Origin of the sequence: Anaerospora sp. (assembly GCF_032013335.1) — a bacterium.
Taxonomy (GTDB): Bacteria; Bacillota; Negativicutes; order Sporomusales; family DSM-15969; genus Anaerospora.
The window spans coordinates 1-57,671 of record NZ_DALZUO010000021.1 but is presented as its reverse complement, the minus strand read 5'-3'; the positions used below and the strand labels follow the sequence as shown (position 1 = coordinate 57,671).

The window sequence follows — 57,671 nt, the reverse complement described above, 5'->3', positions numbered from 1 at the left end:
GCGCCGCTTCAATGGCCGCATTGAGGGCAAGCAGATTCGTCTGCCCGGCAATGCCGGATATTGTATCAACGATTTGTCCAATCTCCTTGGAGCGTTCACCCAATTTGCTGACAACTCCCGCAGAGCGAACTACTTTAGTTTCAATATTAGCCATCTGATTCACTGCCGCCTCAATTGCCTTGCCGCCTTCTTTAGCAGCATCAGCAGCTTGTCCGGAAGTTTGCTCCACAATTGCAACATTAGCAGACGTATGCTCTATTTCACTTGAAATTCGTTTAACAATAGCCGTTGTCTTGCCTACCGCCTCAGTTTGTTTCTCGGTACCCGATGCCACTTCAAAAATTGAGGTAGCTACCTGCGTAGCTCCCTGAGCAGACTGCTCGGCACTTGTGGTTAATTGCTCCGAAGACGCCGCTACTTGTTCAGCTGCCTGATTGACCTGCCGCATTACATCGCGCAGATTACTTGTCATATCTTGAACTGCTTTCCCCAGTTGACCGATTTCATCCGCCGACTGATCAGTTATCTCAGCAGGCCGCAAATCTCCCTCAGCCACCTGTGTCACTCTCTGAACCATCCGGGACAGGCGAATAGCAATCTTATTGGCAAAGAAACGAGTAAGAAGAATGACAATAACGATTGTTACCGCCATAATTCCAAGCATTTTTAAACGATTGCTGTGCACATCGGCATATACTTCCGTCTCTGGTACCATAACGGTGGCAATCCAGTTACTGGAGGGAACAATTGCCGTAGCTCCAATCATTTCCACTCCAGCTGCACTTGTAAATGCCATCAGCTGCTTCTGTCCGCCCATCGTTGCCTTAATGATCGCGACTTCGCTTAAGTCCTTTTGCTCCGTTACAAAGGACTTGTCCTGATGAGCAATTGTTATAGCCTTACCGCCTGCATTTGTGACCACACTTGCAAATCCGGTCTCACCCACTTTTACCTGGGAGCGCATTTGTTCCAGAGCATCAAGCTTGATGGCCTGTGTTGCAATCCCCTTAAAATTACCGGCCCCATCCTTTATTGGCGCAGCAATAATAATGATTGGTTTACCTGTATCCTTAGAAATCATTACATCACTGATAAACGTTTTTCCCGTTTCTTTTACACTTTTGAAATGTGGTCTTTCCGCCACTGAAACCCCAATCATTTTTCCTGCATTAGACTCAGGCGCAAAATGAGTTAACCGTCCATCTTTATCTGAAATGTTAACTGCTTCATAAAAAGCTGAATTATTTTTTTCCATCGAATTGATAAGTGCATTTATTCCGGCCGTATCACCTGCAACTACCTGTGCATTGGTTGCAATAGTCTGCCCAATTGCAATTTTATCTTGCAGCATCGCTTCAACATTCTCAGCAAAATGATTGGCTTGATTCTGCAATTCACGGTTACTGCTTGTCTTTAAGCTTGTCTCCATCCCGGAAAGCATGACAAATCCGGTAATCCCCGTGGCTGCCAGTGTAAGTACTAAAATTAGTGTCACGAGTTTTGCAAAAACAGTTCTTCCCATTTCTGACCTCCTGCTATCAGCACATTTTTGTCAATGTTTTTTGTTTTTCGACATAATTTTCCAATCACCTCTTTTGTTTGTGAAATTCATAAAGATCAACCGAGTCTACATTTTACTGTTAATTCTAAAGCCAAAAGAGCCCTGCATATATATGCAGGGCTCTCTTTCAACCGAACATTGCAATCCCCAGCGGTGTCACTAATAGAGGATGAGGTGGTACATGTACCTTTCGCCCAAAGGCTTTGCCAAACTCATTTTCAAACCCCTGCAAGTAAGCGGTACCACCGACAACATAAACAGGATAGTCATTAAACTCATCCTGCCCCTCAAGCATCTCTTTTACTACTGTCGCCATTTTCTCAATAACCGGTAAAACAACCGGAACTATTTTACGTTGCTCGGCAGGATTCCGCTTTAGTATTTCAGCCTCTTCAAAAGAAATTTTATAGGCACCGGCCAATACAAGCGATATGTGTGTACCGCCAGTAGGCTCATCAGCAGTAAAAACTAACTCGCCGTTTCGCAAAACTGCAATTCCAGTCGTTCCTCCGCCAATATCCACGACAATTCCATGGGTAATATTAAGCGCTTTTGCTGCCGCAACAGGCTCATCTATTTGGCAAACTGGCTCTAAACCGGCTCCTGCAATTACATATCCGCAGGCCAAGGCGTTACGCCCTACCGTACCCGGTGGAATTGCAGTAGCCCCTTTATCAAGGCTGACCCCTAAACGCTCTTCTACTTCTGCCTTTAACTCCTCAACAATTGCTGTGGCACCCTGAAAATCAACAACAAGACCATCCTTGACAACAGAGGCCCACCGCATACTGCCAGCAACAGGATTCCCCTCTTGATCAGTCACAACCAAAACAATATCTGCAGTCCCCAAATCAACACCAACTTTAAATGGGCCTGGTAAATTGGCAACAGTTTTGTTTTCTATCAAGTCATACAGTTTGTAAATCTTTTCATAGCCTTCCATGACTAACTCCCCCTTGTCACACATTCAGAACTACCTGACAGTACTGCTTTTCCCTAAATCCTAATCAAAATCCTATACTGCTCATGATAAATATGTGCCAAGTTATTTTGTTTTATTGCCAACTATTTTCCTGGGGCAGGTCGCCTCTTTCCCAACAGCTTAAATATGCCCCCATATAAGTAGTGCTGTTCGGATTAAGAAACTGTTCCGTCTCGGGTGTATTGCGATAAGCTTCCCCGCTTTTTTCCAATAAACCGGCAAGAAGCAAAAACTCTAATTTTTTTCCCAGTTCGACTGCGTCCTGGCTCAATTCTTGAGCCAGTTTTTCCACACACGCAAATTCCGTCAAATACGAGAATAAATTCATTTTAATTGCCATGAAAAGAATCTGGGTCTCTTTATACACTTGAACCATCCGCAAAAGCCTCCGGGGACTATACGTCAAATTAGTCATGCTTTTTCCCTCCTAAGTTCAAAATAAAAAAGAGCCTCCACGACAGAGACTCTTATCAGATATATATGTACCATTAGCAGCATTACACAAAAGGCTGCTAAAAAACGATATACTCCAATAATCCCCTTCCCATCGCTCGTGGGTAAAACGGTGATTGTTAGACAGGCAGTTCTCCTGGCTCTGGCTCCTCGCTCCTCCGAACCTTCCCAAGACTATCGTCTCAGTGGCATATCTCGGGTTTGCTCCCCATTACAGTGGCGGGACCGCGCCGGCATTACACCGGACTTCCCTTTTAAGCCCTCGCGGGCACCTATCCCAATATGCAGTTTTTGACAGCTTATCTACCGAAATAGTAGCATACTAAAATTAGAACGGTCAATAGTAAAAAACTGCCTTATTTATCAAGCAAACAATTTACTCTCCGGAATTTGTAAGCTCAATGCAGCACCTTTTTCCGGCAGTCGACCGGCATAACCACCATTTAATGAGCGGTAAAGCTACCATTAATACAAACATAAGGCGAAAGATTTGAAATGCGACAACTGCAGATAAATCAGCATGCACCATCATCGCTGTCAGCCCCATTTCAGTCAATCCACCCGGAGCACTGCTAATAAATGCCGTTATAAAATCAATGGAACTATACTTTGCAAGAAGATAATCAATCCCCAATATTGCGCCAATTACCAGTACGATACTTAAGAAGCTTGCCACGAAAGCCTTTTTTTGCTCAACCAGACTCTCCACATTGATCGCCATCCCCATCCGGATTCCCACACAAATCTGGGCAACAGCTATGACTGCTGGCGGCAAAGCAGGTGCGTGAATACCGTTAAGTACCAATGCTGCTGTGACAACCACAGGAGCCAACAAGTAAGGATTGCTCATTTTTATACGCTTGCCGAGATAAACTGCTCCGCTCAGGCAGACAGCAAATAAAGCAAGCACAGGAACATTATTTATAGTGAAATGGGTCATTGTCTTGCTTACCGGATCGACTTGATCGGCAAGCCCATGGAGTACCAAAAAGGGAACAATGAAAACTACAGCCAACACCCTAAGAGTTTGCATCAAAGTCACTGCTGCCGGGTCAGTTCCCTCTATGTTTTCACAGACCATTGCCATCTGCGATAATCCCCCTGGCAAGCTACCTAACAGACTGGTTCCCAGCCCGATACCAGTAAAGCGATAAACAGCATAGCCGCCTGACAAACAAAGCCCCACACTGGTAAGCGTTAAAAATAGCATTAACGGCAGTTGATGCAATATTTGATAGCCAGTCTCAGGCGTAAACGGGCTTCCCATAATATAGCCCAGGACAACCATAGCGGTATTGCGAATAGTAATGGGCCACCGTACCCGCCTTTTTAATCCAGCCTGCAATACTACGACAGTGGCTAATGGTCCCAATGTCCATGGCAAGGGCATGTGCAGCAGATAAAAGAAACTGCCGCCAACACAGCTCCACAAAAATACAGTTAGATAATCTCTCACGCTATTTTTCATCCCCATCCCTATTCCATCTTTTCATTATATCACGTACCGGAAAACTGCTGTAAAAAACAAAATGACCAAAAAATGGGTTCTCCATTCTTTGGTCACTGCTTATTCTTGCTGTTTAGACTCACCTAATATTTAAACCGGTAGCTGCAATCGGGACACTCGCATTCATGTTCAAATTCCCAGCAGCATTGAGGACATACATGACAGTCTTCTTCACATTTGTGATGACATTTAGGGCATTTATGAGGAAACTCATGACAGCACTTCGGGCACTTATGAGAATGTTTTTCCTTACAATCCCAATCGGAATGTTTTTTCTCGCATTCCCATTCGGAATGATGTTTCTCACATTCACACTCAGAATGCTTTTTCTCGTTATCCCATGAGGAATGATCTTCCTCATAGTCCCACTTAGAATGCTTTTTCTCACAACCACAGTCTCTCTCTGACATTACTTCAAAACCTCCTTTCTTCCCTATTCATTACATAATATGTTTATCATTCACAAAATGTGCTTTTACTTAACTAATTGCCTAATAGGCTTTTTTTAATCTGTGCCGCCACTACTTCCAGCCGTTTGTGCGTATTCGCGCCGCCAATTTCCTTGGGCTTAAGGGTGAAGCGGTCGGGATGTTTTGCAACTGCAACGATCGGCTCGCCGTGAATATCCTTTGTAATCTGATTAATACTCTTCATTCCCAAATGATTAATATAAACAACTCTTGTTCCGGCTTTCAAGCGATTTTCAGCAGCTAGTGCCTGAACTGCCAGACGGGCTTTTTGGCCGCAGCATACAATCAGTTCGGTCACCGCTGCAAGTTCCGCCAATAGCCTGTTCAAATTATCAGGAGACAGAACCTCTTCATTTGTTGCTTCAGAGCGGCATGTCTTAGCGTCATATTCCACATTTGCCCAGGCATTGGTGATTGTAACCCTTTCCCTGGTAAAGTGATAATCCTTCATTTTCATTTCATTCAATACGACAAACAGTTTAGCAAGATTAATTCCCGTCATTTTTGCGGCAGGATAACCCGCCTTTTCTTCTTCTCGGCCGGGACATGAAAACACAAAAGCAACTTGGTTCTCGCTGCCCTGTTGAAAGTGTACTTGTTGTTGCATACGGCATACTCCTATGACATCAATATCGCTTACAGCGCGCTGTTGCGTATCTTAACTATTACGATACGCAACAGCGAAACTCCTTTGCTGCCGCGCTGAGTCAATAAGTATCAGAACCTATACGCAACTCCGATATCAAGATCATTTCTACCGCCTCCGTAGCCATTTTTCCAGTCAGACCCTTGAAACCCTACAGTAAACTCTTCCCCGATTTTACTTTCAATGTAGTAACTCTTAGTTTTATCACCAAAAGATAATCCGGCAGCACTTTCTCCTTCTTCCAGATTATTAACCTGCATAGCCCCGGCCGGCATAGTACCAGCAACAATAAGAAGTAATAGGCTTACTATTTCTTGAAAAAACTGCATGCTCACTAACAACTCCTTTTTGCTTTTGCCTTTACTCGGCAAATTCCCCGATCGGCCTGTTTAAGAAAATTCATAAACTGTTCCAGCTCATCACATTTAGGTAATTGCTGCCGCATTACAATCACTGCCTGTTCTAAGCCAAGTCCCGATAAATATAAAATTTTATAGGCTTTTTTTATTGTCTGCCGGGAATTTTCATCAATACCGGCACGAAGCATACCGATAAGATTTAGCCCGGCAGCATATGCGGGATTTCCGGCTGCCGTTATATAGGGAGGTACATCCTGGACAACTTTTGAGGCACCGCCGATCATCGATTTCCGGCCAATTTTGACAAATTGATGAACCCCTGTCAGACCGCCAATTATGGCTCCGCCTTCCACCTGGACATGTCCTGCAAGCATAACGGCATTGGATAAAACCACCTCATTGCCAACAACACAATTATGCGCTACATGGCTGTAAGCCAGAAGCAGACAATCAGAGCCAATACGAGTTTCTTCTCCTTCACCGGTGGCTCTGTTAATGGTAACAAATTCACGGATCTGGGTATGATCTCCAATCGTTACATAACTTTCTTCACCACAATACTTTTTATCTTGAGGATTTGAGCCGACTGAAGCATAAGGATAGATCTGGCAGCTTTCGCCAATTGCTGTCGATTGGCCAATAACCGCATGAGCACCAATAACCGTATTACTGCCGATAATTGTGTTGTCAGAAATGACTGCATAAGGTCCAACTTCTATATTTGACCCTAATTGGCAACGGGAAGAAATGACTGCAGTCTTATGTATTTTTAATCGTTTTGCTTTTGAAAAAAAGCTTTGCATTACCACCAAACACCTCTTTCTTTGATTGCACTTACAACCTGCAAGCTCTTATGCATACTTTTGTCTAATAAGCAGAAGAGGAAAACATAATATTCCACTGAGCCATTTTAGTCCGCTGCTCCTTTGATAACTTTGCACTAATAATCTGGAGCTTATTAATTCTGTTTAATTTTTTCCGTTTTTCTTCCCATGAGTTGGATTTCTTGGCAATTGTTTCCCAGATTTTTTTCTGAGTTTTTAATAATGAGATAACGACTAGTTTTTTCTGCGCATCAGTAAGCTCCAGCGACAGCATCATTGCTGTCGATTTGTATGATGCATCTTGTATTTCCTGTAATTGCTTTTCAAAATTCGGTTTCTGTTTTGTATCTAATACTTGCAAAATACGGTCACTGGTAGTTTTTCGCATGTCATTCATTTTGCTTGTATACTGCAAAAGAATAAAAAGATTATTAAAATCGTATATATCATTGCTTCCTTGCTTTTTTTGAATTTTTTTTACCTGGCTGTAGGATTCTGAAATAATTGTATCAATTTGTTTTCTTTGCTGTTCAGATACATCCAGGCTTATCCACAACGACTCTTCCGTGATATCCGTTGTAAAACTTGAGCACTGGCCAGTAGAAGCTCCCAGTAAATTCAGCAGCATTAACAGGCTTATTATTGAAATGCATTTCACAACGTTTTTCGACATTTTCTCTCCTTTCTAATACAAATTTGATTAAATTTGTATTTATTTGTATTTTTTTCACGACCTTAGACCTATTGTATAATTTGCATATTAATATCTCTTTTAAATTTTGAATTTTTAATTATTAAATTTCACTAATATTTCAGAGTTATTTAGAAGTCTTAATCATTCAATTTATTTGATAACCAGATAAAACTAAGTAAGAGCCAGACAGTTTTGTCTGGCTCTTACTTAGTTCTATCGATCCTATTCCTTCAATATTTCTACAAGTCCCTGGTCGCCATCTACCCGTATAAAGCTGCCATCACGTATGCGGACAGTTGCCTCATCGACACCTGCTACAGCAGGTATCCCATACTCACGGGCCACAACAGCACCATGAGTCATTAAACCGCCAACTTCCGTAACAATTGCGACTGCCGATTGAAACAGGGGAGTCCAGCCGGGATCGGTTTGCGGCGCGACCAGAATTTCCCCTTCATTAAGCAATGCATTTTCCGGTCTTAAAATGACCCGCGCAATTCCTTCAGCAATGCCGGCTGACACTGGGCTGCCAAGCAAGGTGCCTTCAGCAATATCGCCTCGTGCAGGCGAAACAATAATAATCTCTCCTTCACTGGTCATGACACGGGGCGGCTTTAAATTGCCGTTCCTCTCAAACTCCGTCTTTCGCTGATTAAGAACCTCGGCTGAAACTAAGCTGTTTTTACTCTCAGCCAGCTTAATCAGCTCTTCAAGACTCAGAAAATAAGCATCCTCTGCAGATGGCAGTTTACCTGCCTGCTCCAGCAACTTTGCTTCAGCCATAATAGCCGCCTTACACTCATCCAATACCATGATGATGTAATACTTATGATGCTCCCTGAGGCCGCCCATGTAGCGGAATACGGCAATCAGACGGCTGGCCAGCTTCAACCTTACCGGATGGGATTTTAGTTTTGTCAGAATGCGTACAGCAGCTGCATCCGCTTCCTTCTGGCCTTCAGAAAAACGCTGCCGGTGCTCACCGCTCTTTACACTTCGCATGTGACTGAATATAGCAGCTATGAGCAATGTTGGCTTTTCGCGCCAGCGCGGCTTTGTCAAATCAATTTCTCCGGGACAGCGCATACCGTATTTAGCGATAAATCGCTCAAACTCCTGTCGAAATACTTCTCCCCCCGGCACTTGAGAAAAGCCAGTATAGAAAGACTGATCTTTAGCCCTTTGCAGATATTCCTGTACTTCCGGCAGATCCCTCAGTGTATCAGCTAAATCCCCAAGCTGCAGCCCCATTTCGCTAGTAACATTGCCCGGCAAGGCTTTATTGAGGCTGGCAAGTTCCCGTGCATCTCCCAGCCAACGGATAAGCACTTTCTCCAGCACCTTACCGGCAATAATGCCGGGCACCACAAAAGGAATGATGTTGTGAAGAATATTATTCAGCGCACAGTCCAATTGCTGTTGAACAACCCGTAAGCGTTCCGCACCCTGTACACCGCTTATTGCTTGCCTCGTCTGTTCAAGTGTCTGCTCCATGTAGTTTTCAATTGCCGATTTGGCCAGTCGTGGATCTCCGGTACGCAAATGATGCCACGCCTTTTTTACAATAAAAGCTGCCGTCTTTGCTGCTGTCCCCGTAACTGCAGACTTCTGATTACCGTTAAAAAATCCCGGACGCCTAACCACCGCAGCTAGTGCCCGGCTCATTGCTTCATCTGCAACAGTTAACAGCTTTGGGAAAACTGTACGCACTATTTTGGACAGCATAAAATCAGTAATATCGATATAAATTCTGCTGCCTGCTTCTACAAATAGTTGAGCAGGAAACATCGTTCTGAGTACGGATAAGCCTAACGGCATCATGGCATCAGGCATCATTTGAACATGTCCAAATGACAGCAGTACTCTAAGTGGATGGAATGATAGCTGAGGCAGCGGATACAGCGTAGTAATCGGACGACTCTGGACAATAAAAAACTCTCCCCCGGATACACAAAACTCGATATCCTGAGGTACCTGATAATGGGCTTCGATCTTTTTTCCTAATGACGCAAGGGAAATAATCTGTTCATCAGTCAAGGCCTGCTGGTCCTGCGCACTTGACGGCAGTTCGCGGGTAACAGTACCACCATCCGGTAAAGAATAGATAGCTAGTTTTTTTTGTGAGATTTTCTTATCGAAGATCTGATTATTTTTCACCTTATATAAATCGGCAGATACCATTCCCGAAACCAGTGCCTCACCCAGGCCAAAGCCAGCGTCAATGGATACAACCATCCGGTTTCCATTAATCGGGTCTGCGGTAAACAAAATACCGGAAACTTCTGGACTTATCATTTGTTGAACTACAATCGACAGATACACCTGGTGATGGTCGAAGCCGTTTTTTGCCCTGTAGGCAATGGCGCGGTCAGTGAATAATGATGCCCAGCATTTTTTCACATGGACTAAAAGCTCATCCTGTCCTTTAATGTTTAAATATGTATCCTGCTGTCCGGCAAAAGAAGCATTCGGTAAATCTTCGGCAGTTGCACTTGAACGGACGGCATACGCGTTCTCACTTCCCTGCTTATTCAAAGCCTCTACGATTTCTTGCCTGATGGGTAAAGGCACGTCCATCTGGTGTAAATGTGTACGAATGCGCTCTCCCACTTGTCTTAGCTGTGTCAGCTCCTGGGGATCAGTACTTTTTAATTCCGTAAAAAATGATTCCATTTCCTGGCTTGTTGCTAGAAAATCCTTATAGGCATGAGTAGTAATGCAAAACCCACCAGGAACAGGAAACCCGGCCTTTATCAATTCGCCCAGATTGGCTCCCTTGCCGCCTACCTGAGACAGACTTGAGCGATCGACTTGTTCAAAAAAAAGTACATACGGTGCCGCCATTCATGCTTACACCTCACAAAGTAAGTTTATGATTTGCAAGTATTGTGCCCATCAAAGATTTAAACATGTGCGTTTAGCATAATCTGCCACCGCCATGCAAAAGCTAAGAGCGAAGACCGCATATCATTCCTACCTCAAAGGAGGTGTAGATTTGTCAATTGCACTGGTGGTCATTATTCGTTCTGTTATTTCTTTTTTTGCCCTGTTGCTGTTTGTACGTCTCATGGGAAAGCAGCAAGTTGCTCAGCTGACTTTTTTTGATTATGTTGTCGGTATTACCATCGGCTCTATTGCCTCAACCTTATCGGTACAAGTAAATGAAAACCTCCTGTCAACACTGGCAGGACTGGCAACCTGGGCATTACTGGCTATTTTACTGGCTATTATCAGCATGCATAGTAAGCGCTTCCGCACAATCGTAGACGGCAATGCAACCCTCGTAATTGCCAATGGAAAGATCCTTGAAGATAATTTAAAAAAAATACGCATTCCTATTGATCAGCTTTTGTCCGAACTGCGCACAAAAGGCATATTCAACATCACTGATGTTGAATATGCCTTATTCGAAGCGGGAGGAAAAATCAGCGTACAAAAAAATGCGCAGAATCAACCCCTCACACCGGAATCCTTAAACATTGCCGTTCAATACGAGGGATTGCCAGTCAACCTTGTAATGGATGGTGCTATACTCCCCAATGCCCTGCGCTCGCTCAGTATTAGCCAGGCCTGGCTGACACACCAGCTTGGGAAACGGAACATTCAGGATATCCGGGATATATCTCTAGCCCAATTGGATACTGCCGGAAACTTATACGTTGACCTAAAAGGAGATAAACCATGCTATACAATACCCACCAAAGATTGAAACGAGGTTTGCTGCTTGTACTGCTAATCAGCATGACACTGCTTGCCTGCTCATGCACACTGCTTACCAAGCCGCTTGATAACCGTACTGGGTTTTCCTCCCATTTAATGCAAGTAGAAACTAATATCAGAAACGAAGACTGGCAGCAAGCGAAAACCCATCTGGACGATTCCAAAAAAGCCTGGGAAAAGATGAAACCGCTTTTGCAAGTAGATATTGATCATGACTACATTAAGGATATAGAGGATGGTTTCGTCAGATTAGACGGCTATCTTGCAACTAAGGATAAATCGAATTCGCTAGTGGCAATCCTGCTAGTGAAAAACACCTGGGGAAATATCGGTTTCTTTTAAAAATCATCAAGCAAATCATTGTCACTGGCAAACCATTCAGCAAGCAAAACCTTTAAATCAAAAATATGTGCCTTCAATACACTGTCAGGCTGCCAGTCTTTGAGCACCAGTACTAGTGCGTCATCCTCCAGTGCCAGCAGTTTGATGAGATACTCGTCTACAAGCTCTTGCACTCTTTTTACTACAGCAGCCGTATACAGAGGATGGTACACTTGCAGTATTGCCATATTCAGCGAGTCGGACAACACTTCTCCCACCATCGAACAGGCAAGGTTGCCAGGCTGCTGAAAAGCCAGCCGAAAGAAACGTTCAACATGGGCGGAAACAATAGTAATTCCATGCATCTCGGTTAGCTCCGTACGAATTTCCTGCAGCTTTTGAAAGGCAATTCGCTCCTGTATCCGGTTATTATCACTAAGTTTGACATACTCTTTTTGCAGCTTAGCTATTTTACGCAATGTTAATTCTGAGGTCATTTTCACCGTTCCTTACCTTCTCATATCTTTGTGGGTATTCCTTAAAGGATCTGCTAAATCCTTTGTTAAGATAAACTAAAAGGACTTACCAAATAAACGGTAAGCCCTTATCTCTTCATCAAACCCAAAATGTCGTCCGTTTATATGTCCAAACCTGCTATCTCGCAGGGTGGGTATCGTAAGTGTGCTTTTGTCATCCATTCAAAGAAGGCCCGACAGCCACATACTATCAGATTCCCTAATTTATCATGTAGGTTGGACATATGAACTTATACGATCATTTCAGGCATTGTTGTTGCCAACAGTAGTAATCTTATCATAGTCAGCGCACCAAGGCAAAGTCATTTAAACACTACTATCAGGCAAGCAATGGGGTTTCAATTAGCCTATGCCGAACCTGCTTGCGTATGCTTCAGTTTGCGTCTGTACTCGCAGCAAGCTTCTTCCTCATTATTGTAGCTCGCTCCTTGCCTTCCTCACCACCATGCGTATAGCCGACAACATCAAAATGCTCGCTAAGGCGCATTGCCAGTTCTTCGTAATTATCCGCTTTCCCTCGCATACATGATGATAAATGTACCACATCTACGCCATTTTTAATCATCATCTCAATTTTACGGTCAAGATCACCGCCGGCATGTGAAAACGTAACTAGCTCTGCATGATCACCATATGCGGCAAAAGCATCCTTTCTCTGAAAAAACGCGTTCAGACAACCCTTGCCTGTACAGCGCTGCATCGTTTCTTCTCTCACTAAAATAGCAATTTTCATAAGTCACCTCTTATTGCTATTTTAGCATTAATCTTGATTAACATAAAGTTGAAAGTATAAGCGGCTGTTATCTTTACTGCGAGTAAAGTACAAAAACATAAAAGAAAACTTCGCAGATAAAAAACCTGCGAAGTTTTCTTTTACCTTTCTATCAGGCAGCAGCTACTTAAAAAGTCGTATAACAGATAATAGTACAACTGCCCCGACGGTAGCCATAATAATTTCAGCAATTGTTCCATAGGCACTAAGTCCGAGGAAACTAAATACATAGCCGCCGACAAACGAGCCAATAACGCCTACCACTAGATTGCCAATTAGACCGAATCCCCCACCTTTAGTGAGATTACCTGCTAGCCAACCGGCAATAATACCGATTATTAAAAACCAAAGCATCGTAGCCTTCCCCCTTTTGATACCCCGAAGCAGTTAACAACTGCTAGAGGTATCAGTGAACCTCCGTTACTTGAAATGAGCTGCAGCCTTCTCAATCGCCTCTTCCAGCTCATCCCATGCTTTTTCTGTTCCGGTTTTGATCTCATCCCAAGCCTGTTCACCAGACTCTTTCAGTTTTTCATATTTCGCTGCAAACTCTTCCCGTTTAGTCTCAAGATTATCTATTTGAGAAATATATTCATTTTTCATCTCTTCCTGTACTTCAGCAGCCTTTTTTTCAAGTTCTGCCAGCTTAGCGTCATATTCCATTAATTTTTCTTCCAGTTTTTTTATGTATACCTGTCTTTTTTCCATCATTCATTCCTCCTAAAATTACTTAGTTTTTTGAGAAACCCGTTCCCTGGCCGTTGAGAAAGTCCTAGATGCACGATCTCCATCTCAAGTGTTTGCTTTTGTGCAGCAAAGAGCTGTGGGCGCGGGGAATTCCGAGGAAGCGAGCGAAGACAGTACAACGCAGATGGGGCTTTATCGACGGCCTGCAAATTAATTTAAATCTTTGTCCTTAAAATAATGGATCCCTCTGACAGTTAAACTAGCTTCAAGGCCTTTATCTGTCAACTGATACATCCAGGTATCAGGTCCTACGGAGACAGCTCCCTCCAGGGAATCACCATTTACACTGTCAGTAGCAGCAATAGTAGCCTGTCCACCCAATTCCCAGCCGCTATCGGCAAAATCAGCAAGTGCCTTTTCTGTCTTAAAAACAAAAAGAACTTTATATTTTTTTACTCCCAGCCCTAAGCCAATTTGCACAGCCCCGGTTTTCATAAAGCTCTCCTGCCCGGTGCTGTTATTCACCGCCATTCCTTTGCCACCTCCGCCTCCTAAGAAGCCCAGCTTAACATCAGTAATAGAAAATGCAGCATAGCCTGCGGCATTGGCAACAACATCTCTTGCCTTAGGCTGGACATTGTAAATTTCATTCAAGGTTTCATTTGTCGTGTTGCGGATAGCCTGACGTTTCTCTTCTACGGAAGCTGCACTAACCACTGCCGCCATCATGCTCATCATTAGCAGCAATATGACAAAGGTTTTCATAAACACTTTCAAGCGCATAAGGTTTACCTCCCCTTTTTAACTCTACAACCAGCTCTTCATCCCTCCTTACCATTTTAGGAGATGAATAAAAGGATGATAGTGTGTAATTGTCAGTAATTTGCAACAACTTATAGTTAAATTATAGGGTAACTTCCATTTTTCGTCAACGATATATTTTATCAAAGAATAAATATTATCATTGAAATTATAACATAAAACTCCTGCCAATTCCTTTTTACATGGCAGGAGCTTATGTTACGCCTTAAGTGGTAACGCAAAAGCCTCATGATCTTGGGCAATGTGTATCTTACCATATGCAAAATCTGAAATTGCAGCTTCAGTCGTTGCTGTTTCCTCATCTTTATGAATGCAGCTGATAATCTGATACCCTTCAGGGGTTAAGTTATACCAATTATGCCGGCCTGCTTCATAGGAATCGACTAGATGGCGTGCTTTCAAACTGCGAAGAATATTGCTCATTTGCTGCCTGTTATCTTTTGCCAGCTTCTTAAGTATTTCAGTCGGTGTAATCCGCGGCTGCTCAGCGATACAGGCTAATACCGATTTCTCCAGACCAGTTAAATTCATAATCGTTAAGTCCAGCTGACATAACACAATTAACTCCTCAATAAGTACAAGCAGCCCCCGTGCCATGCCAATATTATAGTCTTTAGCCCATTCTCCAGCCGGTGTCCTGACACAGGCTGCATACTGCCGGATATCCCAGTTAGACCGTTCTTTATTAAACGGACTGTGGAGAGATTGCGCAAGAATATGAATAATTCCAAACAGGGCTTCCTGTGCCTCCGGGCTGTCACAGCAGTTCATCCACTGCCGTAAATATTCTTCCAGCTTAGCTTCATTGCAGGGCTTAGCAATGCCGATTGCATAACACAGCCATGCATACATGCCTGCATAATACATAGCAATATTAGCAATTTCCTGTCCCTCAATACTTTGCTCCAGCGGAAGGCCAATATCATCAAGTGCTTCAACCAATTGCTTTTTATTGAACAAATTCCGGCTTGCGCAAACTACTTCTTTCGTGAGCGAAAATAGTAGTTTGCCGGCACCAGGGTCAACTTCATAATTCCTTTGCCACTCAGAAAAAGTCAAAGCTTTCACCTCCACTGTAGTATATGTTCCGTTATCGCGATCGTTCACTAATTGTTCACTTTTTATTCACCACGGTCTGCTCGTGTTTGACCGTACAGCATTTCTTCCAGCGTATAGATCCGCGCTGTCTCATGTGTCTTAAACAGTTTCTTTATCAAGGGAAAATGCGCAAGTCCACGTAAATTCTCATCACCAATCTTCGCTGAACCAGGATTATTGCATAGAAATACTACCGCTCCGCACCCCTCGCTCAGTTCCTGCATCTTCCGGATAAACTTACCTCCGGCCGGATTTGGAGTCATAGAAATAACAAAAACAACATCAACCTGCCTATCAATTAAGATTTCATCAATACTGAAATTAATGAGATCCACACAGATCAAAAATGCGATTCTCCCCAATAAAGTATCAAACAACACAATGTCTCTTTTATCATATGCATTCCGCTCTGTTCCGCTCTTCTCAACAAATATCGGCAGCTCAGCCTGGTTTTTATCACTTTTATGAATGATAAAACGGTTCATTTTATACAAATCGTAGATCGTACTGCCCTCTTGATTCACGACTTGAGCATAATTATAAATTCGTTCCCTATTCTGGGGATGTAAACTGATATCGCCCTCACGCACGTGAAAAGATCCGGTTATAGCAAAAATAAGATTCTTCTTCTTTTGCTGCTTAATGGTATCGATCATATATCTTTGAGAATCAATAGGCGTCGACAGCTCAGGAGCCATAATAAAATTCAGCTCGGCTTTAGCCAGTGTGGTCTGAAATTTTTCAGTGTATTCTTGGCGCTTGCGGCTTCGTATATTTGTGAAGGAAAAAATATAATTTCCGTCATCACTGTCTTTCACGGATAAAATATAATCCTTTAACAGAGAAAAATTGTGAGAGAAAAAACAGAAACTAAGATTTCCCACATAATTATCAATATCAGCCCAGCGCTTTGATAAACCGATATATTTATGCGTTACATTATAATAAGGGTACTCTTCCCGAACCAGAAAAAAGTAGACCTTTTTTCTAAGCAATATATAATTAGGATCAACTATCGCTTCAAAGCGCTCTAAATAGGCTTTTATAGAGGAGTCCACCCGATAAAGCAGCGGCCCCCTTATTGTAGGAATCGGTGCCAGGTTTCTCCCAAAATAAGAATCATGATGCTGCAGTTTTCTAAGCTCTTTCATCGTATTACTTAAATAGAAGAGCCAGTTCACTGCCACCAGCAAAATATCATCGGCAGTCTGGCAATTGGCAACCGTCTTTCTGAATAACTTCATGATAAGTTGAAGATAATCTGTAGAATTTACTGAGTACGCCGCCAGCGCCTCTTCCGGTAGATGATGGAACAATAAGCCGTCTGCTTTCTCTTTAATCTGTTCATCGCTAAATTCATTGCAAATTGTTTCATAATCAGCATAATTGCGGTTATCAAGATGGAAGTATAAATTGGCATAAAAATCAAAAATTGAAGTAAAATGAAGCTCCTCACTACAGTCACATTCCCGCACACATGCCTGTAATTGCACGATACGGATCTTATTGCAATTTTTACATAAGAAGGATTTTTTAAGCTGTGCCAATTCACTATTGCCCACGACTACTCCTCCGGCAGTTTTTATACCTATATGTAGTGGGCCCTAGAGATTATGCGTTAAAAAATCGTGAAGCTTTACTATGTACCGTTAACTTTAACAAAATCTTTACACTTTGTTAAAGTTAGCGGCACTTCCTTATGCTACACTGAGCTTAAAGTCGGCTGCGAAAGTGAGGATGGTTAGATGCTTACTAAGGTTAGCGCTGGACTGATGATGTATCGCTGGAATAAGGGAAACCCGGAAGTCTTACTCGCTCATCCTGGCGGGCCTCTATTCAGCAGCAAGGATCACGGCTGCTGGAGTATCCCCAAAGGTCATGTAGAGCGCAATGAAACGATTCCAGCTGCTGCCCTGCGGGAATTCACTGAGGAAACAGGACTTAGTTTCGCTGGACAAAAATTGCTTCCTTTAGGAAAAACCACCGAGCGAAGCGGTAAGCGAATCTATATTTGGGCCTTTTGTGGTAATTGCGATACTGCACTACCGGTTAACAGTAACCTTTTTGAAATGGAATGGCCGCCAAATTCAGGTCATTTCTGCTCATTTCCAGAAGTAGACCGCTTGGGTTTCTTTACACCTTCTGCTGCCAGAAATAAAATCGAATTTGCCCAGCTGGCATTTATCGACCGGTTAGAACATGCACTATACATTGGCAGCCGGTATAGGAAAGCCAATACTATTTAGATATGCTCCAAACAGCATATCTTTTTTTATGGAGGAATTTCATGCGCGTACTTATCGTAGATGACTCGGATTTTTCACGAAATACGTTAAAACACTACTTAGCAGAAATAAAAGACATTGAAATTGCTGAAGCATCAAATGGGATTGAAGCGCTGGAAAAGCATCGCACCTTTCAACCGGAAGTCATTTTTATGGATATCACCATGCCTGATCTGGATGGATTAGGAACTCTTAAAATCTTCTCACTAACAGATAAGCAAGTAAAAATCATTATGGTTTCAGCGTTAGGAAACCAACAGTACATTTGTGATGAAGTCCTAAAACATGGGGCTTTTACCGTACTGGCAAAGCCATTGAAAAGAGATGTCGCTCTTACAACATTAGCAGAAGCGCGATCCTCAATCAGGTAGGTGAAAGAATGGAAACATCATTATTTGAGTTAAAGCCAGGCATGATAGTCAGTCAGACGATCTGCGATTCAAAGGGACTCATTCTTATTGCCCGGGGAATTGTACTCACTGAATCTTATATAAAGCGATTGCGCAATTTCAGGATTCAAAGCCTGATGATTCAGGTAGAGGCAAATACACCTTCTCTCCCTGCAAATTCACCGGCTGTACAACATACCATCCATACACTTACCACATTATGTAAAAGCTTAGAAGCAGAGAAAAAAATCGATCTTCAGGCAAATGTTTTTAAAATTGAGCAGATTATGTATGCAATTTTAGAAAGACCGTTCATTCAGTCCTTTCTTGAAATCGATCCGCAAAATACCTATCTCTTGCTTCACAGCTTGCGGACTACCATCATTGCGCTTAATATGGGACTCTACCATGGCTATGATTATCTTAACCTGGAATACTTAGGCATGTGTGCTTTGCTTCATGATTGCGGTATGGGACAGGAATTTCAAGAGGAAAATGCAGAACATACCTTGTTGGGTTTTGATAAGCTGCGACAAAACCTGGACATTGATATGATCATTTCCTTAGTATGCTTACAGCATCACGAATGCTTTGACGGCAGCGGACCACTGGGGTTCCGCAGATTGCAGATTACCGAGTTTGCCCGCCTGATTACTGTTGCTGACCACTACGACAGACTAATGATGAAAAATAACAGTCCACGGCAGGCACTGATTAAAATAGCCGGCAGCAGCGGATCACGCTTTGATCCTTATATGGTAAAGCTATTTGAAGCGACTTTTGAAAAATCTTGAGCTTATCTGACATAAAACAAAAAAGCCGCACTAGCGGCTTTTTTTGTGTTTCTATTCTCTCGTCAAAACTAACTCAATTGTACCAAAACCAATATCAACTGTTACCGACCAGGAAGGGCTCTGTACCGTGGCACTCTCTCTTGCAATCATTTGAGGATGAAGCTCACAGTCCAGCCCCAGATGGCAAAGATTAATACAAAAGAGTCCATTTGTTACATTCAAAAATTCACCGACACTATCAAGAGCAAGCTCATCTATTTCAAGCAGCTGTTCACAGCTATATCGCTTGGCTATTTCCAGTAATACACTATCATCAATTAAAAGACAACTGTGCAAATCAATATCACCAGTCATACTTTGTGAGACCGCCCAGCGTTCCTCGCTTTTTTCTTCTGAACTTGCAACGAGCAAAGGACATGCATCTAGGAAACGGACAATAGCCCGCAAAAAAAGAGCCATATAATCACAATACAAAACTGCGTTATCATCCTCTCTCGGAAAGGAAAGGTAATGAGAAATCCATTCTTTAATCAAGATTAAATCAGCAGGTTGCTCCAGCTCCGCAGCCTGCTTGTACTCTGCTAAAACATCTTCTAGTGCTTCTAAGGACAGAAAGCCTTTATCAACCAAGGCCTGACCAAACCTAAAATTGTCATTTTCCTGATTAGCTAGTACATTGCTCAGCTGTTCATGCGACAGATAGCCTTCAATTAAGGCAATTTCGCCAAACCGCTTATCAATCCTATGCTGCAGCTTATGAATTTTTTTTACCTGCTCTGCCGTCAAATAGCCCATATTAATCGCTGTTACTCCTAATTTAGGCTGCGCCGTCCGCCTGCTTTCCAGCGCCTCCTGCACTTGGGCCGGTGTAAGCAGACCTTTGTTTAATATGTATTGAGCAAAAAACTGACTTACCATTTAGCGCGCTTCCCGTCCGAAGTCATGTACCGCTTTCGCCAGTTGACTGCTGTCATAAGGTTTCTGAATAAAATCAATGGCTCCCAGCTTTAACGCCTCTAGCAAATTAGCAGCCGTTCCGGTTGAAGAGAGCATAATGACCCTGGCCTTGTCATCGATTTCTTTAATTTCTTTAAGCGCAGTTAAACCGCCCGCCTCTGGCATAACAATATCCATGAACACGCCATCGGGACGGAAAGTGGAGTAGGCTTCCACTACTTCCTTTCCATCCTTTGCCTCGATAACCTGGCAACCTAGCAATTCCAACTCCCCTCGTAACTTCTTGCGCAATAATAGAGAATCATCACTAATCAAAATTGTTAACGGTCTGCTCAAAAAAATCCTCCCCTAACCTTTTATATTGCCGAATTGTACAATACAGGGATTTTGATCATACCAATTTGTGCGAGATTTTCGATAAGGCAAGCTAAAACATGTGTATCCAGTTGGTTTGCCATTTGAAAAACCATGATTTCAATTGCTTCCTGGGGCGAAATTCCTTTATGGTAATAGCGATTACTAATAAGCGCATCATAGATATCAGCAACAGCAATAATTCGGGCCAGCATCGTAATCTCATTACCTTGCAGCCGATATGGATAACCGGAACCATCTAATTTTTCATGATGCTCCAGTACTGCTTTAAGTACAACAGTGGATACAAACTCTGTCTGCGCCAGTAACTGATAGCTCCAGACTGTATGATTTTTAGCTATTTTGAATTCATCTGCGTTTAGTCTCCCGGACTTACTAAGCATTTCAAAATTAATTTTGGTCTTGCCGATATCATGAACCAAGCCGGCCAGCGTTAAATTCCAAATATCCCCGTCACCATAACCTAGCCAGCGCCCAAGATAGCCGGCAATAAACGCTACATCTAGGGCATGTCTGTACAAATAATCGCTTGCTGCAGCCTGAGTATGCAATTGTTCAAATGAATCCAACTGCGATAATCTTGGGTAAATTTTCTTATCAACCAAATGAATCAAAGTATCCATAGGTACTGCACCATGATAGCGTGTAAGCATAAAGATTCGCTTTAATTCTGTTTCGATTTTCATATGCAGCTCAGCTGCATGCTGTACCATTTTTTTCATTTCCGGTTTGTCAGTCATACCGAGTGTAACAACCGAAATAATTTTTTCTATTTCCGCAAAATCAAATTCAATTGCTTCCTCAGCGACCTCAGCACCTTCTACTTTCCAGTCATTTAAGCGAGCTAGGAGGCAGTCATTGACTATCGTTCCCTGACCAAAAACCATTTTGCCATCAGGACTTACCAATACTTGCTCAAGAGTCATGCCTGATTTAATTTCTGATAGACTTAAATAACTCAAAAGGCTCCCTCCTTTGTACAACTAAGTCCAATCAACAACATTCCTTATATGTAATTTATACCATACAAAAGGACGCCTACTATTATTTTTATGTTAACATTTTGTTAAATAAAAAAAGCCGCAAGCTGCGGCCTAATCAGAGGATTCTTCTTTCCGTACTTTTTTTTTAGAATACCGTTCAACTGATCCTAACCCTTCTTTCTCCCACCACTGCTCATAATATTGGTCGCCCGTCCCTTCTGCCTTGGGATTAGTCTCAGTTTTATGATAGCCATGACTCCCAAACAGCAGGCGGCTAAGAATGACTAAACCAGCTCCCTGCCAATAGGTTATTTCCTTCCAGCCCCAGATATCTGGCAACAAAGCATTCCACAGAAGCATGACAAAAAAACCAAAACCCAGTCCAAAAAAGACTGACAAAATGAGTCCAAGAGAAATTTGAATGAGAATCCGTCTTGTCTTTGTTACGCAAAAATTACATTGGCCGTGCATATTCCCTCACACCTTTATTGCAATTATTCATCTTTCAGCAGCTTACGCAGCGCCTTTGTTGCCCGGCTTTTCCGCGACAGCAGCGTCCCTATCGGCTCTGACCATTTGAGTGATAGTTCTTTAAACGTATAGCCTTCCAGTTCGGTAGCCACCCAGACTGCTCGCTGCTTTGGCTCCAGGCATAGCAGTGCACTTTTCAGCCGTAGTAAGAACTCTTTTTCCTCAAAAAGATTCTCTACATCAAGTGCAGCCTCTATCAGCTTCGCGCCTCTGGGCAGCTCCGTATTCTGTTCCGAAGCATCCAGTGATAAAGGTGTCTGCGGCTGGCGGAAATAATCCCAGATCTTATTTTTTACCGACTGATAGAGATAGGCAGCCAAGTTTTCCACATGCTTATCGGCAGCTACCCGGTTATAGACATTAAACAATACATCGGCAACAATATCTTCCGCATCCATGTCCGAGATACCGGTGAGCTTCATACGGACATAACGAATTAGATTTTGCCGTTCCTTCTTAATGACGGTAATAAATTCATTCTGTTGGTTGTGCACAAAAAAAACATTCCTCTATTGAATTTCAACTCTACCAAATAGAACAGGCCAGCCTACAGCTCATTAGCTATAGGCAGCGCAGCACTCAGTACTCCCTGTATAGTAAGACGAGATTCTGCTGACTTTATTGCATATCCTAATAAGTTTTTACTCGTATAATCCTATATTGCAGGAGTACGTATAGATATCATCGCGCTTAACAAAGCCCATGTGCTTCCAAAAATCCATTCCCTGAACATTGTTCTCTAACACAAACAAGTGGCATTTTGCAATACCTTCATCGTTAAGCTTTTTTAGGCAGCAGCCAATCAGCTGGCTGCCTATTTGCTTACGCCGATGCTCGTGCTGCACAGCCAGGTGATAAATAAAGCCGCGACGGCCATCGTGTCCGCATAAAACAGTCCCGACAAGCTCACCGTCCCATTCGGCAATAAAGCTCATACCTTCGTTTCTCACCAGAAAAGCTTCTATTTTTTCTTTTGAATCAGCATCACTTAAGCCTAACCCGGGCGTTTTTTGCCATAGTCCGGCTGCTGCCTCATAATCGGTTAACACCATCTCCCGAATCTGGACCATCTTATCAGCTCCTCCGCTTCACCTTTTGCTTACCGGGGACTACTCCTGATACACAAGCCTGCCACCGGCTATTGTCCATAGTACTCTTGTCTGCGGTATCTCTTCAGGATAGACGGCCAATACATCCTGAGAAACCATAATCAAATCCGCCAGCATTCCAGGATTAAGTCTGCCTTTTATGTGTTCGCTGAATTCGGCATAGGCACTGCCGCCTGTATAAGCCCGCAGGCATTCACTAATTTGCAGCTTTTGCCCGGGCACCCAGCCATTAGGATGCAAGCCATCTTGTGTCTGCCTGGTAACTGCTGTATAAATCCCCATAAAAGGATTCAGCGGTACAACAGGCCAGTCGGTCCCGAACGAAACTGCAACTCCGGCATCCAACAGAGACCGAAAGGCATAGGTTGTCTGGCAGCGTTTGTCACCTAGCCGCTTCCCGGCCCAGCAGCCATCTTCATAGACATGGGCAGGCTGTACGGACGCCAGCACACCTAGCCGCGCCATGCGCCCAATGTCCTCCGGCAGCAGATGCTGCGCGTGCTCAATGCGAAATCTTCGATCCCGTACCCCATTTTCCTGAATTACAGCCGCAAAAATATCCAACAGCAGCTGATTGGCCTTATCGCCGATAGCATGCACGGAAACAGGCAGACCTGCTTTGTCTGCGGCCAAAATCCGCTCAAACATAATGCCTTCGGGATACATTTGATCGGCCAGTAAGCCCGAATGGAGCGGCATATCCGTAAAAGGCTCACACATGAGTGCCGTGCCGGACCCCAGCGAGCCGTCAACAAAACCCTTTACGCCTCCTGCGCGCAGCCAGATGTCATTTCCGAATCCCTCTTCCAGCAGCTTGACTTGCTTTTCCCATTCGGTAATCTGAGTGCGGGCAGTAATTCTTACCGTAAGTTTGTCTTGATTCCGGAAGCGTACGAACGCTTCCCAGTCCTGCCAGTCCCGCCATGCCGTAATATCCTGGACAGAGGTTATCCCCAGCCGGCCTGCATGCTCCATCGCGGCAAGCAGCGCCATATCATATTGCTGCTTCGAAGGAGCAGGGATACACTGCTCTACAAGCTTCATCGCTGTATCCTTCAAAATCCCGGTAGGTTCGCCCGTGTCCGGATCAACTTCAATAACCCCGCCCATGGGACTGACAGTATTCCGGTCAATTCCAGCCAGCCGGAGTGCCGCGTTGTTAGCAAAAGCAATATGCAGATCGCTGCGTGTCAGATAAACGGGAATATTGGGTGTAACCCCATCGATCCATTCTTTCGCAGGCATCACAGGCTGCTGCCATTGGTCATTGTTCCAGCCGCCCCCGGTAATCCAGCTGCCCTTGGGAACCTGTCCCGCCCTGCAGGCGATAGCATGAACAAATTCATCCCTGCTTTTGCAGCCGCGCAGCTCCAGTGACAATAAACGAAAGCCGCCCAGCATAAAGTGCGTGTGATTATCATTAAACCCCGGTAATACCAAATGACCGGCAGCATCGAGCACTTGCGTATCGGGCCCCCGGAAAGCATCCACTTCTCCCTTAGAGCCGACAGCTAGAATCAGCTCCCCTTTTATCGCTATCGCCTCCGCATATGGCTTAACAGGATTCCCCGTCCAAATACGGGCATTGATGACTAGTAAATCCGCAGCTAACATCCCTAACCCCTGCCTTCCTCTGAGCATCCGCTCACTAAAACTATACACAACTTCGCTTAACAAAGATGTAATTCCTACCGGGCAAAGTATAAAACAAATGGTACTCGTCACTGAGGTCAGGTACGTTTTGATCCCCGTTCCCACGGCCCTTCTGGAAAAATGCGGTCCGCAGGATGGAAAATGGTCAGCTTACGTTAAAAAATTCGTACTGTTTGAGCGTTAGCGAGTTTACGAATTTTAGTAAGCTGACTATTTTCCAAGCATTTTGGAAGACAGGCCTAGAATTTTTGCTACTTTTGTTTCGATGACAAAAGTAGAAAGCCGGGCTTTTTCCACTCATCGTTTTGCTTGTACACACAATAAAAGGAGGGCCGCATTCGCTCGCCCCCCCATGTAGACAAATAGCATTCAAGTCACGTGATTACTGCAGCCTCGCTTAGCACTGCGGCCTGAAATCGATAGCATTGCCGCTCCCAGGTAAGCTACTTCTCCCCGCCAAACGGCCAGGAAAATATCCCGCCCTCCAGCACTTTTACATTCTTAAAATTCAGGCCTTCCAATATCCCTTCCGCTTCATAGCCGCGTAAGCTGATTTTACAAAAGGCCACAATCTCGTCATCACGATTTAGCTCCTGATAACGGCTGCGCAGTTCACCTAAGGGAATATGCTTCACATTCCCGCAATTCTCCAATTGCTCTTCTTTAAATTCGGCTGGAGTGCGCACATCAAGAAATACTGTCTTATTATCCCGCAGCATCTCTTGCGCCTCTAGAGGCGGCAGCCCTTTCAGCTTTCCCTCCAGCTTATTGAGCAGGGAATTAGCAGTAACTGCAATATTATCTATAGGCGAATTATAGGGAGGCGCATAAGATAAATCAATATCGGTTATATCTTCAACCGTTCCGCCTAGCGTTAACACTGCCGCCGCAACATCAATGCGCTTGGCAATCTCGCCCTGTCCAACCGCCTGCATGCCTAGCAGCCTGTGGGTCTTCACTTCGGCGATGAGCTTAATGGTGATAAGCTTGGCATCCTCCATATAGTGAGGCTTATCATGACCGGCAGTGATAACGGTTACATACTCATAGCCCAGCGCTTTTGCTTCGCGCTCCGTAAGACCTGTCTTGCCGACATTCAGCTCTGCAAGCTTAACGATTACCGTGTTTAATACTCCCTTAAATTGGCGCTTCATGCCAAACAGGTTCTCTCCGATAATCCGCCCATGACGGTTGGCCAGCGATCCCATAGGAACGAACACCTTTTGTCCTGAAACAATATTTGTATTTTCAATGCAGTCACCACCGGCATAAATATCAGGATCACTAGTCCGAAGAGTCGCATCCACGGCAATTGCACCAGTCATCCCCAGCTCTATTCCGGCTCGTTTCGCTAGTTCAACATTTGGGCGGACACCTACCGCCAGTATTACCAGATCTGCAGAAACGGTCCGCTTATTTGTCTTCACTGCGGTCACTGCCGTTTCACCTTCAAAGCCGATGACTTTCTCATCAACAAGCAGCGATATCCCCTGGCCCCGTAAATACTTTTCTGCGTTTTGTGCAATCTCTGCATCTAAAAAGGCCGGGAAAATATGTTCCTGCTGTTCAATTACAGAAATCTTGACACCCCAGATCGTCAGCGCTGCCGCTACTTCCAAGCCGATCAAGCCTGCCCCGATGATCACAACCTCATTGAACCTTCCCTGCTCCAGCCCCTGACGAATTACCCTGGCATCCTGGGGATGCCAGAACTGCACAATATTAGCAAGGCTGTAACCCGGCAGTTCGGGCTGTATTGGGCTTGCTCCCGTCGCAATGACCAGCTTATCGTAAGGCAAAACTGCTTCTTCACCGGTATCTGTATTGGTTACAAAAACAATCTTTTTCTCCCGGTCAATTCTGGTAGCCAGCGTCTTAGGCAATACCCGGATATCCTTGACGCGCTGAAAAAAGTCGGGATTGCGGAGCGCTCCTGCTGGTGTTTTCATTAAATCGTTAATATCATCCACCTGGGCTTCTACATAATAAGGCAGCCCGCAAGCGCCATAGGATATGAGAGTTCCTTTTTCTACAACCGTAATTTCAGCATGCGGATCACATCTCCTGGCCTTAGCTGCTGCCTTGAGGCCTGCTGCAACCCCGCCGATTATGACGATTTTCATAATAACCTCCTTAGAATTCGTCTTCCCAGGATATAAAGGGCTGTGGTATATCCGTCATTGCATTTACCATTAGCTCCACTAGGCCGCCATAAATGATATTGTATTTGTCCTTGAAGCCAAAATGGCCAAGCAGGGCATCACGGGCTGAACCTTTACAATTCGAACATGGCGCACAATAGTATTTGGGTATGGACGGGTCTAACACATCCTGAAAAGCCTCCAGCACCTGCCGCGCTTTCATTCTGGACCCCACATTATTGCGCCATTCGGGGAAATTCTGCGAATTCATAATTGCAAATCCGCTGCCGCCGCCGCAGCAGTAGTTATTCGTACCGGCATTCGGCATTTCCCTAAACATGCCCGGTGCCATGATTGCGTTTAAAATATTGCGCTGCGGTGACAGTATCCCCATGAGTCGTACCATGTTGCACGGGTCATGAAGTGTCACCGGGAAATTATTTTTAGCCGGATCAAACTTGATGGCACCGCTTGTTACAATTTGCTCCAGCAGCGGCAGACAGGGTTCACGGGGTATAGCCAGATCCTTGACCAGCAGCCGGTCTGCTATCGTAATCAAGGCTTTTGTCGCATGACCGCATTCTCCAACCACAATCTTTTTGACATTCAATTTTTGGGCAGCCTGGACCTGGGCCAAGGCGATGCGCGAAAACTGGACATCATCATACCAGACTCCGTAATTGACTCCCTCGTACCCCATAGCATCACTGGAAAGCGTCCAGTTGAGGCCGGCTGCTTCAAATAAAATAGCAAACGCTGCCGGATTCTCCGGCCAGGCCATGTATTCACCGGCATTATGAATCAACATAATGTCCGCACCCTTTTTATCAATAGGAATGGTCAGACGGCGGCCGGTTTTTTCTTCAATAATATCCTCAATGAACTCAATATTATCTTTAAAGGCCAAGGGAGTCATGCCTGTTGACGAGCCTGTTTTCATGTGCCGGATGGTTCCGGACTTGTGAACAGGTTCGGGAGCAATCCCCATCTCCTGGCTGAACACTTTGCGCAGTTCACGGGAAATCAATGCATTATCAACACCAATGGGACATACCGAGGCGCAGCGGCGGCAGATACTGCAGCGATACGCTAATTCCGCAAGGCGGTATACAACCCGCCAATTCAGCTCAAGATCAGCTCCCGCCCATTTGCCCAGCAACTTACCGCTAAGGCTAAAGTACCGGCGGATAATGCGCCTCAGCACTTCCGGACGGAAATTAGGCCGGTAAATATCCTGCCTCCCGCTCTCCAGATACATCGGACAGGCCTCATTACAGGTATTGCACTGCATACAATATTCGTTGCTTAAAGTTGTTGGCAGCAGGAAACCCCAATTATTTTCTTTTTGAAACAGTTTTTCAAGTCCGGTCAGAAAACGGTTAACGATCTCTGCTTCTTCCTCTTTTGTTTTCGGAATAGGCAGATTCAGTGCCGAAAAACCATCTAACGAAAAATCATATTTCTCTTTTAACTCGGGCTTTATTTCTTTAAACCGGAACGCCTCATCCTCACCAGGCAAAACTGGTATATTACCTGCTTCAAGGGGAGCAAGCACATCACAGGCTTTGCCAAATTCGCGTATTGGTATTGTCTTTTTCATTTTTGCTCACCTTCCTGCGGCAATCCGCCGCCTGCCTGTTCGCCCCAAGAGCCGCCCTTACGGATGTGCGGAGCAGACCAGGTAGGACGGTAGTCCAAATAAGCGGCAATATCATTTTCCATTTGCCTGTTGCCCTTCATCATTTCATCATCCCACATAATATTGTGATAAAAAAAGTACTTGCCCACAAAATGCATCATTCTGCTGAATGGCAAATAAATCAGAAACAGGCAGAACAACAAAACGGATGCGGCCGACAGCGGCGAGGGAATAGCTGACGGGTTCAGCAGCAGTACTCCGCTGACATGCTGTCTGATGATGGCAAAAGACGAATCAGCCAGTCCCCAGGCGGCCAATCCTGTCCCGAACAAACAAATCAGCAACGCTAAATTCAAAAAGCTTACATAGTCCGAGATAAACCGCAAATCGGCATCAAAAGTTCTCAGCCAAAGCAGGACCAAGCTGCCGTACAGACCGGCAACGAAACTGCCAATACCGGTAAACAAGGTTAGATAATAAAGCAGCATTACCGGCGTTGCAGCAGTCGAAGCGACCTGGATACCATTGAGTTCTAACATTGCTCCCACCGTGAGCAGAACAAGCCAGCTCACGCCCAGATACAGCCCCATATGAAGCGGAAAACTTCCTTTCCACACCTTGGGATTATGAATAAATGCTCTTTTAATGAACAGCATTTCCTGACTCATTTCTTTTAGCTCGTGATACAACGATATGTGCGGCTTTAACTCTCCAAAATCTACTTTTTGATACTTTGATCCCTCCGGCCCCTGATGGGGAACAGGATACAAATCCCAGCGCAAGTGGCGGGGCATTCTGAGAAACCGCAAAACAGTAGTAATTGTCTTAAAGCAAAATAAAGCAAGCGCAAAATAAAGCAAAGGACCTCCAATAAACCAGCTAATCACACACTTTCACCTCCACCCTATAAAATACTACAGCATGCCCCAGCCGCGGGTGTATTCCAAATAAATTTGAAACTCGCGGTCGGCAAAACCGGCACGAATTAAATCCCGCTTCACTTCATAGGCTTCAACCGTATTGGAATAGGCAAAAATCGTTTGTTTATCCCGCTCAAAGGAGAAGCCTTGTTTCTCTAATAATTCCATCATTTCAGCCACCCGTTCCGTACGGTCAGCCATCATTTTTCCAACAGCTCTCACCGCAGCAGGTGTCGGTAACTGGGAGTACAGCACCTCCAGCACTTGCGCTTCAGGTACCAGAGACAGAGCTACCCGCGTTATATGTGTCACTACTGCTGTTTTTTCTTGAATCACGCTCATCACCCTTTATTTAGCGTAGCGTGGCCTGACTGCAAGCCGGGCCACGCTACACGAGTAAAAACAATTATTTAATTGCCATCCAGTAACTTGCGAATACCACATTTGACAGCCAATACCCTAAAGGTACATTGATAAGTACACCGATTGTAAATGCTGCTAACGGCTTCCAGCCAAGACGGGTCAGTTCGCCAAAGCGGGTAGTAAATCCAATGCTGAGGAAAGTAAAGGTAAAGGCCCAGCCTCTTAACACCTTCACTACCCCTAGCACTTCTTTGGAATAGGCAGCGCCCTCTTTTACGCTGAGCATGGAAATAATCACCGTAGTAAACAAGGAAGCAATGAAGAAGCCGATAACGAATTTCGGGAATCTGTTCCAAATTTCACTTACATTGACGCGCTCAGCCTGGTTGGACTTCTTTCTCTCCCATACTGTGACAGATAAAAAGGCAACGACTAATGCCCATACGCCGACAAACATATCCCGGCCAACTACCTTCATCAAGGTAAACGTTTTTATGGCCCGTTCGTCACCAACTGCGGCAGCGGCAGCAAAGCCGGCAGCATCAGCGAATTCCGATGTCCCAATCCATGCGCCTGCCGGTCCGGCCTCCATACCCAAAGCCTTCGCCCATATCGGCAGTAAAAAGATCATGACTACCGCCCAAATAACAACCATCGATATAGCCACAGAAACATGCTCTTTTTCGGCACGGCAGGCCCCGCCTATGGCGATTGCACCGGAAACACCACAGATCGACCCACCGGCCCCCAGACAGGCACCGAAACGCGGATCAAGACCAAACAGCTTGGTAGCTGCAAAATAAATTGATCCGAAGGTCACAACAGATACGATTGTTGCCTGCATAATTGCCAGCGGCCCAGCTGACAGAATAATCGTAAAAGGTAAGATAGCACCCATCAGAATAATCCCTGTTTTTACGTAAAATTCCGTTTTCAAAGCTGCCCGGAACCAGGTGGGAAGCTTAATGAGATTACCGGCAATAATCCCAACGGCTAAGGCCAGCAGCGGCCCCTCCATCCAATTCTTCCAGGCATTATTAATTCCCATCAGAGTAATAAAAACAGATAATACAAACAGAACAGTAAATCCGGCAATAAAATGAGGTACATTGACCCCCATGATCCGTACGGCAAAACCAAATACGATAATAAAGAACAGATACAAGAAGACTATACCACCTGATTTTGAGGTTACCTCACCGATTGCTTTGCTAAAATCGGTCCAGGCAGTAAAACTGACTGCCATCGGTTTTAGCAAGCCTAAAGTATTGGAGAAAAAAGCCAAGGTAGCAACTGCGATCAAACCAAGCCCGATGATAATCGCCCATGTATCTTCCCTTTTCAGCATTGGCAGTGGTGCCGACGGAACCGATGGTTTGCCTGCTGAAAGTGGTGTCTGTGTAACACCGGCCATATTAATCTCCTCCTTATTTTAGATCGAAACTTCAGTCTTCTCTTGTCCTCCTTTCGCTTTTCTTTTGCCTTGTTTACGGAAAACCGCGCCACCTGTCTGTACAGGCAGCGCAGCTTCAGCCAAAATTACACGCAGCCGGTTGGTTTCGGAAGTCCAGCCAGTTTGCAGGCCCCTTTCGCCGGCCCAGATGGAAATAACTCATAAATTTCTTTAAGAGTAAAGCCGGTATCTTTGCAAAGCTTGCGAATCATCGGCGCAACTCCAAATTTTTTAAAATAATCGCGAAGATAATGGATAACTTGCCAATGCTTATCAGTCATTTCCGTAACATCTTCTACTGTTGCAAAGTATGCTGCCATATCTTCACTCCAGTCCTCAGGGTCAACTAAAAAACCATCTTCATCAATTTCAACTTCAGTTCCTTTTATTTGTACTACACTCATTGTGTTTCCTCCATTTCATTGTCTTTATCGCGAAGCACTAATGCTTTACCGACCAGATCCATTAACCCGCCCATTTTTAAATCAGCTGCTCCGTAATATTCCATTACAGCCGGCAGCTGAGCCTTACAAATCGAACAGGGAATTACCAGATAATCCAAATTACCTAGAGCCAGGACTTGTTCGGCCTTCTTTTTGCCAAGCTGCATGCGAATTTCTTTCATCTCTTCCATCAGCAGGCCTGATCCACCACCACAGCAGAAGTTTTCTTCCCTGTTAGGCGTCATCTCAACGAAATCAGTTACAACTGACCGGAGAATCCGGCGAGGCTGCTCAATCAGATCACCTGCCCGCCCGTAATTACACGGATCATGCAGTGTAGCTCGCAGCGGCAGCTTTTTTAGCGGCAGCCGATCAATGTGCTCAGCCGTAAAATCAAGGATATGCCTGATTTGAAAATCTACCGGCCCGTTAGCGCCTTGTGTGTACATCTTAGCCGCCCGCCAGCCGTGACCGCACTCTCCCTGAATAACCAGCTTCGCTCCCAGTACCCGTGCAGCATCAATCATCCGGCGATTGTGCTCTTTCATAACATCCAGGTTAAACAGCAGCCCAAAATTGGCAGCCTCCAGAATGGAACTAGATATTGTCCAGTTAAGACCCAAGTGATGAAACAGCTTTGCTGCACCAATCATGGTATCAACATTGGTGAAGAAGTCCGCAGATGACGGAATATAAAGCACATCTGAATTCAGTTTATCAATGGGTATTTTGATAGAGAGACCGGTTTCTTCCCGCATCTCATCTTCCATAAATTCAGCATTGTCAATAATAGCCGGTACCGGCAGCCCCATGTTATTGCCCGTTTTGGCCATATTGGCAGCCACGCCCTGCATGAATTTTGGCATAATCCCCAATTCAGACAGGATATGACGTGCGGCAATCGTGATTTCGGCCGTATCAATCCCAAAGGGACAAAACAATGAACAGCGGCGGCACTCATTACACTGGTAAAAATAAGTGAGCCACTTCGTAAGGGTAGCTCCGTCAAACTCTTCCGCGCCTGCAAACCGGCCAAATAATTTGCCCTGGAGGGTAAAATAGCGTTTATATACACGCCTCATAAGCTCGGCCCGTGCTGCGGGAAAGTTATAATAATCCTGAGTACCGAGATAGCTGTGACACTGTTCAGCGCACTTTCCGCACTTCGTACAGGATTCGAGCATGACCATTACCGACCGCATAGACTCTTTTAAGCGACCCAGCCGCTCCAGAGCTTGTGCCGGTTGGTCAGCCTCAGCCGTCAGGGGGAAGCCGAGAGCTCCAACATCCTTTGCCTTAGCCACATGCATAGGCGGTTTCATCATAGCTCATTCCCCCCTTTCACGATATGAGCGGGCTGTGATACGCCCCGCACCATACCTGCTCTTGCCGGATAGCTGGGCGGAGCCTCAACTACCATCGCACGGTTAACAACAAAGCCTGCCATGTGAATTAATTTAGAAAAGGGTAAATACAGCATCAATACATTCACCAAAAAGAAATGACTCATGAAAATCGGTTCCTGTGGTATCGCCAACGGCTGGAGCATGATCAGGCTGCCCAGATACTCACGGATAACCGGCAGATTGACTTCACTCACCGTCCTCATATGCATACCGGTTATCACAATGGCGAGCAGTAAGAGCAATTCGAAATAGTCTGCTGGATCGGACAACCGTTTTACTTCGGGGATAGCCACTCGTCTGTAAAAAAGTACAACAAGAGCAATAAGGAAAACCAGACCGGCCGCCGTGCCGATAAACGCCGACGCTTGTGAGCTGGCAGCCTCAGACAAACCAATTAAGGTAAACTGATGAGTTAAATAGGTAATCCCAACAATATGTCCGGCGATAATCATCGCCAGTGCAACATGCATAAGCCAAGCCCAAACCCATAGGCCGTTATCGCCGCGGCGCAGGCTGCTAAAGAGCAGCATTTCCTTGCCGACAGCAGTTATACGCCCCAACGGGGAACGGGGTGCCGGAAATACCGTTAATGGAAACGGTACCGGCACCTTCAGCCATCCCCTCACCCGCCAGACGAGGCCTAAAATCAGTACAGCTATGGCAATGTAGGGAAATATCCGGCCAATGAAAAACAGCATATTAACCCCCCTGCCTTATCTTGCACACTATTTAAACTGCCATATTAAAACTTGAACTGTGTCGTCGAGCGGAACGTGGTCTTAGCATGGGTAAAGTCATCAATATGCTTATCGGTGAAAGGCAGATCGGCCAGTTTAAAAAAGCGTTCCCAGCCAATGCGGCCAATCCATTCACCCATTCTCTCACCATCGCGGGCATTCGCCGCCCATACTTCCACCAGATTTTTCACCGCATCCGTCACGGTAGTCCAGCGCGGCGGTTCATTCGGAATAAAAGGAATTGCCAGCCGCGAGAACATGGGTGCCGTCCGGGCATTGGATACTTTGCCGCCAACCCAGATCGATACGCCGTCATTGACGGGGTCCATAATTTTAATTGCCGGACACACAACCGTACAGTTGCCGCACATCATGCATTTTTCCGGATTAATTTCTACGCTCTTCAGCTTAGGATTGGGGCGAATAGCACCCGTCGGACAGGAAGCAACCGTTGTGGGAATTTCACAGATCCGGCTTGCCATTTCATTATTGATGCGGGGTACTGTGCGATGAATGCCGACAATCGCAATATCCGAGCAATGGCAGGCACCGCACATATTCACACAGCAGGCCACCGCAATACGCAGCCGGGCCGGTACTTTCTGTTTGCCTGTAAAATATCCCGTCATTTCATCCATAATGCTTTTGGTTATGCCCGAAGCATCGGTCACAGCACTCTTGCAGTGTATCCAGCCTTGCGTATGCACCACATTGCTGATCGAAAGGCCAACTCCACCAATCAAATAATCCTTGTCGTCAAGCTCAGTAAGCAGGGGCTGGAGCTTTTCTTCATCAGCTACGAGAAATTCAACATTATTGCGGGTAGTAAACCGCAGATAACCATCACAGTATTTTTCTGCTATATCACAAATATCGCGGACCCATTCACTGCTTACCAAGCGGGGCGATGCTACGCGCACAGAGTGAAGTACGGCACCACTGTTGCTGACATGCCTGAGTACGCCAGGACGAGGTACAGTATGATATTTCCAGTCACCATAATTTTCTTTAATAATCGGAGGAACCATTTCCCTATAATCGGGAGGCCCAAAATCAGTTCTAGCCACGTTTCTCAACCTCCTCTGCATTCCAGAAAATATAAGGATTACTGCGGGGTTCGCGCACCATCTGAGGCAATGGCTTAAGGCCTACAGCCTCAAGGAAATTAGATAGCCCCATACGAACAATCAGCTCACTGACACGTTCGCGGTTCTTGCCATGATCAGCCCACCAGTCGGTAATCTTATCCACAATTTCTTTGAGTTCCGTATACGGGGGCTCCAGCTTGATGAAAGGAACGAGTACCCAGCCAAGCATGGCACCTTTTACAACCGGCGCTTTGCCGCCGATCATCAGGGCTGCGCCCTGCTCACGGCCAATGCTGATTGCTTTAGGCATCATATTGATGCAGTTCATACAGTGGACACAATCCTCTGCACAAACAGTAAGCTCTTTTTTCTCCTGATTCCACTCTAATGCTTCACTTGGACATTTGCGAATTACCCTGTTAAAAATATCAAAACCATTATCCACTGCTGCCCGGACAGCTTCGTTATCAATCCGGATTGCATCCCGCCATAATCCGATAATAGCTAAATCGGACCTGGCCGAAGCTGCTGCACAGTCATTAGGACAAGCGGAAACTTTAATCTTAAATTTATAAGGCCAGGCAGGACGATGGATGGCATCCTGATAATGAAGTGTCAGGTCATGAATAATTTGCATACTGTCAATACAGGCTTTTTCACAGCGAGCCGCCCCAACGCAACAGGAAAGTGTCCGTAACGCACCGCCGGAGCCGCCAAGATCAAAGCCAATATCCGCCAATTCATCCACACAGGGCTGTAGGTTTTCTGTTGTTGTACCGAGCAGAATACAGTCTCCTGTTGAACCATGCAGATTATAAAGACCGCTGCCATATTTATCCCAAATATCGGCTAATTGACGAAGCTTTTTCGTTGTATAGAAAAAACCGGCTGGCTGATTAACGCGGATTGTATGAAACTCCTTGATGTGAGGAAATTTTTCAGGCTCATCCGAATAACGGCCTACTACACCACCGCCGTACCCCTTTACACCGACAATCCCACCATGCTTCCAGTGACCGATATTCTCTTCATAGGAAGTCTCCAGCTGAGCAAGCAAATCTGCAGCGCTTTTGTTTGTTGCAGCTGCCCGCTTAATTTCCGTTACAAAACTTGGCCAATCTCCCTTCTCCAGTTCGTCCAATAAGGGTGTCTTTCTTTCATCCATGTAATTGTCCACCTCCACCAAATCGTTTTAATATTCTTCTACAGTAATGGCGCCTACGGGACAAACCATTGCACAGCTCTGACAGCCTAAGCATTCATCATCACCGGCAACGGCTTTACCGCCTTCCACAACGAAAATATGCGCCGGGCAGGACTTGGCACATTCCTCACAACCAACACAGAGCTCTTCAGAAACAGATACCATGAACACATTTTTCACCTCCAAATAGTGAAAAATTTACCAAATATCTACTCTCATTCTAGGGGGATACGTTATAGCCTGTAAAATTAAAAATACCGATGACAAGCATCGGTATTTTTAATGCGAAAATTCGGAATATATAAATATGTCTATTTTTTAATGATAAAGGCACTAAATTTTTCTATTGCAAGCGTTTGAAATTTATCTCTGTGACAAAGCATGGTGAAACTTCTTGTAATTGCACCTTCAGCAAGGTCAATTACAATCAATTCGCCCCGTTTAACCTCATTGACTACTGCTAAATAGGACATAACCCCTAAACCAATACCCGACTTAACCGCATTTTTAATTGCTTCTGTACTGCTCAGTTCCATCGCAATATTCAAGTCCACGCTATTGCAGCCATGCTTCTGCACAAACTGTTCAAATACCCTGCGTGTTCCCGAATCGGTCTCTCTCAGCACCCATCTCTCACGCAGCAAATCAGTCAGCGCTATACAATTATGTCCTGCAGCAAAGTCTGGAGAAGCAATAATGACCAATTGATCACCGCTGAACCGGATATCGGTCAATGCTGCAACAGGCTCATACAGGCCTTCAACAAAGCCTAAACTCAAACTGCCGTCCATCACCTTACTAATAATCTTTTCTGTATTCTCAATCGTCATCGAAATATTCACTAGCGGATAAAGCCGGCTGAATTGTACCAGATATTCAGGAAGCAAATATTCGCCAATGGTCAGACTGGCGCCAATGGCAAGCCGTCCGCTAATGACATCCATCAAACCACGCAGTGTTTTGTCTGCATTCATATAGAGCCGCTCTAATTCCACCGCATAAGGATAAAGAGCTCTTCCCGCTTCCGTTATAATGATGCGGCGATGGAGCCGGTCAAAAAGCTTTACGCCATAATGACATTCCAGCGCGTGGATTTGCTGACTTATCGAAGACTGTGTCATATATAATTCCTGAGCCGCCAGCGAAAAGCTCCCTTTGTCGACTACACACTTAAAAACCTGTAGTTGTGTATCCAGCATTTCATTCTCCTAAACTGTGTTTTTAACATACGCATTAACATTCACAGTTTCGCCGCAGAATTATTGTCCATTTTTTTTCAAATATTCTGTGCAATTACTAAGAATTCCTGCAAATAAAATACATGTTATTCATTATAACAAGCTGCTGACCACAGTCAGCACCAAAGACTGTCGGCAAAAGTAATCCAGCAAAGGAGATCGCCACGCTACGCTCGCGATGACACCCGGCTTACCTGTCATTGCGAGGAGTAAAACGACGCCACAATCTCTTTCAGGTACGTGAAGACACAGGGACGGTGGTTGTGTACCACCGTCCCTGTGTCTTCACGTCTTGCGCCTTGCGTCTCCCTTCGGCCCTTCTGGCAATTTCCCAAGGCTATTGGAAGACAGGCCTAGACCTTTTGCTACTTTTGGGGCAATGCCAAAAGTAGATCCGCTCTACTTCATTTCCGCTAAAAATATTTTAAATGCAATTACAACACCCGTTACTGCCGTCAAAGTCATGGTCCAGCCCAACAGCGGCCTGGTGTAATGAACCCGGATTATGATAAACATAGCACAATCAAAAAGCAACGAACAACCATAAGACCACCCATGACCATAAGAAATTCCGCCGATAAAGTAATGATCAATCCCCTCAATTGCCCCATAAATAAAAACCCACAAAAAAGTGTGCTTCCATTGCTGCTGCCCTCCCTGCGAAGGCAAGCGGGATAAGAACAGCAAGGTTGTTGCCGGTAAGGAAACATAGGTGTTTAGCAGTTCTACAACCGTCTCAGTGTTAACAAGAACATCAGGGTTAAAAATCCAAAAGGAGTGATGGTAGCCAAGGTAGCCAACACTCATATTAACAAGCATGACAAATAAAATGGTCGGGTAATATTTTTCCCAATTCCTCCAGTCTGCCCATTTCCATGCGGCAGCCAGGAAACCGGTGAGAAGACATATTCGAAACACTAAGATGAGCCACATACGCATACTCCCTGCCAGCGAAAAAACTATTCCAGTTAGCTTGCCCATCTTCTATCGATTCAATGCTGCACATTAGTGTTTATAGTCATATGCCATACTTTATCAGGCGTATCCCACTTTCGGCTTGATTAAACACGAATTTAACATGCCGCCGGAACCAATGAAACAGCTCCCTCATAGTATAAGTAAATTTGGGAGGTGCAAATGAATATGAGCTATTATTTCGAGTGGAGAGCAGAAAAAGATATTCAAATTCTTCCTGGCAATTATTTTGAGAGCACCCTGCTGCTGCCTGGAGATATTGATTCTTTAGAATGTCTTGAAGCTTTTCCGTTCGCCTGTATCGTTGAGGCAGGCAAACTCCTTGCTGCAACAGAAGGCAGCATAGCTAGCAGCGGCCAAGAAGTCTCTTTCCGAATAGACACCAATATTTTTCTCGATCCTGGGCTGCTTGCTGCTTCGCTACGCCTGGATATATACAAGGAGTCTCAGGTGATACTGTCTATTCCGCTAAGTGTGCCTTCCGTACGGATAGACTGGCCCGAGCGCGGTATTTTTATTGTTACCGTTCTATCCATTTAGGCCTGAGCTTTTCGTAGCTGCCAAATCCATAGCTGGCGCCTGACTTTCAGTCAGTTCATCAAGCGATTTATTCATGGTTTCTTTGCCTAGGAAGATAATATCCATTGCAATAATCGCCAGTACAATCGTAAACATGGTAAATACGATGCCATATTGATCAGACCCTGTCATGAGAGACCCAACAGCAATCGGAGCAATAATACCGCCAAAGCGGCCGCAGGCTGCCGCCCAGCCCACACCGGCAGCCCGGGCGTGAGTGGGATATTGTTCTACCGAATAAGCATGCGTTATTCCCCAGGCACCGAGGTTGCAAAAGGACATGATACAACCCCATAACACAATTTCTTCAGCAGACTTGGCATTGCCAAACATATACGCCGAAATAGCACAAACTGCCAGCATAGACCCCATCGTAGCCTTGCGCCCAATCTTGTCAACAAAATAGGCAGCCGTAAAATAGCCTGGAATTTGCGCCATCGTCATATACAAAAGGAATTCGAAGGAACGAATAAGTGTATGTCCGCTTTTCACTAAGAGAGACGGCAGCCAGGTAAAAATTCCGTAGTAAGAATATACCATGCCAAACCAAAGCACCCACAGGCAAACTGTACGCCTGAGATATACCGGTGACCACAAATCAAGAAAACTAAATTTTTGCGTCCTTGCACTAACCAGCTCTGCTTGTTTCGGTGGTTCACCTACCGGTACTCCCAACTCCTGTTCAATTTTGGATACCAGCACATGAGCTTCCATGTGACGCCCTTTGCTGACGAGATACATAGCGGATTCAGGCAATATGCGCCAGACATAAACAACTACGAGTGCCGGGAGAGCGCCGATATAAAAAGCAAGCTGCCAACCGTATTTAGGAATAACCAGATAAGCAAGGGCCGCTGCCAGCAGCCACCCAAATGCCCAGCTGCTGTTTTGCAGCACCAGCATTTTACCGCGATGCTTGACAGGAGCATACTCACCCATCAGCGCATTAGCAACCGGTGGCTGCCCGCCAACTCCTGCTCCTACGAGAAAGCGAAATACCAGCAGTGATTCATAGTTCCACGCCAGGCCGCACAAACCGGTGCCCACTGCATAAATTGCCAAAGTTGCCACAAAAATTGTTTTCCTGCCAATGCGGTCCGCCAGTGTTCCCGACAGAACAGCCCCAAATGCCATTCCCAGTAAACCGGCGCTGCTGATAAAGCCAATTTGAGCCGGTGTCAGGTTCCACGCCCCGATCATTTTTGCTAAAACAAATGCAATAAGGCCGGTATCGAGCGCTTCAAAGGCTATCCCTGAGCCCATCAGCATCAGTAGACGGTAGTGAAATTTGCCTAAAGGAAGGTTTCCTAATCGTTCTGTTATTGTTGCCATTGTCTTACTCCTCCTATCATTTTCAAAAATCACCGTAGCTTCAGCAAAATTGCTTAGGCGCTGCGCTCTACTCATCCCCCCTATTCTTCGTTACCAGGTATTGCCGGGAAATATAATCGGCATAATTCCGGATAGCATTAGTACCGACTTTATGTAGCGGAGTTGAGGTAATTCGCTCGCGAAAGAGAACTACTTCCACCTCCGGTAGTATTTTTTGTAAAGCAATCGCCAGCGGCAGCCCATTCTCCAATATCTCCATAGCATGAGAATTGCCAACAATGAAATTGAGGCCAAGCTCCTTTGCTTTTTTCACTAAATCGCTGTCTTTTCCGACCCTGCTTATCGATGCAATCACCGTATCTGCCTCAGGGTGCTCTTGTTTCGCCCTTGCAAGATGCTCTACCGAAAAACCGGTATGAGGAAAAATATGAATGACCGTTCCTACTTTGTTTTCCCGGCTGCCAACAAGTAGTTGCCCCCCTGTAGCCACATTCGTCTCACAAATATCCTGGCAATTGCGCACATTTTTCTCCGTCAGCAGCATTTTTTCTTCTTCCTGCATGCCCATAAACTCATTCAGCCTGTCTAAAACAGCACCAATTGTCGGCACCTCAGCAAGTGCCCTGCCAACATATAAAATATTGCCCGGAATATTACCGTAAGCAATATCCACACGAAAAGCCTTATGACCGTGAATATAGGCAATGCCAGGATGCAAGCCATGAAAAGCCTCATGCAGCTCAAATACGGACAAGCCATATAGGGTTAAATAACCCTTGAGTGTTACACCACCCGAATTGGCGGCATCTACTATCGGATGGTGAGCAACAATAGCATCAACTCCCGTTGCACCGGCCAGCTCAATATTGCATTCTGTAAGCGTCATCGTTACAGCAAGCTTTTTAACCCGTGCCTCCAAATCTCCACAAATCAGTCCGGGCAATTCCATGCATGCTTTGCCGGGAATATGTGATGACTTCATAACGACAAATTTATTTTTTCCGCTGAAAATATCATCTAGCTGCTTAACACACCTGCCGCCGGTTATTTGATCCAAGGCATTTAAAACATCTTTTACTTTGATAATTGCTCCCAAGGTATGACCTCCTTATGGTATAGCTAATGCAAATAGTGCCTAAAAAAAGCAAAGCTACCGCTTAAGCATGACACTGATGATCGCGTGTTTGGCGTACATCAGCGGCATTGCAAAAAGCGGTAGCTTTCGGCTCTCATTTGAGTTCCTACGACCCACCTGCAAAACTTGGATCAGGCTTTTAGTAAATCTTCCTTAAGTAAAATAAAGGTTACTGCTAATTCATGATCAGGCGCATAGTCTTTCAGCACGCACACTACCGGCAAGTTCATCTGCAAGAGTTCTTCTTTCAGGCGGCGCTTATACTCGTCTAATATTGCCACATCGGCAATGCGCGAAGACATACGGTCAAATTGATCAAGTGCAGCCAGCGCTGGAATGCGCTTATGATCTGCTGTAATAATAATTTTGTTCTCGACAACTGTTACCCGTTGTTTTCGCAGTCCTGTCCCAAACAGCGACAAATTGACATTATTATTAACACGGGCAATCTCTTGTTTTAAGTCTGCATCGAATAGTCTCATGATCGGTTCACTCCAACAAAAAACCTCCCAAGCAAAAAAGCTTAGGAGGTCTGCATTGACCATGTTTTATGTGTTCTATTCTAGCACGTGTTTGCTATTCCTACAAGCCACTTTCAAAAATTATCTTGCCGATCTAATAGAACTTGCCGCGTAGCAATGCGCTCCAGCAATGGTGCGCTATGAGTGACCACAATCAGACCAATGTTTCTTCCTGCTATTTCCTGCAGCAGGAAATTCCAGATTTGACTTTGGGTAATCAGATCAAGCATTGTGCTGATTTCGTCAGCGATAAGAAATTTCGTTCGTTTCCCCAGCGCTCTGGCAATACAAAAGCGTTGCAGCTCGCCTCCGGACAGCTCCCCGGGAAATCGCTTAAACCAATCGCGTTCAATGCCCAATCCATCCAGTATTCTTTCCTGGATTTCATCGCCTTCTGCCACTATATCTTGCATGCGCAGCCGGGGGTTAACGGATTTCTCCGGATGCTGCCAAATCATCTGAACAGGACAGTAGCCTTTCATTTTGTGAAGATCTGCCCCGTCTAAGAGTACCTGGCCGGTTCTCGGTTTGATATAGCCTGCTAGGATTTGGCATAACGTTGTTTTCCCAAAACCGCTCGGAGCTATCATACCTAGTCTTTCATCACTTTGCAGAGCAAGCTGAAAGTTATCTATTATATTGACACCTTTCTTATATCCAAACGATATCCCTTTTGCCTCTAATATCATTGTCACCCGCTCCTCACTCTGCATGGATACAGCGAACCGTTCCGAGGCGTATCGTCTGTTCCTGAATAGCCCTATCTTCACATTCCGCCGTAAGCTGAGGACACCGGGGAGCAAAAGGGCACCCCTCGAGCCTGTCTTTCACATAAGGTTGGTTCCCTGGAAAGGGATGAAACCCATTCTGCGGCAAAGCTCGCCACAACGCTTTCGTATAAGGATGTCGAAGTGTATCAACAGATTGAAAGTCCGCTACCGGAGCTTCTTCAACAGTGGTTCCTGCATAAAAAACAGCAATTTTATCAGCTACTTCCAACGCCAATTCAATGTCATGCGTCACAAGGAGCACTCCATTGCCTTTATCGGCAAACTCCCGAAAATGGCGCATGGCTTTTTTTGCCGCTTCTAAATGCAGACCGGGCGTAGGTTCATCTGCAATAATTAAGCGAGGATTTTCCATCATTGCTGTGGTAAGCAGCACCCTTCGCGCCATACCGCCTGATAGCTCAAAGGGATAAAGTTCACCGGTGTTTTCCGGCAGTTTATAAAAAGCAAATAACGCTTCCTGCTTTTTGCGAACACTTTCCTCGTTTCGCTCTCTCCGCACTTGGCTGCCGACTTTTTCCAAAGGATCAAGATATGTCACGCTTTGCGGAACCAGAACAATCTTTTTGCCACGCAGCTCCTCAATACGGTTCGGAGATAATAATTCATCCTCAAACCAAATATTTCCCACCGCATTACAGTTATGCGGTAAAATACCCAAAACAGCATGCGCCAGCAGGCTTTTTCCCGAGCCGCTTGATCCAACTACAGCAACGATTTCTCCTTCACGTACGGAAACATTTAAATCACGAATTACGTCTAATTCAATCTGCCGCAAGCCTTGCTCATATTGCGTAAAAGCAACCGACAAATTTTTTATCTGCAAAATGGTTTTACTATTCATGCCGGTTACCTCCTTAATCCTGAGCACTATGGGGGTCAATCATCTTGCGCAAGCTATCGCCAATCAAATCAAACAGCATAACGGTCATGAGCAGGACCATTCCAGGAAAAAGTGCCAGCCACCACATTCCCAGCGCTAAATATTTCATGCTTTCTGACAAAATAATGCCAATACCGGGCTGTTCAGGCGGCAGGCCAAAGCCTAAAAAGGTAAGCGCGGCTTCATGGAGAATAGCGTGGGGAAAAAGCAGCACTAAGCCAACCAGAAATTGCGGAAAGACATGGGGAAGCATATGGCGCACCACGATTTTCATTTTACTTTGTCCCAGCTTTTCCGCAATTTTGATATAATTTGCTTCTTTTAGCTGAAGAATTTCTCCCCGGATGATTCTGGTTAAAACCGGCCAGTGACTGATCGATACAGCGACTATGACACCGAATGTACCTCTTCCTAAGGCATAAGAAATCAAAATAAGCAGCAAAAGATGAGGAATGCCCATGACTAAGTCGATAAACCAGGTGATCACCGCATCTACTTTTTTCCCTAAGGTTGCAGCTGCCGCGCCCAATATGGTTGCGATAACGGCGCTGATAGTAGAAGCAAAAAGTCCAATATAAATACTGACAGACATCCCCTTCAAAGTACGGGACAACATGTCTCTGCCCAGCCAGTCAGTGCCAAACAGATGAGACATTTGAGGCAGCAGATTTTTTTGGGTAAAGTTTGTTGTTATTGCGATCTCTCCTACCAAAGTACCGATTACCGTAATTGCTGCTAAAAACAGACTGCCAAACGTTAAATAGGCAATGCTCCGGCTTCGTTGATTGAAACTTTTTCTTTGATATTTCTGCAAAACAGTGGCAGAAACGAGCTTGTTCATAGTGCGCTTCCCCGCCTTATTCTAGGGTCAATCATGCCATATAAAAGATTGGCTATAAAATTACCGGTAAACACTAATGCAGCACTGATTACAGCAATCCCTAGCAATAGAGGGGCATCACCGCTTAATCCGGCAGAAACAGCTGCCTTTCCTAAGCCCGGATAAGAAAAAACCTGTTCTACCAGGACAGAACCGCCAAAAATTTCACTAATAGAGGCAAATTGCAGGGTGATAGCTGGCAGCATAATATTGCGGAGAGCGTGACTCTGAATAATAGAGAATCTGCTTTTTCCCCTTGCTTTGGCAAACAGGATATAATCCTCACCCATGATATCAATCATTTTTTCCCTTGTATGCAGCGTTATATTGGCAATTCCGATTACACTCAATGTTAAAGCAGGCAATATCAAGTGCTTTATACTGTCAAGGATGGAAACATCTGCAGCATTTACCCCAATCGGCACACTCAAGCCAATAGGCAGAATCTGCAGCCATACAGAAAACACCATCAACAAAACCAATGCCAGCCAAAACGTTGGCGTACTGGCAATAAGCAGGGAATAGCCTTTAATGAATTTATCAATCCACCGTCCTCGATAGAGACCCGCGATTATTCCCAGAACAAACCCTAACCCACCCGATAAAATCCAGGCAGTCGTCATGAGCAGCATGGAATTCATAAACTTAACATGAATAACACTGGCAACAGGTTGACGATAAAGCAGCGATGTCCCCATATTTCCCTGAATAAAATCAGTAAACCAATTCCAGTATCTTTCGATTGGCGGTGTATGCAAACCAAAATAAGCTTCAAGCTTAGCCAGATTTTCCGCACTTATATTAGCCATACCAACTTCACCAATATAGGCCCGGACTGGGTCAACCGGCGATGCTGAAACCAGAATAAAAGAAAGAATGCTCACCGCAATTAGCAATGATAGTATCTTGATAATACTTTTTCCGGCATATTGTAATATACCGGAACAGGATCGTATATCCATTAAACTACCTCATTTTACAAATGAATAAGCCTATGGTACAGAGAACACTGATTTTCTCTGTACCATAGTGCAAAACCTACGACGATAGATTACTTCCAAGACCAATGATGGACATTATTGACAATTGTCCAGCCATAACCATGAGGATGAATTTTCTTATCAATTACATTCAGGTTTTCCTTAGCAAAATAAATGTGTTTGATTTCCACCAGCCACACCCAGGGAGAATCAGCCTGCGGCGTAACACCGGTTGTACCATCCCATTGCGCTTTTTTCCATAAAGGATAGGAGCCTTCCACAGAATTGGCGGCTAATGCCTGATCGATGTATTGGTCTACCTTTGGATTAGAGTAAGAGGCAAAGTTTTTACCGGTATAATAGTGGCTTCTAACACCAGTAGGCGAATGCAATCCGGCACCAAAAACATGGGGAGTTTCATAGCATAAGGTTGCTATTTTATCCCAGCTTGAGCCTACTGGATTTACCTTAATCCCCACTTGTTTCAGCATTTCTTTTACAGCCATCGCTATGCCGGTCCGAACAGAGTTTGATGAAATATAGAGAAGATCAAACTCGGCTTTTAAGCCCGCTTTTTCATAAATGCCTTCGCTATTTAACTTCCAGCCGTCTGCTTCCAGGATGGCTTTTGCTTTTGCCGGATCATACTGGACTTTCATGGCTTCATTTTCCCATGGCTCATTAATGCTGTCTGTATAGGCTACCGAACCATAGCCGTATAATACGTTTTTAACAATGGACTCCCGGTCAATCGCGCAGGCAATCGCCTGACGAATTGCCAGATTGGCAGTCACGTTATTACCGGCAGGATAGGTCTCGCCATTTTTCTTCGGCACTGTTTTATTGCCTGCAGGAATAGTAGGGAGATTAAGTCCGCGAATATCTACAGTATTAAACGAAAGGATTGTATATCCTTTAATTGGATTTACTGTATAAGACGGAGCTGTATGAGCCACATCTACCTGTCCGCCTTTAGCTGCCGCATAAGCCGCATCTTCCGACATAAAGACAATCGTAACTTTCTTCATTGTTGGTTTTTCGCCATAGTAATTAGGATTTGCTTCCAAAATGACCTGCTGGCCTTTATCCCATTGTTTCAGGATATACCGGCCGGAGCCAATCGGATTTTTGCCATAGGTTGCGGGATTGTAAGCGTGCTTCGGAACAATGCCCACAACTGCAGCCGTATAGGCAAATGCGGAATAAGGTGTATTGAAATGAAAAACAGCAGTCGTATCATCTATCGCTTCTACAGATTTTAACATAGACAAATCAGTCTCGGTTACCTGCTTCATTGCATTATTATAGGTAAAAGCCACGTCTTTTGCCGTAAGTGGCACTCCATCCGTAAATTTCACATCAGAACGAATTTTAAACGTCCAGGTAAGTCCATCCGGCGAAATCGTATACTCTTTAGCCAGATCATAGCCAATCGTAATATCATCTTTAGTAACAAGCAGCGTACTTTGGATAAACGGATCATGTGTATGCTCACCAGCCGCCCAGCCCATAATTGGATCAAAACCTGCAGGCGGTTCTGATTCGGCATCCATGGCAATCACAACACTGTCTTTAGCCGTTGTAGCAGCTCCGCTCTTATCTGCTTTACCACAACCAGCTAATGTAAAGAGGAATACAACGATTAAAATGAATGCGATTTTTTTATTCTTCATACTTGCCTCCCCTGTTTTTTTGCCTTTCCTGTTACCCATGTTCCACGCGCCTCTTTCGCAGTTTTTCCGCAAAAAAAGCGGCATGAAACCACAGGACGCACTGCCCCAAATGGCTTCATACCACTGCTCACTGTTATATGTATTGATATACTTGACTAGTTATCCGTACATATGACTTCTGTCATATTATAAAATCTTCACAATTTCATTTATGTTAAATTATAACAGTTAAAATTATTTGTGTAAAGGTTCCCGCATCGTATCTTTGTTGACAAGCATTGCGTTGTTTGTCAAAAAAAAGTATAATGAGCCCTATAAAACCATGATCCCGTTGGGAGGAACACACTCGTGCGACCGCCATTTATTTATATGACCCGGACAGCAGTGTTAGCCAGTGCCGCTATCATTCTCATGTTGATGGACTTTCCTATCGTATTTATGCCCGGCTTTTTAAAAATGGATTTAAGTGAAATACCCGCTATTATTGGCGCTTTTTCTATGGGACCGCTTGCTGGCTTCTGGGTCATGCTGCTCAAAAATCTGTTGCATTTGACTAATTCTCAAACTGCAGGTATTGGTGAACTAGCAAATTTTTTAGTCGGCAGCGCTTTAGTACTAACCTCCGGTTTTATTTACCGGCGCCACAAGAGCCGCAAAGGAGCGATCCTTGCACTGGCCTTCGGCACTCTTGCTATGACACTGTCCGCCGCAGCACTAAACTATTGGGTATTGCTGCCACTCTATCAGGCAGTGCTCAATTTCCCCGGTGAGGCTGTTGTCAAAATGGGCCATGCCGTCAATCCCTACATCATTGACCTGAAGAGTTTTATTGTTTTCGCAATTATCCCCTTCAATATCCTGAAGGGCCTGCTGGTATCACTCATTACGATTCTGATTTACAAAAAACTGTCCCACCTGCTGCATTAACACTAAGAGCCTGCTTCAAAATAGTATTATTTGAAGCAAGCTCTTTTTTATAATTCTTTTGTCATAAATACGCTGTTACGGTCTTCCTTATAATCAGCAAAGGGCTCGCAGTAATGAAATTCCATGCTTAAATACAAGTTTCTAGCAGGCTCAAATGCAGCCATAGCGCCGGTTTCCAAACTCAGCCGCCGGTAGCCTCGCATTTTCGCTTCGGAAATGATGCAGCTAAGGAGTTGTCTTGCAATCCCTTTTCGCAAGTGATCGGAAGAGGTACGCATAGATTTTACTTCTCCATACTGTCCATTCAGTTCCTTAAGTGCTCCGCACCCTACTAACTCCCCCTGCTCCCAGGCACTCCAAAAAGTAACATCCGGTTTCTTCAAGCCATCCAGATTTAGCGCATGTCTGCTTTCCGGCGGAGAGTGACGAGCTAGCTCCTGGAGATGGCCTCCAATAAAAGCAGCTATTTTGTCCCCGCTTAAATCATCAAGCTTAATATCCAAGAGAATCACTCCTTAATATTATTGAGATATCACCGCTCTCACTTGGCGCTTTCCCATTCTTGTTCTTTAAATCCGACTAATACGTGATCTTCTGATATGAGAATTGGCCGTTTTACAAGCATTCCATCTGTTGCCAGCAAGGCAAGCTGCTCATTATCAGGCATAGCAGGCAGTTTATCCTTCAAGGCCAGGGATTTATACAGTAATCCACTTGTGTTAAAGAACTTGCGCAACGGCAGCTTGCTTTTGGTCCACCACTCCTTCAACTCGTCTTCAGTAGGCTTCTGTTCTTTAATATTGCGCTGTTCATAGGCAATACCGTGGTCATTAAGCCATTTTTGCGCCTTTTGGCAGGTCGTACATTTCGGGTAACAAATAAACAAAAACTTTTTACTCATATACTGCTCTTCCTCCTCTGCACTGATTCTCCAACGATAGTATGTAAGCAATTATTTCTAACCTAACAGTAAAACTCCTGCAGTATTCAAGACCGGAAAGAGTTTCGTTGTGATTAGTTAGGCATGGATTTTTCCCCAGTGACTATATATAACCATAGGCGTTTAATAGGGGAGGAACCGGTCTAATATGACTGCATTTATCAGTACGTTAATCATAAACTTTTTTATTGCATTGGGTGTCATGGTTGGCGCAAGCTTGTTTGCAGGGCTGGCAGCAGTTATCAGCCACCATCCGCCGGTTAAAACGATGGTAACAGTTGCAGATTCTTTAAAGATCTGGGCCGTAGCCGTAGCCTTGGGCGGAACATTTCAATCCATCGAGGCACTGGACCAGGGCTTCTTTCGCGGTGATATTCGCTCTGTTGCCAAAGAGCTTGCCTATGTCCTGGCTGCACTGGCCGGGGCAAATGCCGGCTTTAATTTTATTATGCTGATTAAGCGCTGCGGCCAGGCATGGAGCGATTAATGGCTAACCACAAACCATATTTATTTTTTCTTCTGACCGGTTTTTTAGGCGGCCTCTGGTTAGGCGCTATTCTTGTAACAACTTATACTGGCCATGAGCTGGACTCCTCCTATCAGCAAATCAAAACGCTGCAAACCACCATCAAGGAAAAAGATGCCCGACTGGAAAAACTGGAGGTATCTTCCAAGCAAAAAGGTCCTGTTATAAAAAAAATTGAAGTTGACCTGCTATATGAAGGCGATCAATTGGATAAGGCCGCTTTAGCCAACCATATTAAAGAACAATACTATATGTTGTTCGGTAAAGAAGTTAGCACTCTCAACCCTGATCTAATAACCGGTGTGATTGATAACCGGATTGTCCGGTTTGATGACCGTCATTTCAAACTGGCCGTCCGTAAGATCGTTATTTCCGATATACTGAAGATTTGGGTCACTGCATCCCTACTGAAAAATTAAATCTATTCCAGCTCATCCAGCCCTTCAAACTGCATGTTGTAATACTTGGCATACAACCCGTTTTGGGACAGCAGCGCTTCGTGATTACCGCGTTCTTGAATTCCGTTATGATTAATAACAATAATCTCATCGGCATTGCGAATAGTGCTAAGCCGGTGGGCCACAACAATTGTCGTACGGTTCTTCGAAAGCCGTTCCAGGGACGCCTGAATGTAGCGCTCACTCTCATTATCCAACGCCGATGTGGCTTCATCGAGAATCAGAATCTGGGGGTTCTTTAAAAATACGCGGGCAATCGCAATCCGCTGCTTTTGCCCTCCCGACAGGCGTGTCCCCCGCTCGCCAACATAACTGTCATAACCATCGGGCAAGCTTACAACAAAATCATGGATATTTGCATTCTTCGCCGCCTCAAAGATTTCTTCCTCAGTAGCATCGGGCTTGCCATAAGCAATATTATCCCGTACCGTACCGGCAAACATATACACATCCTGCTGTACAATGCCAATCGCGCTGCGCAGTGATTTCAGCGTTACATCCCGCACGTCCTGACCATCTATCAGCACTGCCCCGCCGCTTACATCATAAAAACGCGGCAAAATGGAGCAAAGCGTTGTTTTACCACCGCCTGAAGGCCCCACCAGTGCTACTGTTTTTCCGGCCTCAATAGCAATGTTAACACCGTCCAGTACTTGGGTATCCTGATTATACCGGAAGGAAACATTTTGATAAACAATATGGCCTTTTACGCTCTGCAGCGGCAACGCATCCGGTTTTTCCAGGATTTCCGGTACGGTATTCACCACTTCCATAAAACGTTTAAAACCGGAATACCCTTTCTGGAATTGCTCTGTGAAATTGATTAACACATCAATCGGATTCATAAAAATGCCGATATACAACGCATATACTGCCAGGTCGGCAACCTGAAGCGTACCTTCCGCAACAAAATAGCCGCCGCTGACCAAAACTGCCGTATACAATAAACCCTGAAAGAGGCCGTTGCCTGCATGAAAGCTGCCCATAATACGGTAGCTGCTGACCTTGGAATCCAAAAACTCCAAATTAGTCGTGCAGAATTTTTCTCGTTCCAGGTCTTCATTAGCAAAGGATTTGACAACACGAATACCGGAAAGACTGTCCTGTACCTGTGAATTCACTCCGGCAATCTTTTTACGGTTATCCATAAAAACAGCTTTCATTCTTCTGTTCTTATAAATACTAAAACAGACCATCAACAAGGTAACTGCCAGGAGAATCAATGTCATTTTGACATTCAGCAGCATTAGCAAGGCAAAGGAACCAACAATCTTTAACGTACAGATAAAAATATTCTCCGGCCCATGATGAGCAAGCTCCGAAATATCAAATAAGTCCGAAACCAGCTTAGACATCATTTCACCGGTATTGTTGCGATCATAATAGGAAAACGACAGCCGCTGGTAGTGATCAAACAGATCCTGCCGCATATCACTTTCCATCCTAGCTCCCATGATGTGTCCCCAGGTAGTAATATAATACTGGCACGCATAGCGGAGCAGATACAACGCAATCATGCCAAAAGCAACCATACTTAACACTTGCTTTATCTCTTCCGCACTCCGGGTAAAAACACCATGGGTAAGAAAGTAGAGAATTTGCGGAAAGGTAATATCTACTAGGGAAACTACTGATGCACAAGCTAAATCAGTAAAAAAAAGCCACCGGTAGGGCTTATAATATTGAAAGAATTTTGACCAGATAGACATAAAAACCTCCGTTTTAGAGAACTCCGTTTTAATAGTCATATCTTACCACAATAAATCGACTGGATGCAAAATCTGGTTAAACAGAAAAATCCGCCCCTCTATGAGGAAGCGGATTTTTTCTTTACAAATATCACGATATCGCCATCTGCCTGTAAGCTCCGGGCCTGTTCAGGCAGCTGTTTAAACTCTTCCACATAAACGGGAGTAAGCACCAGTATTCTCAGCTCCGGCTCCAAAGCCTGCAGCTTTTCCACAACGCCTAAGCGATAGCGGCTGTGGAAATCCCCCTGATAATGGATGATCTTCCTATCCGGATAGCGGCGGTGATGGTCTACAATACTCTCTGCCATCGTATCATCCTTCAGGCATTGGGCACGATAGAAAGCTTCCATTTGACTATCCGTCACCGGCATAGCACTGTGTTTATTGCTCATAGCCTGCATCTGTGCTAAAAACAGCTGCCGGTATTCGCCGTCAGGAGCACGGTGTATGCGCGGCAGGTGTGGAAGCAGAGTGTCGTCAATACCGTCCAATGTTCCCCGTCTGGCATAGTGAGCCGCTATAGAGCGGGGAATATTGGCGGCAAGTACCCGCAGCCCCTCTTCTTTGGCAAACTCGATAAGAGGCCGGTAATCACTCCTGTAATTGGGCCAGGGCCTCGATTGCTCCAGAAATGCAGCTTCCCTCACGCGCCCTGCCAAATAGGCATTGAGAATCTGCTGATTGTCCCGTTCGAACATTTCTAATGATACAGCCACATTAGGATGCTGCTCATAAACTCCAGTCAGCAGGTCCGCTTCCAGGCTGTGCAGGATCTGATTGTCGTGGTATTCGCCGAATACCACGACATCATAGTTGTTCATTTTTTGACTAATAGCATCTACCGTAAGCCGGGAACCAGAAACTGTGTCATAAACTTGACAAGCAGCGGCTTGACCTTCCACTGGGCTAAACAAAATAACCAGTCCCAAAATTGTGAGTAGGACACGCTTAATTACTATTTGCATCTTATAGTTTCACTGTCATGCCGACACGAAGAAGCGATCCCCAAATATTTAGATCATACACTTTTTTGTTAAAGATATTGTCAACGCCTATATAGGTTTGGAAATTTTCATTCCACTCTTTGGTAACGGATACATTCCAAGTATTAAAAGAATATGTTCTTTTAACATTACTAGAGTCTGTTTGATAAAAATCGTTTGACCATGAATTCCATAAGGCTGCGCTTATACCATTTTGCTTATTGTCATCATAGTGAAGTTGAATAGTCCCTTGCTTACGAGCTGTCCCCACTATCTGCTCTTTTGTTTTTGAATTAATTGGATCCAACTGAGTATAGGAGACTTTTATTAGCCAGTTATCAGTAAGATGCTGGCCGAACTCCAACTCCATTCCTTCAATCTCAGCTCTATCGATATTGATGTACTGCATCTCCATTGGAGGAGTAGCTTTTATCACTGTGGATGTAATTTTATTTTTTACATCATTATTAAAATAGCTTACTTTAGCAAATGCTTTGCCGCGTTCCCCTTCAACAGCCACTTCATAGTTCGTCGATTCCTCCGGCTTTAAGTCAGGGTTGCCATTGATGTAGGCCGGCATACCGCTCATCGGCTGCATATACATCCGCATGTACATATCATCAAGGCTAGGAGTTCGATAGCCCTTGCCAGCATTGAATTTCAGCCGCGAATTATCGTTCATTTTATAAGTGGCACCTATTTTAGGACTTACATTGCTATCAAATTTATTGCTGTCATCATAGCGCAGTGAAGGAAGAATCAGCCATCGGTCATTGATTTGATACTCGTCCTGTATGTAGAGAGCAGTGTACTCGATACTGGATTTGCCTGTTTTTAGGCGAGTGCCTGCATAACTTTCCGTACGCATCTCAGCTCCTGATGTCAGGACATGACGCTCATCAAGCTGGCTGGTATTACGGCCTTCCAGTACCCAGGTTTTGCGTTTGGAAAGGTCTAATTCCGGATAATAGACATTGGTATTTAGATTCCGGTAATCCTGCTGCTTATCTTGTTGTCCAAAATAGGTGCGAACTTCATAATCACCCCTGTCATGTTTACCCCTTAGCCCTAAGCTAGCTGACTTTCTCGTATTATCATAGAAAAAATGATTAAATACGCTTGATACCTTTGATATATTTTCCATGTCCTCTTTCAGGTAATCGGCTTTAAAGTCCAACTGCCTGTCACCAGATAATTCATAACTGGCAGCAAAGTTATAAAAATCACGGGTACCATTGTAAGTAGTACTTACTTCTCCCGGTCTATGCAAGGCATCAGTCTCCGAACGTCCAACCGTAAATCCATAAGAGAACGGTCCTTTTTTCCCGGCATCGTAATGCATGGCAAACTGATCAATTCCAAGTCCCGTATCATCACTATAACGCGAAGGACTATAGGATAGAGTGATTTCTTCCTTGCCCGGCTTTTTCGTAATAATGTTAATAACTCCCCCTAAAGCCTCTGACCCATATAGAGAACTGGACAAGCCTCTGACAATTTCTATTCGCTCAACATTCGCCATATTAATCCGCTGCCACTCAAATGAGTTGCCAGTGGCCTGGCTGCCTTCGGACGTCAAACGCAGGCCATCAACCAGAATCAGTACATGACGACTCTCCATACCCCGTACGGATATTCCATTACCGGTCATAGTAGATGTTACGTTAACACTTGTCGCCAAGCGCAGCGCATCTAATAGATTTCTTGCACCCAGTTTATCCAATGCTTCCCGGTCAATGACCTCCACAGCCGCAGGGGTTTCTTTCACATCCCGCTCGGTTCTTGTAGCAGTCACTACCACTTCGCTGAGTTGGAACTGCTCTTCTTCAGCATAAGCCTGCATGCTGAGGGCGGTCATAATGCTGAGACTTAATAAGGCGATCTTACTTTTTCTCCGGCTGGTTGTCATTTTCACTTTAAAACTCCCTTTCTATTTGGCTTCACTGCTATAGAGCAGACCTGACAATACTTCCATTGCTTTCCCAACCTGAGTGCCGGGATTGACTGCAAACAACTGGTACGGCAATTTGTGCACGCGATTTTGGCGGACAGCCAGACTTCCCTGCCAGGCCGGATGGCCTGCCAGTTCATTCTTAAACTTCTCCTCCACCTTGTCATCCGAACTGTGGGTAATAAATAAAATAACTTCAGGACTTGCTTTTGCCACAAATTCCAGACTTAAAGGTACATAACCGGCCATAGCGCCATTTTTATCAGCTTGATCGGATACGTTGATTCCTCCCAGGCGTTTGACCAAATCACCTGTAAAACTGCTGGACAAGGCCATGCTGAAGCTTTCGGTCGTCCCCCATAAGACAAGGACCTTAGGTGCCGGTTTTCCTGCCGTATTCTGCACTGCAGTCTGGTACTGTTTCTCAATCTGCGCAATTTGGCTGGCGGCTTTGTCCGTCTGCCCCGTCAGTTCGCCATAAAAGCGAAGGGTATCCAATATTTGCTGGTAATTATCCATCGTCTGCAGCAGAATGGGGATACCAGCCTTCTCCAATACAGGCACCAGCGCATGGTGGTAGGGAATATTGGCCGCCAGTACCAAATCCGGTTTCATAGCGACAATCTTCTCCAAATCAGGATTAGGCGTCAACCCAACGGTAGGAACCTGCTGCACAGCCGCCTTAACATCGGGAGGCAGCGTCTCGGTCGCTGCCCGCCCGGCAAGGCTTCCGCCTGCAGATACATACAAATCAATGCTGGAAGCGTTCAAAGCAACCACTTTCTTAGGATGAGCCGGAATGGAAACTTGACGTCCCGCGCTATCAGTAACAAGGCGAACGGTTTCATTTTTCATTGTCTCCCGGCTATCCTGACTGTACAGCATGAATCCCCCTACAAGCAGTAAAATGACAATGACGGCACCTGAAATTCTGTTGATCATCCTATGTAAAACCTCACTTCAAAGAAAATATAAAAACCCCGTGCTATTTGTTTGGTAGCAACGGAGCTCTGGGCTCTCTTATCAATATTTACTTGTTGGTATAACCGCTTGTCACTATTATATGTGAGAATGATTATCAATGTCAACTGTATTTTAAATGTTTTTTTCTATTATTTACCTTTTTCCATTAGCCCTGAGCTGCCACCTTATGCATTGTCCAGGAACGTTCTCCATGGAGCAACGTGTTGACGCATTCCAGTACAGATTGCGTAATATTGCCATACCAAAACTGACCGGCAACCGTTAGCCGGCTGATACCGGACCCGCGCTGCAGTAAGCCGCGCTTTTCCCATATTGCCAGCAATTCTTCCAGTTCACTAAGACGGGGGTCAAAGTCTTCAGCAAGCTGCCCAATGTCAAGATAACCCAGTTTCAGCTGATTTTTAACAGCATCATGAAGACTAACCGATTCATGAGCAGCCATCATCATCATGATGGGCTTCTCCTGGTTGTCAATCCGCTGCATATAACGACTCATGTCCCGATCCTGCATCAGCGAAAAACCGCCGACCTTCCCGCCTGCTCCAGCTCCAAAGGGCAGCATCGTGTGCCCCTGCTGGGCCATAATATTATACATATTGCGCTCGCGGTTGGTTTTGGCCCAATGGCAGACACTGATTTGCGAAACAGGCCAGCCTGAAATCGTATTATGAGCGGCAGCAAATAGCTCAGCCTGCTCGCGGATGGTTGCAACTGCAGGCAAACGTCCGGCATCAATCTCTTTTTTGAGAGCACTGTTCTCATAGACATTCAACTGATACAAATCCCAGCCGTCAACTGCTGCAGTCTTTAGAGTCGCAATATCTTCCTGCCACACTTCAGGAGTCTGAAAAGGCAGTCCGTAAATCAGATCGACAATGACGGCAGCCTGATTATAAGCAGACAACGCCTCCAGCCGCCTTAAGACCGTCTCCCGGTCATCAAGTCTGCCAACGGCCCGTCGTACTTTCGTATCGAAGGATTGCACGCCAAGCGAGATACGGTTTACGCCCTGCTCCAGCCAGGTTTCCATTTTCTCCGGTATCAGGTCGTAAATACGCCCTTCCAGTGTTAATTCGCAGTCGTTAGCCAGCGGCAGGTAGTCCTTTACTGCTTGCAGCATCCGCCCTGCATTAGCTGCTGAAAGAGAACTGGGTGTGCCACCGCCGATAAATACGGCATTAACCGGATCGGCAAAGCCGGGACTGGCAGCATTCATTTTTAACTCGGCAACCAGCCGGTCAATATAAGCTGTTTCCGCATCATCCTGGCAATAGTTCTGGAAGAAACCACAATACAAACATTTCTTTAAGCAAAAGGGGATATGGATATAAGCGGACCGCTTCTTTGTCTCGCCTCGCTGCTCTAGCGCCGCCTGCCATAAAGCAGGCCATTTCGCCCGGTCGGGCATAGCTCCCCGGACATCAGCATGCAAAACCCGCTTGGTAGAGAAGGCATCCTGGAGGGGATTATTCGTTTCCTGCCCGACAACCAGCGCAAATATATCAGGCTCCATGGTATCGAGTATTTCCTGAAAGATTCTTGTATGCTTCATACTGTTATTCCTTGCAGCTTGCCTTTAATTTCACTAAATACCGCTTTGGCTTTAGCCAGATCGACACTATCGGGATGCTTGGCAGCTTCTTGATGGCGAGCCAGACGTTCGGCGTTCAGACCGTGCGGGTGCCCTTCCGGCAGCTTCTTGAACTGTTCGATCAGTCTTGGGTCTACTTTCCCCTGGCAGATGAAAGTTCCTGTAAGCTGGTTGCTCTCATCAAGCAAGGCAGCTGCATTGTTCATACTTTGAGCAGCATGCTCTGAATCCGGGTAAGCACCTAACGTTGCAAATAACGCAACCTGCTTATTGCGCAAACCGGCAAGATATTCTTGCGCTTTTTTGTCTGCCGTTCCCCGGTCAACCCAAAAACCAACTGCAACCAAATCATAGCCTTCACCCGTTGGCGCCTGCTCGACAGGAAACAAATCAGCCGCTAGTCCGAAAACCTCGTGAACAGCCTCAGCCACCTGACGGGTATTGCCGGTTAAACTGGAGTATACAATTAACGTTTTCATAAAAATCTCTCCTTTATTTTTATCTTATCAGAAAGTATAACTTTCTGATTGTTGTGCATAAGAACGACATAGGCTTCCACCTGCGTCCTAAAGGACTTGGTGCAAGCCAAGTCTTTTCTAATATTGCTGCCGTACACACTCTCTATTCATTATAAGCATTCAGCCTGTTTGTAGC

General features: G+C 45.0%; 61 protein-coding genes and 1 riboswitch (1 of these 62 running past the window's edge). Of the genes, 9 read left to right on the top strand and 52 right to left on the bottom strand.

All coding sequences use genetic code 11. From position 1 onward, the window contains the following. The 9 genes from RTR76_RS15450 to RTR76_RS15410 all read right to left on the bottom strand — a co-directional run. Nucleotides 1–1,522: the 5' portion of a methyl-accepting chemotaxis protein gene (locus tag RTR76_RS15450; RefSeq protein WP_312522194.1), read on the bottom strand. 476 nt of this gene lie to the left of the window's left edge; 1,522 of the gene's 1,998 nt are visible here — the first part of the coding sequence; the start codon lies at nt 1,520–1,522; its stop codon lies off the left edge, out of view. Between the two features lie 166 nt (nt 1,523–1,688). After that, nucleotides 1,689–2,504: an ethanolamine utilization protein EutJ gene (gene eutJ / locus RTR76_RS15445; RefSeq protein ID WP_312522193.1), complete on the bottom strand. Its 816-nt coding sequence runs from the start codon at nt 2,502–2,504 to the stop codon at nt 1,689–1,691. Between the two features lie 112 nt (nt 2,505–2,616). Further along, nucleotides 2,617–2,958, bottom strand: coding sequence for a methyltransferase dimerization domain-containing protein (locus tag RTR76_RS15440; RefSeq protein WP_312522191.1), 342 nt, complete (start codon nt 2,956–2,958; stop codon nt 2,617–2,619). Nucleotides 2,959–3,104: 146 nt separating this feature from the next. Next, nucleotides 3,105–3,287: riboswitch (cobalamin riboswitch) on the bottom strand. A gap of 85 nt (nt 3,288–3,372) precedes the next feature. Continuing rightward, entirely contained in the window at nt 3,373–4,452 is a 1,080-nt protein-coding gene (locus RTR76_RS15435) for an AbrB family transcriptional regulator (RefSeq protein ID WP_312522189.1), read from the bottom strand. A gap of 534 nt (nt 4,453–4,986) precedes the next feature. Continuing rightward, the gene (locus RTR76_RS15430; RefSeq protein ID WP_312522187.1) at nt 4,987–5,580 is read right to left on the bottom strand and encodes a hypothetical protein; all 594 of its coding nucleotides are present in this window, start codon (nt 5,578–5,580) and stop codon (nt 4,987–4,989) included. 110 nt (nt 5,581–5,690) lie between these two features. Beyond that, nucleotides 5,691–5,948 (bottom strand): hypothetical protein, encoded by a 258-nt coding sequence (locus RTR76_RS15425; RefSeq protein WP_312522185.1) that lies wholly within the window; start codon nt 5,946–5,948, stop codon nt 5,691–5,693. A gap of 5 nt (nt 5,949–5,953) precedes the next feature. Beyond that, complete coding sequence (gene lpxA / locus RTR76_RS15420) at nt 5,954–6,781, bottom strand: acyl-ACP--UDP-N-acetylglucosamine O-acyltransferase (RefSeq protein WP_312522184.1); 828 nt, start codon at nt 6,779–6,781, stop codon at nt 5,954–5,956. A 64-nt stretch (nt 6,782–6,845) separates the two neighbouring features. Next, nucleotides 6,846–7,475, bottom strand: a complete 630-nt coding sequence (locus RTR76_RS15415; protein WP_312522183.1) for a hypothetical protein — start codon at nt 7,473–7,475, stop codon at nt 6,846–6,848. A 243-nt stretch (nt 7,476–7,718) separates the two neighbouring features. Continuing rightward, complete coding sequence (locus RTR76_RS15410; RefSeq protein ID WP_312522181.1) at nt 7,719–10,340, bottom strand: phosphoenolpyruvate synthase; 2,622 nt, start codon at nt 10,338–10,340, stop codon at nt 7,719–7,721. A gap of 151 nt (nt 10,341–10,491) precedes the next feature. On the opposite strand from RTR76_RS15410, the gene RTR76_RS15405 reads away from it, so the two are divergent. Beyond that, a complete protein-coding gene (locus tag RTR76_RS15405; RefSeq protein WP_312522180.1) occupies nt 10,492–11,205 on the top strand; it encodes a DUF421 domain-containing protein in 714 nt (237 codons plus the stop codon). Then, nucleotides 11,178–11,558 (top strand): DUF4363 family protein, encoded by a 381-nt coding sequence (locus tag RTR76_RS15400; RefSeq protein WP_312522178.1) that lies wholly within the window; start codon nt 11,178–11,180, stop codon nt 11,556–11,558. Before RTR76_RS15405 ends, RTR76_RS15400 begins: the two co-directional genes overlap by 28 nt. Here the strand turns inward: RTR76_RS15400 and RTR76_RS15395 are convergent. From RTR76_RS15395 to RTR76_RS15365, 7 genes are all read right to left on the bottom strand, one after another. Beyond that, entirely contained in the window at nt 11,555–12,040 is a 486-nt protein-coding gene (locus tag RTR76_RS15395; protein WP_312522177.1) for a hypothetical protein, read from the bottom strand. The genes RTR76_RS15400 and RTR76_RS15395 overlap by 4 nt on opposite strands. A 406-nt stretch (nt 12,041–12,446) precedes the next feature. Continuing rightward, a complete protein-coding gene (locus tag RTR76_RS15390; protein ID WP_312522176.1) occupies nt 12,447–12,806 on the bottom strand; it encodes a CGGC domain-containing protein in 360 nt (119 codons plus the stop codon). Nucleotides 12,807–12,968: 162 nt separating this feature from the next. Then, the gene (locus RTR76_RS15385; protein ID WP_312522174.1) at nt 12,969–13,199 is read right to left on the bottom strand and encodes a GlsB/YeaQ/YmgE family stress response membrane protein; all 231 of its coding nucleotides are present in this window, start codon (nt 13,197–13,199) and stop codon (nt 12,969–12,971) included. Between the two features lie 66 nt (nt 13,200–13,265). Beyond that, a complete protein-coding gene (locus tag RTR76_RS15380; RefSeq protein WP_312522172.1) occupies nt 13,266–13,556 on the bottom strand; it encodes a hypothetical protein in 291 nt (96 codons plus the stop codon). A gap of 186 nt (nt 13,557–13,742) precedes the next feature. Continuing rightward, a complete protein-coding gene (locus tag RTR76_RS15375; protein ID WP_312522170.1) occupies nt 13,743–14,315 on the bottom strand; it encodes a YSC84-related protein in 573 nt (190 codons plus the stop codon). 237 nt (nt 14,316–14,552) lie between these two features. Then, nucleotides 14,553–15,461: a MarR family winged helix-turn-helix transcriptional regulator gene (locus RTR76_RS15370; RefSeq protein WP_312522168.1), complete on the bottom strand. Its 909-nt coding sequence runs from the start codon at nt 15,459–15,461 to the stop codon at nt 14,553–14,555. 14 nt (nt 15,462–15,475) lie between these two features. After that, nucleotides 15,476–17,014, bottom strand: a complete 1,539-nt coding sequence (locus tag RTR76_RS15365) for a hypothetical protein (RefSeq protein ID WP_312522166.1) — start codon at nt 17,012–17,014, stop codon at nt 15,476–15,478. 183 nt (nt 17,015–17,197) lie between these two features. Between RTR76_RS15365 and RTR76_RS15360 the strand changes: the two genes are divergently transcribed. The 3 genes from RTR76_RS15360 to RTR76_RS15350 are packed head-to-tail and all read left to right on the top strand — an operon-like array spanning nt 17,198 to nt 18,920. Then, nucleotides 17,198–17,698, top strand: coding sequence for an NUDIX domain-containing protein (locus tag RTR76_RS15360; protein ID WP_312522164.1), 501 nt, complete (start codon nt 17,198–17,200; stop codon nt 17,696–17,698). Nucleotides 17,699–17,739: 41 nt separating this feature from the next. After that, on the top strand, nt 17,740–18,108 hold the full coding sequence (locus RTR76_RS15355) for a response regulator (protein WP_312522162.1): 369 nt from the start codon (nt 17,740–17,742) through the stop codon (nt 18,106–18,108). 8 nt (nt 18,109–18,116) lie between these two features. Further along, a complete protein-coding gene (locus RTR76_RS15350) occupies nt 18,117–18,920 on the top strand; it encodes an HD domain-containing protein (protein ID WP_312522160.1) in 804 nt (267 codons plus the stop codon). 51 nt (nt 18,921–18,971) lie between these two features. Here the strand turns inward: RTR76_RS15350 and RTR76_RS15345 are convergent, their stop codons facing one another. From RTR76_RS15345 to RTR76_RS15250, 20 genes are all read right to left on the bottom strand, one after another. Continuing rightward, nucleotides 18,972–19,838 carry a chemotaxis protein CheX gene (locus tag RTR76_RS15345; RefSeq protein ID WP_312522158.1) on the bottom strand — a complete coding sequence of 289 codons (867 nt, stop codon included), beginning with the start codon at nt 19,836–19,838 and terminating at the stop codon, nt 18,972–18,974. Then, nucleotides 19,839–20,213: a response regulator gene (locus RTR76_RS15340; protein ID WP_312522156.1), complete on the bottom strand. Its 375-nt coding sequence runs from the start codon at nt 20,211–20,213 to the stop codon at nt 19,839–19,841. Between the two features lie 20 nt (nt 20,214–20,233). Continuing rightward, a complete protein-coding gene (locus RTR76_RS15335) occupies nt 20,234–21,214 on the bottom strand; it encodes an HD-GYP domain-containing protein (RefSeq protein WP_312522154.1) in 981 nt (326 codons plus the stop codon). Between the two features lie 132 nt (nt 21,215–21,346). Next, complete coding sequence (locus RTR76_RS15330; protein ID WP_312522152.1) at nt 21,347–21,706, bottom strand: hypothetical protein; 360 nt, start codon at nt 21,704–21,706, stop codon at nt 21,347–21,349. 23 nt (nt 21,707–21,729) lie between these two features. Then, on the bottom strand, nt 21,730–22,260 hold the full coding sequence (locus RTR76_RS15325; RefSeq protein ID WP_312522151.1) for an RNA polymerase sigma factor: 531 nt from the start codon (nt 22,258–22,260) through the stop codon (nt 21,730–21,732). Between the two features lie 147 nt (nt 22,261–22,407). After that, the gene (locus RTR76_RS15320; RefSeq protein WP_312522149.1) at nt 22,408–22,836 is read right to left on the bottom strand and encodes a GNAT family N-acetyltransferase; all 429 of its coding nucleotides are present in this window, start codon (nt 22,834–22,836) and stop codon (nt 22,408–22,410) included. A gap of 39 nt (nt 22,837–22,875) precedes the next feature. After that, the gene (locus RTR76_RS15315; protein ID WP_312522147.1) at nt 22,876–24,552 is read right to left on the bottom strand and encodes an amidohydrolase; all 1,677 of its coding nucleotides are present in this window, start codon (nt 24,550–24,552) and stop codon (nt 22,876–22,878) included. 419 nt (nt 24,553–24,971) lie between these two features. Further along, nucleotides 24,972–26,651 carry an FAD-dependent oxidoreductase gene (locus RTR76_RS15310; RefSeq protein ID WP_312522145.1) on the bottom strand — a complete coding sequence of 560 codons (1,680 nt, stop codon included), beginning with the start codon at nt 26,649–26,651 and terminating at the stop codon, nt 24,972–24,974. Between the two features lie 10 nt (nt 26,652–26,661). After that, entirely contained in the window at nt 26,662–28,269 is a 1,608-nt protein-coding gene (locus RTR76_RS15305; RefSeq protein WP_312522144.1) for a (Fe-S)-binding protein, read from the bottom strand. Then, entirely contained in the window at nt 28,266–29,195 is a 930-nt protein-coding gene (locus RTR76_RS15300; RefSeq protein ID WP_312522143.1) for a hypothetical protein, read from the bottom strand. Before RTR76_RS15300 ends, RTR76_RS15305 begins: the two co-directional genes overlap by 4 nt. Nucleotides 29,196–29,222: 27 nt before the next feature. After that, on the bottom strand, nt 29,223–29,564 hold the full coding sequence (locus RTR76_RS15295) for a hypothetical protein (RefSeq protein ID WP_312522142.1): 342 nt from the start codon (nt 29,562–29,564) through the stop codon (nt 29,223–29,225). Between the two features lie 70 nt (nt 29,565–29,634). Continuing rightward, entirely contained in the window at nt 29,635–31,005 is a 1,371-nt protein-coding gene (locus RTR76_RS15290; RefSeq protein ID WP_312522141.1) for a putative sulfate exporter family transporter, read from the bottom strand. A 125-nt stretch (nt 31,006–31,130) separates the two neighbouring features. Further along, a complete protein-coding gene (locus RTR76_RS15285) occupies nt 31,131–31,448 on the bottom strand; it encodes a TusE/DsrC/DsvC family sulfur relay protein (protein ID WP_312522139.1) in 318 nt (105 codons plus the stop codon). Beyond that, nucleotides 31,445–32,812 carry a sulfate reduction electron transfer complex DsrMKJOP subunit DsrK gene (gene dsrK / locus RTR76_RS15280; RefSeq protein ID WP_312522137.1) on the bottom strand — a complete coding sequence of 456 codons (1,368 nt, stop codon included), beginning with the start codon at nt 32,810–32,812 and terminating at the stop codon, nt 31,445–31,447. Before dsrK ends, RTR76_RS15285 begins: the two co-directional genes overlap by 4 nt. After that, nucleotides 32,809–33,591 (bottom strand): respiratory nitrate reductase subunit gamma, encoded by a 783-nt coding sequence (locus tag RTR76_RS15275; RefSeq protein ID WP_312522136.1) that lies wholly within the window; start codon nt 33,589–33,591, stop codon nt 32,809–32,811. The genes dsrK and RTR76_RS15275 overlap by 4 nt, the downstream gene beginning before the upstream one ends. Before the next feature lie 44 nt (nt 33,592–33,635). After that, on the bottom strand, nt 33,636–34,697 hold the full coding sequence (gene dsrB, locus RTR76_RS15270; protein WP_312522135.1) for a dissimilatory-type sulfite reductase subunit beta: 1,062 nt from the start codon (nt 34,695–34,697) through the stop codon (nt 33,636–33,638). Further along, nucleotides 34,690–35,883: a dissimilatory-type sulfite reductase subunit alpha gene (gene dsrA, locus RTR76_RS15265; RefSeq protein WP_312522133.1), complete on the bottom strand. Its 1,194-nt coding sequence runs from the start codon at nt 35,881–35,883 to the stop codon at nt 34,690–34,692. The genes dsrB and dsrA overlap by 8 nt, the downstream gene beginning before the upstream one ends. Before the next feature lie 27 nt (nt 35,884–35,910). Next, entirely contained in the window at nt 35,911–36,087 is a 177-nt protein-coding gene (locus RTR76_RS15260; RefSeq protein WP_312522226.1) for a 4Fe-4S binding protein, read from the bottom strand. A gap of 146 nt (nt 36,088–36,233) precedes the next feature. Continuing rightward, nucleotides 36,234–37,121 carry a LysR family transcriptional regulator gene (locus RTR76_RS15255; protein WP_312522131.1) on the bottom strand — a complete coding sequence of 296 codons (888 nt, stop codon included), beginning with the start codon at nt 37,119–37,121 and terminating at the stop codon, nt 36,234–36,236. Between the two features lie 438 nt (nt 37,122–37,559). After that, nucleotides 37,560–38,093, bottom strand: a complete 534-nt coding sequence (locus tag RTR76_RS15250) for a CBO0543 family protein (RefSeq protein ID WP_312522130.1) — start codon at nt 38,091–38,093, stop codon at nt 37,560–37,562. Nucleotides 38,094–38,297: 204 nt separating this feature from the next. On the opposite strand from RTR76_RS15250, the gene RTR76_RS15245 reads away from it, so the two are divergent. After that, nucleotides 38,298–38,675, top strand: a complete 378-nt coding sequence (locus RTR76_RS15245) for a hypothetical protein (RefSeq protein WP_312522128.1) — start codon at nt 38,298–38,300, stop codon at nt 38,673–38,675. Here RTR76_RS15245 and RTR76_RS15240 read toward each other — a convergent pair. The 8 genes from RTR76_RS15240 to RTR76_RS15205 all read right to left on the bottom strand — a co-directional run bounded on the left by RTR76_RS15240 (nt 38,664) and on the right by RTR76_RS15205 (nt 46,906). Continuing rightward, entirely contained in the window at nt 38,664–40,046 is a 1,383-nt protein-coding gene (locus RTR76_RS15240; protein ID WP_312522126.1) for an MFS transporter, read from the bottom strand. The genes RTR76_RS15245 and RTR76_RS15240 overlap by 12 nt on opposite strands. 67 nt (nt 40,047–40,113) lie before the next feature. Continuing rightward, nucleotides 40,114–41,142: a Nif3-like dinuclear metal center hexameric protein gene (locus RTR76_RS15235; protein WP_312522124.1), complete on the bottom strand. Its 1,029-nt coding sequence runs from the start codon at nt 41,140–41,142 to the stop codon at nt 40,114–40,116. Between the two features lie 170 nt (nt 41,143–41,312). Beyond that, a complete protein-coding gene (locus tag RTR76_RS15230; protein WP_312522122.1) occupies nt 41,313–41,663 on the bottom strand; it encodes a hypothetical protein in 351 nt (116 codons plus the stop codon). 113 nt (nt 41,664–41,776) lie between these two features. Next, nucleotides 41,777–42,391: an ATP-binding cassette domain-containing protein gene (locus tag RTR76_RS15225; RefSeq protein ID WP_312522120.1), complete on the bottom strand. Its 615-nt coding sequence runs from the start codon at nt 42,389–42,391 to the stop codon at nt 41,777–41,779. Between the two features lie 13 nt (nt 42,392–42,404). Then, nucleotides 42,405–43,334 (bottom strand): ABC transporter ATP-binding protein, encoded by a 930-nt coding sequence (locus RTR76_RS15220; RefSeq protein WP_312522118.1) that lies wholly within the window; start codon nt 43,332–43,334, stop codon nt 42,405–42,407. A 13-nt stretch (nt 43,335–43,347) separates the two neighbouring features. Further along, nucleotides 43,348–44,214, bottom strand: a complete 867-nt coding sequence (locus RTR76_RS15215) for an ABC transporter permease (RefSeq protein WP_312522116.1) — start codon at nt 44,212–44,214, stop codon at nt 43,348–43,350. Further along, nucleotides 44,211–45,215, bottom strand: coding sequence for an ABC transporter permease (locus tag RTR76_RS15210; protein WP_312522114.1), 1,005 nt, complete (start codon nt 45,213–45,215; stop codon nt 44,211–44,213). The genes RTR76_RS15215 and RTR76_RS15210 overlap by 4 nt, the downstream gene beginning before the upstream one ends. 89 nt (nt 45,216–45,304) lie before the next feature. Beyond that, nucleotides 45,305–46,906: an ABC transporter substrate-binding protein gene (locus RTR76_RS15205; protein WP_312522112.1), complete on the bottom strand. Its 1,602-nt coding sequence runs from the start codon at nt 46,904–46,906 to the stop codon at nt 45,305–45,307. 348 nt (nt 46,907–47,254) lie between these two features. Between RTR76_RS15205 and RTR76_RS15200 the strand changes: the two genes are divergently transcribed. After that, nucleotides 47,255–47,833 (top strand): ECF transporter S component, encoded by a 579-nt coding sequence (locus RTR76_RS15200; RefSeq protein WP_312522110.1) that lies wholly within the window; start codon nt 47,255–47,257, stop codon nt 47,831–47,833. Nucleotides 47,834–47,880: 47 nt separating this feature from the next. On the opposite strand, the gene RTR76_RS15195 is transcribed toward RTR76_RS15200, so the two are convergent. Then, entirely contained in the window at nt 47,881–48,336 is a 456-nt protein-coding gene (locus RTR76_RS15195) for a GNAT family N-acetyltransferase (protein ID WP_312522108.1), read from the bottom strand. Between the two features lie 38 nt (nt 48,337–48,374). Next, nucleotides 48,375–48,734, bottom strand: a complete 360-nt coding sequence (locus RTR76_RS15190) for an arsenate reductase family protein (RefSeq protein ID WP_312522106.1) — start codon at nt 48,732–48,734, stop codon at nt 48,375–48,377. A 187-nt stretch (nt 48,735–48,921) separates the two neighbouring features. Here RTR76_RS15190 and RTR76_RS15185 point away from each other — a divergent pair, with 187 nt between their 5' ends. Together RTR76_RS15185 and RTR76_RS15180 are read left to right on the top strand one after the other, a co-directional pair. Then, nucleotides 48,922–49,260 carry a YtrH family sporulation protein gene (locus RTR76_RS15185; RefSeq protein ID WP_312522104.1) on the top strand — a complete coding sequence of 113 codons (339 nt, stop codon included), beginning with the start codon at nt 48,922–48,924 and terminating at the stop codon, nt 49,258–49,260. Next, nucleotides 49,260–49,718 carry a hypothetical protein gene (locus tag RTR76_RS15180; protein WP_312522102.1) on the top strand — a complete coding sequence of 153 codons (459 nt, stop codon included), beginning with the start codon at nt 49,260–49,262 and terminating at the stop codon, nt 49,716–49,718. Before RTR76_RS15185 ends, RTR76_RS15180 begins: the two co-directional genes overlap by 1 nt. A 2-nt stretch (nt 49,719–49,720) precedes the next feature. Here the strand turns inward: RTR76_RS15180 and RTR76_RS15175 are convergent, their stop codons facing one another. The 6 genes from RTR76_RS15175 to RTR76_RS15150 form a co-directional block, all read right to left on the bottom strand. Continuing rightward, complete coding sequence (locus tag RTR76_RS15175; protein WP_312522100.1) at nt 49,721–51,466, bottom strand: ABC transporter ATP-binding protein; 1,746 nt, start codon at nt 51,464–51,466, stop codon at nt 49,721–49,723. Between the two features lie 98 nt (nt 51,467–51,564). Then, entirely contained in the window at nt 51,565–52,473 is a 909-nt protein-coding gene (locus tag RTR76_RS15170; protein WP_312522098.1) for a ChaN family lipoprotein, read from the bottom strand. Between the two features lies 1 nt (nt 52,474). Then, on the bottom strand, nt 52,475–54,400 hold the full coding sequence (locus RTR76_RS15165) for a TonB-dependent receptor (protein WP_312522224.1): 1,926 nt from the start codon (nt 54,398–54,400) through the stop codon (nt 52,475–52,477). A gap of 21 nt (nt 54,401–54,421) precedes the next feature. Then, nucleotides 54,422–55,384, bottom strand: a complete 963-nt coding sequence (locus RTR76_RS15160; RefSeq protein ID WP_312522096.1) for an ABC transporter substrate-binding protein — start codon at nt 55,382–55,384, stop codon at nt 54,422–54,424. A gap of 187 nt (nt 55,385–55,571) precedes the next feature. After that, nucleotides 55,572–56,978, bottom strand: a complete 1,407-nt coding sequence (gene hutW, locus RTR76_RS15155; RefSeq protein WP_312522094.1) for a heme anaerobic degradation radical SAM methyltransferase ChuW/HutW — start codon at nt 56,976–56,978, stop codon at nt 55,572–55,574. Continuing rightward, nucleotides 56,975–57,496 carry a flavodoxin family protein gene (locus tag RTR76_RS15150; protein WP_312522093.1) on the bottom strand — a complete coding sequence of 174 codons (522 nt, stop codon included), beginning with the start codon at nt 57,494–57,496 and terminating at the stop codon, nt 56,975–56,977. Before RTR76_RS15150 ends, hutW begins: the two co-directional genes overlap by 4 nt. Between the last annotated feature and the right edge of the window lie 175 nt (nt 57,497–57,671).

What these genes read in the sequence shown, in the direction of transcription:
- eutJ (WP_312522193.1), bottom strand. Translation starts at nt 2,504, where the DNA reads ATGGAAGGCTATGAAAAGATTTACAAACTGTATGACTTGATAGAAAAC.
- RTR76_RS15440 (WP_312522191.1), bottom strand. Translation starts at nt 2,958, where the DNA reads ATGACTAATTTGACGTATAGTCCCCGGAGGCTTTTGCGGATGGTTCAA.
- RTR76_RS15430 (WP_312522187.1), bottom strand. Translation starts at nt 5,580, where the DNA reads ATGCAACAACAAGTACACTTTCAACAGGGCAGCGAGAACCAAGTTGCT.
- RTR76_RS15425 (WP_312522185.1), bottom strand. Translation starts at nt 5,948, where the DNA reads ATGCAGTTTTTTCAAGAAATAGTAAGCCTATTACTTCTTATTGTTGCT.
- lpxA (WP_312522184.1), bottom strand. Translation starts at nt 6,781, where the DNA reads ATGCAAAGCTTTTTTTCAAAAGCAAAACGATTAAAAATACATAAGACT.
- RTR76_RS15415 (WP_312522183.1), bottom strand. Translation starts at nt 7,475, where the DNA reads ATGTCGAAAAACGTTGTGAAATGCATTTCAATAATAAGCCTGTTAATG.
- RTR76_RS15410 (WP_312522181.1), bottom strand. Translation starts at nt 10,340, where the DNA reads ATGGCGGCACCGTATGTACTTTTTTTTGAACAAGTCGATCGCTCAAGT.
- RTR76_RS15400 (WP_312522178.1), top strand. Translation starts at nt 11,178, where the DNA reads ATGCTATACAATACCCACCAAAGATTGAAACGAGGTTTGCTGCTTGTA.
- RTR76_RS15390 (WP_312522176.1), bottom strand. Translation starts at nt 12,806, where the DNA reads ATGAAAATTGCTATTTTAGTGAGAGAAGAAACGATGCAGCGCTGTACA.
- RTR76_RS15385 (WP_312522174.1), bottom strand. Translation starts at nt 13,199, where the DNA reads ATGCTTTGGTTTTTAATAATCGGTATTATTGCCGGTTGGCTAGCAGGT.
- RTR76_RS15380 (WP_312522172.1), bottom strand. Translation starts at nt 13,556, where the DNA reads ATGATGGAAAAAAGACAGGTATACATAAAAAAACTGGAAGAAAAATTA.
- RTR76_RS15375 (WP_312522170.1), bottom strand. Translation starts at nt 14,315, where the DNA reads ATGCGCTTGAAAGTGTTTATGAAAACCTTTGTCATATTGCTGCTAATG.
- RTR76_RS15360 (WP_312522164.1), top strand. Translation starts at nt 17,198, where the DNA reads ATGCTTACTAAGGTTAGCGCTGGACTGATGATGTATCGCTGGAATAAG.
- RTR76_RS15355 (WP_312522162.1), top strand. Translation starts at nt 17,740, where the DNA reads ATGCGCGTACTTATCGTAGATGACTCGGATTTTTCACGAAATACGTTA.
- RTR76_RS15350 (WP_312522160.1), top strand. Translation starts at nt 18,117, where the DNA reads ATGGAAACATCATTATTTGAGTTAAAGCCAGGCATGATAGTCAGTCAG.
- RTR76_RS15345 (WP_312522158.1), bottom strand. Translation starts at nt 19,838, where the DNA reads ATGGTAAGTCAGTTTTTTGCTCAATACATATTAAACAAAGGTCTGCTT.
- RTR76_RS15330 (WP_312522152.1), bottom strand. Translation starts at nt 21,706, where the DNA reads ATGCACGGCCAATGTAATTTTTGCGTAACAAAGACAAGACGGATTCTC.
- RTR76_RS15320 (WP_312522149.1), bottom strand. Translation starts at nt 22,836, where the DNA reads ATGGTCCAGATTCGGGAGATGGTGTTAACCGATTATGAGGCAGCAGCC.
- RTR76_RS15310 (WP_312522145.1), bottom strand. Translation starts at nt 26,651, where the DNA reads ATGAAAATCGTCATAATCGGCGGGGTTGCAGCAGGCCTCAAGGCAGCA.
- RTR76_RS15305 (WP_312522144.1), bottom strand. Translation starts at nt 28,269, where the DNA reads ATGAAAAAGACAATACCAATACGCGAATTTGGCAAAGCCTGTGATGTG.
- RTR76_RS15290 (WP_312522141.1), bottom strand. Translation starts at nt 31,005, where the DNA reads ATGGCCGGTGTTACACAGACACCACTTTCAGCAGGCAAACCATCGGTT.
- RTR76_RS15285 (WP_312522139.1), bottom strand. Translation starts at nt 31,448, where the DNA reads ATGAGTGTAGTACAAATAAAAGGAACTGAAGTTGAAATTGATGAAGAT.
- dsrK (WP_312522137.1), bottom strand. Translation starts at nt 32,812, where the DNA reads ATGATGAAACCGCCTATGCATGTGGCTAAGGCAAAGGATGTTGGAGCT.
- RTR76_RS15275 (WP_312522136.1), bottom strand. Translation starts at nt 33,591, where the DNA reads ATGCTGTTTTTCATTGGCCGGATATTTCCCTACATTGCCATAGCTGTA.
- dsrA (WP_312522133.1), bottom strand. Translation starts at nt 35,883, where the DNA reads ATGGATGAAAGAAAGACACCCTTATTGGACGAACTGGAGAAGGGAGAT.
- RTR76_RS15260 (WP_312522226.1), bottom strand. Translation starts at nt 36,087, where the DNA reads ATGGTATCTGTTTCTGAAGAGCTCTGTGTTGGTTGTGAGGAATGTGCC.
- RTR76_RS15255 (WP_312522131.1), bottom strand. Translation starts at nt 37,121, where the DNA reads ATGCTGGATACACAACTACAGGTTTTTAAGTGTGTAGTCGACAAAGGG.
- RTR76_RS15250 (WP_312522130.1), bottom strand. Translation starts at nt 38,093, where the DNA reads ATGTGGCTCATCTTAGTGTTTCGAATATGTCTTCTCACCGGTTTCCTG.
- RTR76_RS15245 (WP_312522128.1), top strand. Translation starts at nt 38,298, where the DNA reads ATGAATATGAGCTATTATTTCGAGTGGAGAGCAGAAAAAGATATTCAA.
- RTR76_RS15240 (WP_312522126.1), bottom strand. Translation starts at nt 40,046, where the DNA reads ATGGCAACAATAACAGAACGATTAGGAAACCTTCCTTTAGGCAAATTT.
- RTR76_RS15230 (WP_312522122.1), bottom strand. Translation starts at nt 41,663, where the DNA reads ATGAGACTATTCGATGCAGACTTAAAACAAGAGATTGCCCGTGTTAAT.
- RTR76_RS15225 (WP_312522120.1), bottom strand. Translation starts at nt 42,391, where the DNA reads ATGATATTAGAGGCAAAAGGGATATCGTTTGGATATAAGAAAGGTGTC.
- RTR76_RS15220 (WP_312522118.1), bottom strand. Translation starts at nt 43,334, where the DNA reads ATGAATAGTAAAACCATTTTGCAGATAAAAAATTTGTCGGTTGCTTTT.
- RTR76_RS15215 (WP_312522116.1), bottom strand. Translation starts at nt 44,214, where the DNA reads ATGAACAAGCTCGTTTCTGCCACTGTTTTGCAGAAATATCAAAGAAAA.
- RTR76_RS15210 (WP_312522114.1), bottom strand. Translation starts at nt 45,215, where the DNA reads ATGGATATACGATCCTGTTCCGGTATATTACAATATGCCGGAAAAAGT.
- RTR76_RS15205 (WP_312522112.1), bottom strand. Translation starts at nt 46,906, where the DNA reads ATGAAGAATAAAAAAATCGCATTCATTTTAATCGTTGTATTCCTCTTT.
- RTR76_RS15190 (WP_312522106.1), bottom strand. Translation starts at nt 48,734, where the DNA reads ATGAGTAAAAAGTTTTTGTTTATTTGTTACCCGAAATGTACGACCTGC.
- RTR76_RS15185 (WP_312522104.1), top strand. Translation starts at nt 48,922, where the DNA reads ATGACTGCATTTATCAGTACGTTAATCATAAACTTTTTTATTGCATTG.
- RTR76_RS15180 (WP_312522102.1), top strand. Translation starts at nt 49,260, where the DNA reads ATGGCTAACCACAAACCATATTTATTTTTTCTTCTGACCGGTTTTTTA.
- RTR76_RS15175 (WP_312522100.1), bottom strand. Translation starts at nt 51,466, where the DNA reads ATGTCTATCTGGTCAAAATTCTTTCAATATTATAAGCCCTACCGGTGG.
- RTR76_RS15170 (WP_312522098.1), bottom strand. Translation starts at nt 52,473, where the DNA reads ATGCAAATAGTAATTAAGCGTGTCCTACTCACAATTTTGGGACTGGTT.
- RTR76_RS15165 (WP_312522224.1), bottom strand. Translation starts at nt 54,400, where the DNA reads ATGACAACCAGCCGGAGAAAAAGTAAGATCGCCTTATTAAGTCTCAGC.
- RTR76_RS15160 (WP_312522096.1), bottom strand. Translation starts at nt 55,384, where the DNA reads ATGATCAACAGAATTTCAGGTGCCGTCATTGTCATTTTACTGCTTGTA.
- hutW (WP_312522094.1), bottom strand. Translation starts at nt 56,978, where the DNA reads ATGAAGCATACAAGAATCTTTCAGGAAATACTCGATACCATGGAGCCT.
- RTR76_RS15150 (WP_312522093.1), bottom strand. Translation starts at nt 57,496, where the DNA reads ATGAAAACGTTAATTGTATACTCCAGTTTAACCGGCAATACCCGTCAG.